This is a genomic window from Actinoallomurus sp. NPDC052274 (assembly GCF_040679475.1).
Lineage (GTDB): Bacteria > Actinomycetota > Actinomycetes > Streptosporangiales > Streptosporangiaceae > Actinoallomurus > Actinoallomurus liliacearum.
In genome coordinates, this window is record NZ_JBFAUT010000047.1 from 1 (window position 1) to 57,671 (window position 57,671).

The 57,671-nt window shown below is 69.2% G+C and carries 48 protein-coding genes (1 of these 48 running past the window's edge); 31 read left to right on the forward strand and 17 right to left on the reverse strand.

Features of this window, described 5'->3' with window-relative positions; genetic code table 11:
- Positions 1-121: 121 nt before the first annotated feature.
- A complete protein-coding gene (locus AB0K82_RS31510) occupies positions 122-340 on the reverse strand; it encodes a hypothetical protein (protein WP_364404057.1) in 219 nt (72 codons plus the stop codon).
- 246 nt (positions 341-586) lie between these two features.
- Between AB0K82_RS31510 and AB0K82_RS31515 the strand changes: the two genes are divergently transcribed.
- Positions 587-1,312 (forward strand): nucleoside monophosphate kinase, encoded by a 726-nt coding sequence (locus tag AB0K82_RS31515; RefSeq protein WP_364404059.1) that lies wholly within the window; start codon positions 587-589, stop codon positions 1,310-1,312.
- 96 nt (positions 1,313-1,408) lie between these two features.
- Complete coding sequence (locus AB0K82_RS31520) at positions 1,409-2,056, forward strand: hypothetical protein (protein ID WP_364404061.1); 648 nt, start codon at positions 1,409-1,411, stop codon at positions 2,054-2,056.
- On the opposite strand, the gene AB0K82_RS31525 is transcribed toward AB0K82_RS31520, so the two are convergent.
- Positions 2,014-2,769 carry a TetR/AcrR family transcriptional regulator gene (locus AB0K82_RS31525; protein WP_364404063.1) on the reverse strand — a complete coding sequence of 252 codons (756 nt, stop codon included), beginning with the start codon at positions 2,767-2,769 and terminating at the stop codon, positions 2,014-2,016. The genes AB0K82_RS31520 and AB0K82_RS31525 overlap by 43 nt on opposite strands.
- A 111-nt stretch (positions 2,770-2,880) precedes the next feature.
- Here AB0K82_RS31525 and AB0K82_RS31530 point away from each other — a divergent pair, with 111 nt between their 5' ends.
- Entirely contained in the window at positions 2,881-4,986 is a 2,106-nt protein-coding gene (locus tag AB0K82_RS31530; RefSeq protein WP_364404065.1) for an MMPL family transporter, read from the forward strand.
- A 106-nt stretch (positions 4,987-5,092) separates the two neighbouring features.
- Here the strand turns inward: AB0K82_RS31530 and AB0K82_RS31535 are convergent, their stop codons facing one another.
- Both AB0K82_RS31535 and AB0K82_RS31540 read right to left on the reverse strand, forming a co-directional pair.
- Positions 5,093-5,590: a GNAT family N-acetyltransferase gene (locus AB0K82_RS31535; protein ID WP_364404067.1), complete on the reverse strand. Its 498-nt coding sequence runs from the start codon at positions 5,588-5,590 to the stop codon at positions 5,093-5,095.
- 153 nt (positions 5,591-5,743) lie between these two features.
- Positions 5,744-5,884 (reverse strand): hypothetical protein, encoded by a 141-nt coding sequence (locus AB0K82_RS31540; RefSeq protein ID WP_364404069.1) that lies wholly within the window; start codon positions 5,882-5,884, stop codon positions 5,744-5,746.
- A 720-nt stretch (positions 5,885-6,604) separates the two neighbouring features.
- On the opposite strand from AB0K82_RS31540, the gene AB0K82_RS31545 reads away from it, so the two are divergent.
- Positions 6,605-7,405 carry a hypothetical protein gene (locus AB0K82_RS31545; RefSeq protein WP_364404071.1) on the forward strand — a complete coding sequence of 267 codons (801 nt, stop codon included), beginning with the start codon at positions 6,605-6,607 and terminating at the stop codon, positions 7,403-7,405.
- Positions 7,406-7,419: 14 nt separating this feature from the next.
- A complete protein-coding gene (locus AB0K82_RS31550; RefSeq protein ID WP_364404073.1) occupies positions 7,420-8,172 on the forward strand; it encodes a hypothetical protein in 753 nt (250 codons plus the stop codon).
- On the opposite strand, the gene AB0K82_RS31555 is transcribed toward AB0K82_RS31550, so the two are convergent.
- Entirely contained in the window at positions 8,129-8,857 is a 729-nt protein-coding gene (locus AB0K82_RS31555; RefSeq protein WP_364404075.1) for a response regulator transcription factor, read from the reverse strand. The two genes, AB0K82_RS31550 and AB0K82_RS31555, sit on opposite strands and share 44 nt — an antisense overlap.
- Before the next feature lie 48 nt (positions 8,858-8,905).
- Between AB0K82_RS31555 and AB0K82_RS31560 the strand changes: the two genes are divergently transcribed.
- Positions 8,906-9,889, forward strand: coding sequence for a S16 family serine protease (locus tag AB0K82_RS31560; RefSeq protein ID WP_364404077.1), 984 nt, complete (start codon positions 8,906-8,908; stop codon positions 9,887-9,889).
- Positions 9,890-9,955: 66 nt separating this feature from the next.
- Positions 9,956-10,312 (forward strand): response regulator, encoded by a 357-nt coding sequence (locus AB0K82_RS31565; protein ID WP_364404079.1) that lies wholly within the window; start codon positions 9,956-9,958, stop codon positions 10,310-10,312.
- Here AB0K82_RS31565 and AB0K82_RS31570 read toward each other — a convergent pair.
- Positions 10,217-11,623 carry a HAMP domain-containing sensor histidine kinase gene (locus AB0K82_RS31570; protein ID WP_364404081.1) on the reverse strand — a complete coding sequence of 469 codons (1,407 nt, stop codon included), beginning with the start codon at positions 11,621-11,623 and terminating at the stop codon, positions 10,217-10,219. The genes AB0K82_RS31565 and AB0K82_RS31570 overlap by 96 nt on opposite strands.
- Before the next feature lie 148 nt (positions 11,624-11,771).
- Complete coding sequence (locus AB0K82_RS31575) at positions 11,772-12,068, reverse strand: hypothetical protein (RefSeq protein ID WP_364404083.1); 297 nt, start codon at positions 12,066-12,068, stop codon at positions 11,772-11,774.
- 331 nt (positions 12,069-12,399) lie between these two features.
- Here AB0K82_RS31575 and AB0K82_RS31580 point away from each other — a divergent pair, with 331 nt between their 5' ends.
- On the forward strand, positions 12,400-13,830 hold the full coding sequence (locus AB0K82_RS31580) for a hypothetical protein (protein ID WP_364404085.1): 1,431 nt from the start codon (positions 12,400-12,402) through the stop codon (positions 13,828-13,830).
- A gap of 160 nt (positions 13,831-13,990) precedes the next feature.
- On the opposite strand, the gene AB0K82_RS31585 is transcribed toward AB0K82_RS31580, so the two are convergent.
- On the reverse strand, positions 13,991-15,148 hold the full coding sequence (locus AB0K82_RS31585; RefSeq protein WP_364404087.1) for an EamA family transporter: 1,158 nt from the start codon (positions 15,146-15,148) through the stop codon (positions 13,991-13,993).
- Between the two features lie 366 nt (positions 15,149-15,514).
- Here AB0K82_RS31585 and AB0K82_RS31590 point away from each other — a divergent pair, with 366 nt between their 5' ends.
- From AB0K82_RS31590 to AB0K82_RS31600, 3 genes are all read left to right on the forward strand, one after another.
- The gene (locus AB0K82_RS31590; RefSeq protein ID WP_364404088.1) at positions 15,515-16,015 is read left to right on the forward strand and encodes a hypothetical protein; all 501 of its coding nucleotides are present in this window, start codon (positions 15,515-15,517) and stop codon (positions 16,013-16,015) included.
- Positions 16,016-16,324: 309 nt separating this feature from the next.
- A complete protein-coding gene (locus AB0K82_RS31595; protein ID WP_364404159.1) occupies positions 16,325-17,212 on the forward strand; it encodes a sigma-70 family RNA polymerase sigma factor in 888 nt (295 codons plus the stop codon).
- Positions 17,213-18,056: 844 nt separating this feature from the next.
- Positions 18,057-18,302, forward strand: coding sequence for a hypothetical protein (locus AB0K82_RS31600; protein WP_364404090.1), 246 nt, complete (start codon positions 18,057-18,059; stop codon positions 18,300-18,302).
- A gap of 67 nt (positions 18,303-18,369) precedes the next feature.
- Here the strand turns inward: AB0K82_RS31600 and AB0K82_RS31605 are convergent, their stop codons facing one another.
- Positions 18,370-19,524, reverse strand: a complete 1,155-nt coding sequence (locus tag AB0K82_RS31605) for a hypothetical protein (RefSeq protein ID WP_364404092.1) — start codon at positions 19,522-19,524, stop codon at positions 18,370-18,372.
- Between the two features lie 233 nt (positions 19,525-19,757).
- Between AB0K82_RS31605 and AB0K82_RS31610 the strand changes: the two genes are divergently transcribed.
- Together AB0K82_RS31610 and AB0K82_RS31615 are read left to right on the forward strand one after the other, a co-directional pair.
- Positions 19,758-20,762: a hypothetical protein gene (locus AB0K82_RS31610; RefSeq protein WP_364404093.1), complete on the forward strand. Its 1,005-nt coding sequence runs from the start codon at positions 19,758-19,760 to the stop codon at positions 20,760-20,762.
- Between the two features lie 69 nt (positions 20,763-20,831).
- Positions 20,832-21,293: a hypothetical protein gene (locus AB0K82_RS31615; protein WP_364404095.1), complete on the forward strand. Its 462-nt coding sequence runs from the start codon at positions 20,832-20,834 to the stop codon at positions 21,291-21,293.
- Positions 21,294-21,315: 22 nt separating this feature from the next.
- On the opposite strand, the gene AB0K82_RS31620 is transcribed toward AB0K82_RS31615, so the two are convergent.
- Both AB0K82_RS31620 and AB0K82_RS31625 read right to left on the reverse strand, forming a co-directional pair.
- A complete protein-coding gene (locus tag AB0K82_RS31620; RefSeq protein WP_364404097.1) occupies positions 21,316-22,863 on the reverse strand; it encodes a hypothetical protein in 1,548 nt (515 codons plus the stop codon).
- Between the two features lie 47 nt (positions 22,864-22,910).
- Positions 22,911-23,759 carry an AAA family ATPase gene (locus AB0K82_RS31625; RefSeq protein ID WP_364404099.1) on the reverse strand — a complete coding sequence of 283 codons (849 nt, stop codon included), beginning with the start codon at positions 23,757-23,759 and terminating at the stop codon, positions 22,911-22,913.
- A gap of 1,235 nt (positions 23,760-24,994) precedes the next feature.
- Between AB0K82_RS31625 and AB0K82_RS31630 the strand changes: the two genes are divergently transcribed.
- Positions 24,995-27,433: an ATP-binding protein gene (locus AB0K82_RS31630; RefSeq protein ID WP_364404100.1), complete on the forward strand. Its 2,439-nt coding sequence runs from the start codon at positions 24,995-24,997 to the stop codon at positions 27,431-27,433.
- A 146-nt stretch (positions 27,434-27,579) separates the two neighbouring features.
- Positions 27,580-31,482 (forward strand): hypothetical protein, encoded by a 3,903-nt coding sequence (locus AB0K82_RS31635; protein WP_364404101.1) that lies wholly within the window; start codon positions 27,580-27,582, stop codon positions 31,480-31,482.
- Between the two features lie 156 nt (positions 31,483-31,638).
- Here the strand turns inward: AB0K82_RS31635 and AB0K82_RS31640 are convergent, their stop codons facing one another.
- The 3 genes from AB0K82_RS31640 to AB0K82_RS31650 form a co-directional block, all read right to left on the reverse strand.
- On the reverse strand, positions 31,639-32,124 hold the full coding sequence (locus AB0K82_RS31640; RefSeq protein WP_364404102.1) for a hypothetical protein: 486 nt from the start codon (positions 32,122-32,124) through the stop codon (positions 31,639-31,641).
- Positions 32,125-32,282: 158 nt separating this feature from the next.
- Positions 32,283-35,921, reverse strand: coding sequence for a C40 family peptidase (locus tag AB0K82_RS31645; RefSeq protein ID WP_364404103.1), 3,639 nt, complete (start codon positions 35,919-35,921; stop codon positions 32,283-32,285).
- 137 nt (positions 35,922-36,058) lie between these two features.
- A complete protein-coding gene (locus AB0K82_RS31650) occupies positions 36,059-36,733 on the reverse strand; it encodes a hypothetical protein (protein ID WP_364404104.1) in 675 nt (224 codons plus the stop codon).
- Positions 36,734-36,903: 170 nt separating this feature from the next.
- Here AB0K82_RS31650 and AB0K82_RS31655 point away from each other — a divergent pair, with 170 nt between their 5' ends.
- From AB0K82_RS31655 to AB0K82_RS31685, 7 genes are all read left to right on the forward strand, one after another.
- The gene (locus AB0K82_RS31655; RefSeq protein WP_364404105.1) at positions 36,904-37,485 is read left to right on the forward strand and encodes a hypothetical protein; all 582 of its coding nucleotides are present in this window, start codon (positions 36,904-36,906) and stop codon (positions 37,483-37,485) included.
- Between the two features lie 82 nt (positions 37,486-37,567).
- Positions 37,568-38,818, forward strand: coding sequence for a hypothetical protein (locus AB0K82_RS31660; RefSeq protein WP_364404106.1), 1,251 nt, complete (start codon positions 37,568-37,570; stop codon positions 38,816-38,818).
- 28 nt (positions 38,819-38,846) lie between these two features.
- Complete coding sequence (locus tag AB0K82_RS31665) at positions 38,847-39,167, forward strand: hypothetical protein (protein WP_364404107.1); 321 nt, start codon at positions 38,847-38,849, stop codon at positions 39,165-39,167.
- 31 nt (positions 39,168-39,198) lie between these two features.
- On the forward strand, positions 39,199-41,091 hold the full coding sequence (locus AB0K82_RS31670) for a TraM recognition domain-containing protein (RefSeq protein ID WP_364404108.1): 1,893 nt from the start codon (positions 39,199-39,201) through the stop codon (positions 41,089-41,091).
- Positions 41,088-41,711, forward strand: a complete 624-nt coding sequence (locus AB0K82_RS31675; RefSeq protein ID WP_364404109.1) for a hypothetical protein — start codon at positions 41,088-41,090, stop codon at positions 41,709-41,711. The genes AB0K82_RS31670 and AB0K82_RS31675 overlap by 4 nt, the downstream gene beginning before the upstream one ends.
- Positions 41,712-41,729: 18 nt before the next feature.
- Entirely contained in the window at positions 41,730-42,416 is a 687-nt protein-coding gene (locus AB0K82_RS31680) for a TIGR00266 family protein (protein WP_364404110.1), read from the forward strand.
- Positions 42,409-43,122 carry an NERD domain-containing protein gene (locus tag AB0K82_RS31685; RefSeq protein ID WP_364404111.1) on the forward strand — a complete coding sequence of 238 codons (714 nt, stop codon included), beginning with the start codon at positions 42,409-42,411 and terminating at the stop codon, positions 43,120-43,122. The genes AB0K82_RS31680 and AB0K82_RS31685 overlap by 8 nt, the downstream gene beginning before the upstream one ends.
- Positions 43,123-43,248: 126 nt before the next feature.
- Here AB0K82_RS31685 and AB0K82_RS31690 read toward each other — a convergent pair whose 3' ends face one another.
- The gene (locus tag AB0K82_RS31690; RefSeq protein WP_364404113.1) at positions 43,249-43,734 is read right to left on the reverse strand and encodes a hypothetical protein; all 486 of its coding nucleotides are present in this window, start codon (positions 43,732-43,734) and stop codon (positions 43,249-43,251) included.
- 209 nt (positions 43,735-43,943) lie between these two features.
- On the opposite strand from AB0K82_RS31690, the gene AB0K82_RS31695 reads away from it, so the two are divergent.
- On the forward strand, positions 43,944-44,075 hold the full coding sequence (locus AB0K82_RS31695) for a hypothetical protein (RefSeq protein WP_364404114.1): 132 nt from the start codon (positions 43,944-43,946) through the stop codon (positions 44,073-44,075).
- A gap of 441 nt (positions 44,076-44,516) precedes the next feature.
- The gene (locus tag AB0K82_RS31700) at positions 44,517-45,614 is read left to right on the forward strand and encodes a hypothetical protein (RefSeq protein WP_364404116.1); all 1,098 of its coding nucleotides are present in this window, start codon (positions 44,517-44,519) and stop codon (positions 45,612-45,614) included.
- A 109-nt stretch (positions 45,615-45,723) separates the two neighbouring features.
- On the opposite strand, the gene AB0K82_RS31705 is transcribed toward AB0K82_RS31700, so the two are convergent.
- Together AB0K82_RS31705 and AB0K82_RS31710 are read right to left on the reverse strand one after the other, a co-directional pair.
- Complete coding sequence (locus AB0K82_RS31705; RefSeq protein ID WP_364404118.1) at positions 45,724-46,806, reverse strand: trypsin-like peptidase domain-containing protein; 1,083 nt, start codon at positions 46,804-46,806, stop codon at positions 45,724-45,726.
- Between the two features lie 64 nt (positions 46,807-46,870).
- Positions 46,871-47,971: a peptidase gene (locus AB0K82_RS31710; protein ID WP_364404120.1), complete on the reverse strand. Its 1,101-nt coding sequence runs from the start codon at positions 47,969-47,971 to the stop codon at positions 46,871-46,873.
- A gap of 313 nt (positions 47,972-48,284) precedes the next feature.
- Here AB0K82_RS31710 and dxr point away from each other — a divergent pair, with 313 nt between their 5' ends.
- From dxr to AB0K82_RS31745, 7 genes are all read left to right on the forward strand, one after another.
- Positions 48,285-49,529 carry a 1-deoxy-D-xylulose-5-phosphate reductoisomerase gene (gene dxr / locus AB0K82_RS31715; protein ID WP_364404122.1) on the forward strand — a complete coding sequence of 415 codons (1,245 nt, stop codon included), beginning with the start codon at positions 48,285-48,287 and terminating at the stop codon, positions 49,527-49,529.
- Entirely contained in the window at positions 49,526-50,707 is a 1,182-nt protein-coding gene (locus tag AB0K82_RS31720) for a site-2 protease family protein (protein WP_364404124.1), read from the forward strand. The genes dxr and AB0K82_RS31720 overlap by 4 nt, the downstream gene beginning before the upstream one ends.
- A gap of 112 nt (positions 50,708-50,819) precedes the next feature.
- Positions 50,820-51,977, forward strand: coding sequence for a flavodoxin-dependent (E)-4-hydroxy-3-methylbut-2-enyl-diphosphate synthase (ispG, locus tag AB0K82_RS31725; RefSeq protein WP_345361495.1), 1,158 nt, complete (start codon positions 50,820-50,822; stop codon positions 51,975-51,977).
- A 235-nt stretch (positions 51,978-52,212) separates the two neighbouring features.
- Positions 52,213-53,862 (forward strand): alpha/beta hydrolase, encoded by a 1,650-nt coding sequence (locus AB0K82_RS31730; protein WP_364404126.1) that lies wholly within the window; start codon positions 52,213-52,215, stop codon positions 53,860-53,862.
- A 194-nt stretch (positions 53,863-54,056) separates the two neighbouring features.
- Positions 54,057-55,610: an alpha/beta hydrolase gene (locus tag AB0K82_RS31735; RefSeq protein ID WP_364404128.1), complete on the forward strand. Its 1,554-nt coding sequence runs from the start codon at positions 54,057-54,059 to the stop codon at positions 55,608-55,610.
- Positions 55,611-56,088: 478 nt separating this feature from the next.
- Positions 56,089-57,651: a trypsin-like serine protease gene (locus AB0K82_RS31740; protein WP_364404130.1), complete on the forward strand. Its 1,563-nt coding sequence runs from the start codon at positions 56,089-56,091 to the stop codon at positions 57,649-57,651.
- Positions 57,652-57,658: 7 nt separating this feature from the next.
- Positions 57,659-57,671: the beginning of a hypothetical protein gene (locus tag AB0K82_RS31745; protein ID WP_364404132.1), read on the forward strand. Its footprint extends 674 nt past the window's final position; 13 of the gene's 687 nt are visible here — the first part of the coding sequence; it begins with the start codon at positions 57,659-57,661; the stop codon falls past the right edge of the window.

A 57,671-nucleotide genomic window follows, 5' to 3' on the forward strand; every position in this document is an offset into this window, starting at 1 on the left:
CCCTCGCGACTCTACCGCCCGCCACAGCCACCCAGAGCCCCCCCGGGGCTCCTCGCTCCCGCAGGGAGCACGGCTCGCCGGGCGCCCCGGGCTCCCCCGGACCCGGGACGCTCCTTTCCGGTTAAGCCCTGATCTTCGCGCGCCGGCCCCGGTTCTGCTGGACCGGAATGCGCAGCGCCGGGGCGCAGTCGTCGCAGGCGAACACACGAGAGTCATCCGGCAGCCGGCCGACGTGGACGCGTGGTCGAGGCCACTTCTTGTGGCAGATCACGCATGCCTCGCCCCAGCGCTGCTCGATGGTGAGACCCTCCGGATCGAATGTCGGTGTGGAACGGGCCATGACGTCCCCCCAACTCCTCGGCTCCGTTCGGCCTCCTTTCTATCGGTGTACCGGTGAGGCGTAAGTGTGGGAAACCACAAGGCGGGGCAAAGCCTCGGAGAATTGCCGGGCGCATACGATTCTCCGGGATTAGTCCTGGGTTTTGGTCAGCACGCAACTGTCGTGGAAGCGAGCCGGAACTCCGATCGGCGTGTCCCTTCTCATCCGGGCTGACAGCGGAGCGTGAGCTGTGCCATTCTGCTGACGATGCGGAAGTACGTGATCATGGGCGTGCCGGGAAGCGGTAAGAGCACCCAGGCCGCCGCGCTGGCCCGCGACTTCGACCTGGTGCAGATCAGCGTGGGCGACATCTTCCGGTGGCACGTCAAGCAGCACACGAAGATCGGCGCTCAGGTGCGCCGGGTGATGGCGGCCGGGGAACTGGTCGGCGACGACCTCGTCGAACGGATCGTGCGCGACCGGCTGGAGCAGCACGACTGGAATTACGGCTTCATCATCGACGGGTTCCCGCGCAGCCGGCGCCAGGCCGAGTTCTTCCTGGAGAGCTACGACATCGACGGCGTGATCTACCTCGACCTGCCGGACTCCGAGGTCCGCCGCCGGGTCCTGTCCCGGCGGCTGTGCTCCGTCTGCGGCATGGACTACAACCTCATCGAGGACCGTCCGAAACGAGCTGACCGCTGCGACGTGTGCAACGGCGAGCTGGTCACCCGCGAGGACGACACGCCGGAGGCGCTCGCGGCCCGCCTGCACGACTACCACGACAAGACCGACCCGGTCCTGGAACTGTTCCGGCGCAAGGAGTACGTCTTCACCGTCGACGCCCGGCATGATCCGGAGACCGTGCAGCGGGAGATCCGCGAGCGCCTCGGCCTGGACGGGCGGCCTCCCGTCCGGCCCGCGGAGGATCGTCGGGACCGGCCCGCCGAGGACGGTCGGAACCGGCCCGCCGAGACGGCGGGTTCCGATTGACGCGCCTGACGCCGCGTGGTGGCGTGGAGGGGTGAGCGAGCGCGGCGAGCGAGTCATGAGCGCAGCGCCTCTGGTCGCTCCGGCGGAGGAGGCCGCATGAGCGACGCCGAGGACCTCGTCCGCCGCGCCCGCGCGGAGAACCCGCCGGGAGGCAACCGCTTCCTCGAGCTCCTGGAGGCGTCGGCCGTGCCGCGCGAGCGGCTGGCCTGGCTGGCGGGGGAGCAGTGGCACATCGTGAGCAGCGACCGCCGCAGCTTCGCCCTCGTCGCCGCCCGGTTCCCCGAACCACCGGCGGGCGACCTGTTCCTGGCGCTGGCGGGCGGCGAGGGCACCGCGCTGGGCCTGCTGACGGGGTTCGCCGCCGCCCTCGGCTGGACGGAGGAGGACCTTCGGGCGTACGAGCCGCGTCCCCTCGCCCAGGCCTACCCCGCCTACCTCGCGTGGGGCGCGCTGTCCGGCACGCGGAGCGGCCTCGCCCTCGCCATGCTGGCCAACCTGGCGGAGTGGGGCGCCTACTGCGGGCGTACGGCGGACGCCCTGACGGCGGGGTACGGCCTCGCCGAGGAGGCCGTCGCCTTCTTCCGGTACTTCGCCGCTCCGCCGCCCGGCTTCGCCGAGCAGGCCACCGCCGTCATCGCGCAGGGCCTGACGGCCGGTGAGGAACCGCGGGAGGCGTTGCGGGCCGCCCGCCTGCTGCACGCCTACGAGGCGGCGTTCTGGGCGGCGCTCGCCGAAGGGCTGTGACGCGGAGGGAGCGGCCGCGCGATGCCGAGCATCGCGGACACCTCGGCGAGCTCCGCCTCGAACAGCGGCTCGGCGTCGTCGAGGATGAAGTGGACGTGCCCGAACGCCTCCATCGCGACGAGCCCGTAGAGCCGGACCCAGCAGCCCGCGAAGACCCGGATCAGGCCGAGCGGCAGGCCGGCGCGGTCGAGACCGCAGGACGTGCTGAAGTGCTCGAGCTGCTCGCGTAGCCCGGCCGGGATGTCCTCGTCGGCCGGAATCGGGAACCGCTCGCGCCGCCACAGGTCGGTGAGCAGCGTGAAGAAGACCGCGCCAAGACCGCCCGCCGAGGGGATCTCGCCCTCCCTCCGCGGTTCGTAGCCGGGCGGAGGAGCGCCGAAGACCATCGTGAACTCCGGCCGGTGGTCCAGTGCCCAGCGGCGGAACGCCCGCGCCGCGGCGGCGAGGCGGCCGCCGAGGTCGTCGGCGGGCACGGTGTCCCGGGCGGCCTCCAGCGCCTCGCCGATCTCCGCCTTGTAGCTCTCGATCATGGCCGCGAGGAGGTCGTTCAGGCTCGCGTAGTAGCGGTAGAGCGCCGGGGCGGTCATGCCCATGTCGCGGGCGATGGCCCGCAGGGAGATGCCCGCGGGGCCGTGGGCCCGCAGGTGCTGACGCGCCGCCTCCTGGATCTCACGCACCGTGGCCTCGCGCAGGCGTTCGCGGCGGGTCGTCACGCTTCTCCTTGACGATAGTTAACGACGTATGCTTCCGTTTACGATGTTCACCGTAAACGGTGTTCACTCTGCTGATCGGCGTTACCTCACATTATCTCGGGGGAGCGGACCATGCTCGAGTCATCCGGCCGCCTGATGCACCGCCGACGTCGGTGGGTGCTGGCCGCGGCCGCCGTCTTCGTCGTCATCGCCGCCGTCTGGGGCACACAGGTCTTCGGCTCGCTCAAGAGCGGCGGCTTCGAGGACCCGCATTCGGAGTCGGCTCGGGCCACCGCGCTCATCGACGAGCGGATCGGCCCGCCCGCCGGAGACCTGGTCGTGCTCTACGAGAGCGCGTCCCGCACCGTGGACGATCCGGCCTTCCGCGACGCCGTCACCGGAACCCTCGCGCGGCTGCCCCGCGACCGGGTCCGGGGTGTCACGACCTTCTGGAACACCGGATCGCCGGCGCTCGTCTCGCGTGACCGGCACGCCACCTACGTCGCCGTGCGGCTGAGCGGCGCCGACGTGTTCGCGCGGGTCAAGACGTACGAGAAGATCCGGGACGGGTTCACCGCTCCGGGCCTGACCACGCTGCGCGGCGGCACGGTCGCCGTGAACAGCCAGCTCCACGAACAGACCTCCAAGGACCTGGCGCGCGCCGAGATGATCTCGATGCCGATCCTCCTGGTGCTGCTCGTGGTCATCTTCGGCAGTGTGGTGTCCGCGTTGCTCCCGCTCGCCATCGGTGGCGTCGCCATCCTCGGCGCGTTCACCGTCCTGCGCGTGGCCGCCATGACCACGGACGTGTCCACGTTCGCCGTCAACATCATCACCATGCTCGGGCTCGGCCTGGCCATCGACTACTCGCTGTTCATCGTGACGCGTTTCCGCGAGGAGCTCGGCCGGACGGACTCCGAACGGGAGGCGCTCACCCGCACGATGGCGACGGCGGGCCGCACCGTCGCGTTCTCGGGCGTGACGGTCGCCATCGCGTTCGGCGGCCTGCTGCTCTTTCCGCAGATGTTCCTGCGGTCGATGGGGCTCGGCGGCATCGCGGTGGTGCTCGTCGACATGGCGGCCGCCCTCACGGTCCTGCCGGCCCTGCTCGCGGTCCTCGGCCGCCGGGTCGACGCGCTGCGCGTGCTGCCACGGCGGCAGGGCGACCGGGAAGGGCGCGGAGCGTGGTTCCGGCTCGCGCACAGCGTCATGCGCCGGCCCGTGGCGTACGCGGTGGGCGTGACGGTCGTGCTGCTCGCGCTCGGCGCGCCCTTCCTCGGCATCCGCTTCGGCAGCGTGGACGTCCGCGCACTGCCGAGCGGCGCCGAGAGCCGTACGGTGGCGACGGCCCTCGACCGCGACTTCGCGCACGGCTCGGTCTCGCCGATCGACGTCGTGGTGACCGGTGGTGTGTCCCGCCCGCAGGTCGACGCCTACCTCGACCGGCTGCGCGCCGTGTCCGGGGTCGCGGCGGCGGAGGTCGCCGACACCGGCCGGGACGTGACCCACATCGCCGTCCGGTACGGCGCCGACCGGCAGTCCCGGCAGGCCCGCGACCTGGTGGAACGGATCCGGTCGCTGCCCGCGCCGGGCACGGTGTACGTCGGCGGGGAGACGGCCCAGCTGACGGACATGCTGAGCAGCCTGGGCCACGTCCTGCCCCGGGCCGCCCTGTTCGTCGGCGTGGTGACGTTCGCGCTGCTGTTCGCGGCGCTGGGCTCGATCCTCCTGCCGCTCAAGGCGCTGGTGATGAACGCGCTGTCGCTGAGCGCCGCGTTCGGCGTGATGGTCTGGGGCTTCCAGGACGGCCACCTCGCGGGCGTGCTCGGCTTCACCTCCACCGGCACGGTGGAGGCGTCGCAGCCGGTGCTGATCCTCGCCGTGGCGTTCGGGCTGTCGATGGACTACGAACTGTTCCTGCTCAGCCGGGTCCGGGAGGAATGGCAGCGGACGGGGGACAACACCGTCGCGGTGGCCGCCGGGCTGCAGAGCACCGGCCGGATCATCACCAACGCCGCCCTCCTGCTGGCCGTCGTGATCGCCGCGTTCACGACGTCGGGGATCTCCTTCATCAAGCTCATCGGCGTCGGACTGCTCGTCGCCGTGGTCGTCGACGCCACCCTCGTACGGGCGCTGCTGGTGCCCGCGACGATGCGGCTCCTCGGCCGGGCCAACTGGTGGCTGCCGAGCCCGCTCCGGCGCCTCCACGCCCGGGTCGCCCTCCGCGAGTCCGCCTGAGCCGCTCGGCGGGGGACGCCGCTCAGGCGCCCGCTGAGACCGCCTCGGCAGGTCGCCGCCCGCCGGAGCCGGATAAGCGGCCGGTCTCGGTCCCGCCCTGACCGGGTCAGCGGCCGGTCTCGGCCCGCAGCCTCTTCTCGAAGCAGACGCTTCGCACGGGCTGCGGGCCGAACGATTGGATGGGGACGTACCCGCTGAACTCGCACAGCCCCGCGTCGCGCGGGTCGATGGCCACGAGACGCGCGGTCCGGCAGCCGCGCCGTCGAGCGAGGTCCTCCGCAGCCCGCAGCAGCAGCCGGGACACTCCGAAGCGGCGGAAGTCCGGCCGTACGTAGACGTGGCCGACCTCGGCGATCTGATCGGCGGATGACGGCCCGCCTTCGTGACCTCCCGCACCGTTCACCCAGCGCAATCCGACGCAGCCGATAAGTGTCGTGCGATCCCGGGCGACGAGGAAGGTCGTTCCCGGTTCGGCCGGCGAGTGGCGGTCGGTGGTGCCGTCGGATCGGGCGGCCGGTTCGGCCGTCCGTCCGCCGTACAGGTCGATCATGATCGGGTCGTCGAACGACGCCTCGACGAATTCGACGCGGGAGCTGCTGCCCATGCCGGGCCACAGTAGGGAATCGGCCGCCCGCGTGCGGGCGGTTCACGGGCGGTGGCGCCGAGCCGGGTCGGACATTGAACGACAAAAGGGAAGAGGAGCGCTGCCGGTGTGGCAGCGCTCCTCGATTACATCAACGCCGTGGCGGCGCCGACGTCACTGCTTGCCGGCGCCACAGCCCTGGCACTGGGATGCGGCGTCGCTGTTCCAGGTGCTGCAGACGCTGCAGGCCCAGCCGGCGAGGATCGCCATCTTGCGGAGGGTGACCTTGGCCGTCTGAACGATGTTCTGTCGCATGAGAACTCCCGGTCCGAAGTGAGCGCTGACCTTTTATCTGCCAGCGATGTGAACCGTCCTCTGGTGGCGCTTCTTGGCAACCGAAAAGTGACTCACGCCACAGCTGAGTCGTAAGGGTCTTCCCTTTTTGTGTTCTTGCAGCTCCGCAACGCAGGCCGCCTTTGGGGGGTTCTTGACGTCAATATCTGTGGTGTGGTGCTCCAGTGCTTAAGCTGGTCGTTTGTCCATTTCTCTGGCTGATTGGGCTGGTTGGGAGGCCGATGGGATGTCCCTGGGCGAGCCGACCTCAAGGGCGTCGCATCATGACGGGCGATATCCGAGATTGGCATTCCTGACGGCACGAATCCGTACGAGATTGCGGTGTGGCGATTATGGAACTCCACCTTCATGTGGGGAAGGCGGTCGATCTCGTTACCGCACCCGCTGTGACTTCTGTGATTCGCAAGCTGGCGGGGTGTCCGGCGCCTTCGCGGGCCGTCACCGGCGGCGTCAGCGGGGGTGCGGCGGGCGGCCGGGTGGCTCGACGGGATGAGGTCCGGGCCCACGGTCGACGGAGGCCGGGCTCCACGGCCGTGGCGGGGCGGCTGAGGAGGGAAGGTGAGGAAGACTTGCGATTCCGGGTTGCGAAACCGGCAGCGCACGGACTTTAGGAGTCAGGAGCCCGCGCCTTAGAGTGCGGGTGAGACCAGGCGACACAGAGCCTGCCAAACGAGAGGGTCCATGACCGTGTCAACCATCCTGAGCGAACTCGAGCTCGAGTCACCACTCGTCGGCACGACGGTGACCGCGCACATCAAGGGCACCGGCCCTGACGGATTCACCTGCGCCGTCTACGACGCCGGCAGCGGACGGGCCTGGAGCGCGCTCCTGCTGCACGCCGACACGTACGACCTGCCCGAGGGGACGCCACCGCCTCCGCTGGCGCCTGGAGACACCCTCATCGCCCTCGTCACCGGCATCGCGGAGGGGGAGCGGGAAGGCGCGGAGCGGCTGCTGCTGTCGGTGACGTCGCCGGAACTGGTCGCGCGGATCCTGTCGGGGTTCGTCGACGAGATCCTCACGGGAAAGGTCGTCATCAAGAACGTGGCACGGGTCGCCGGAACCAAGGCGAAGGTCGCCGTGGCCCCGACGACTCTGGGGGTCGACGCCCGCGGCGCCTGCATCGGCCGGGGCGCCAGCCGGATCAAGGGCGCGGAGCGGCTGCTGAACCGCGCGTTCGGCCGGGAGAAGCTGGAGATCATCGAATACTCCAGCGACCGGGCGACCTACCTGCGCAACGCGATGAGTCCCGTTTCGGTCACCGAGGTCCTCGTCGAACGCGATGACGCGGTCGTGGCGGTCGAGGAGCACCAGCTCTCCGGCGGCATCGGCGCGGGCGGCCTGAACGCCCAGCTCGCCGGGCAGCTGACCGGCCTCTACGTACAGGTCGTCAAGGCCGGCACCGACCTCCGGAAGGCGATGGACCGGCTCAAGGCGGATCAGGCCGCGGTGGCCGCGTCGGCCTCGGCGGACGAGGTCTGAGATCACATCCGACGATGCTTCCCACGGTCGTTCACGCGAAGGCGGGGTCCCCGCCCCGCGGTGTCGAAGATCTGAGCGGTGACGGTGACGACTCCCTGGACCGGGAAAGCCTCATCCTCGCCGGCCAGGCCCTGACCTGGCAGTCCGTGTTCAGCAGCGGTCCGCTGACCGCGATCCCGCTGAGCAGGACGTCCGCCCTTCTCGTACGCCATGACGGGGAGACGCGGCCGGAGGAGTGGCACGATCGGTTCGTCCTGGGCCTCGTCCATCGGATGAAGGGCGAGTTGTCGATCGCGGCGGTCACGGCGAGGCTGCTCGCCGAGGCCGCCGACGAGAACTCCGGGGAGGACACCGAACTCCTCGCCTCGGCGATCGACGGGTTCGCCGGACTGCTCGGAGAGCTCGAGGAGGAGCGGAGGTCCGGAGGACTCGCGGAGCAGATGGTCAGGGACGTGCTCCGCACCCATGCCGCGCTACTGGGACTCGTCCATCAGCAGGTGTCGGTCCGGCGGCACGAGGAGTTCACGATCCACACCATACGGTCGGTCTCCGCCCATCTGACCCGGAGCGAGATCGAACGACTGGGACGGCAGGTCGGGCTGCCCTGGCCGGCCCGTCCGAAGAACGGAATCGGCCGCGACCTGGGGATGGCCCGGTGGCGCACCACCATGGAGAGCCAGCGTCACCAGATGTGGTGCCGGGTGGAGAAGAAGAACGTCCTCGTCACTGAGCTCTGGCTGCGGGACCGTCAGGAGCGGTCGGAATGATGTATCCGTACCCCGTCCTGGTCACCACCAGGCCCTCGCCGAGCTTGCGGCGCAACCGGGAGATGTGCTCGGTGAGCGTACGAGAGACGCCTCGGTCGGTGCCCCACACCTGCACCATGATCTCCTCCTTGGAGACCGCGCGGCCGCGGTTGCGCACGAGGAACTCCAGCACGGCGTACTCCATCGGGGCCAGCCGCACCGCGACCCCGTCCTTGAAGACCTGGCGCGCCGCCAGGTCGACCAGGACGGGCGAACCGCCGGCCAGGACGGGCGACAGGTCCACCAGGTCGTTCCGCCCCGCGCCCGGCCGGCCGGCGGCCGCGGAGCTACGGCGCAGCACCGCGTGGATCCGAGCGAGCAGGAGTTCGGGGTCGAACGGCTTCGTGACGTAGTCGTCGCCGCCGAGCCGCAGCCCGAGGACCTGCTCGTGCGGCTTGCTGCGCGCGGTCAGCAGGATCACGGGTGTGTCGTTTCCCTCTTCGCGCAGCTCGTGGATGAGGGACAGCCCGTCGATGTCGGGGAGGTTGAGGTCGAGCAGAGCGAGGTCGATGTCCCCGTGTCTCAGCGCCTGCCGGGCCAGCTCCCCGCTGGACACGGACTTCACCTGAAGGTTGCGCCTGCTCAAAAGGCTGGCGACCACCTTGACGAATCGCGGGTCGTCGTCGACGAGGAGAACCTGTGGCACGGATCCTCACAATACCCAATGCGATCTTGAACCCGACAAGAGCTGATCATGGCAGATGCCACCACGCGTGACAGGGAAAAGACCAGACGCATACGCTACGCCGTCATCCTCTCCCTGCTCATGCTCGCGGGCTTCGGCCTGACCGGCTCGCCGTACGACCGGATCGAACCCGGCCCGGTGATCCGGATCGATTCGCCGGAACGGGGATCCTGGCTGGTCACGACGGTGGTCGTGCGGCATAGCACCTGGTTCCGGTGGGCACTGGCCGAATTCAACGGGGAACGCACGGTGCGGGTGCGCGGGGCGGCGAGCCCGGCGACGGGTCAGTCGATGGCCCAGGCGATGGACCAGTCGCAGACCACGGCGGCACTCGTCGCCGCTCAACTCGCCGGCGGACGGACACCGACCGGCAGCGCCGGGCTCCAGGTGACCGGGATGACGGGAACGCCGGCCACGAGCGGGCTGCACCCCGGTGACGTGCTCCTGGCCGCGGGCGACGCCCGGCACCTGGCACCGCTCCGCGACCAGACCGATCTGTCGTCCGCCACGGTGGACCCGGCGAACGTGCACGTCCTCGTGGCCCCCAGAGTCTCCGGCGAGTCGCTGGGGGCGTCCACGATCAAGCGGATACCGGCTGCCTCGCTCGCCGCGGTACGGGTGGATCCCAGAGTCGCCGCTACCACCTATCCGCTCGGCGTCGTACAGGGCCCGTCGGCGGGGCTGGTCCTGACACTCGCCCGTGTCGACGCGCTGGGCTCGGGAGGTCTGCTCGGAGAAGGGCGCCACGTCGCCGGCACGGGCGGAGTCGCCCTCGACGGCTCGGTGACCACCGTCGGAGAGGTCGATGAGAAGGTGAAGGCCGCGATGGCGGCCCACGCGGACGTGTTCTTCGTACCGGCCCTGCAGCGCGACATCGCGGCACGGGCGGCGCGGGGCGGCACGATGCGGATCGTCCCGGTCGGCTCCGTCTCGGACGCGGTGAAGTGGCTGTGCGCCGCCGGCGGACGCTCCCCGGCCTGCGAGATCTCCTGAGAACTGTGGCACCGGCCGGGCGCTGGTAGCGTCTGAACCACGGATGCCCACCGGACCGGAGATCAGATGCGGGTGCTCATCGTCGACGACGACCCCGGCGTCCGGCGACTGCTCCAAATGATCATGGAACGCGCTGGTCATGAGGCGGACCTGGCCGGGGACGGCGGCGAGGCCTGGCACCGGCTCACCACCGCGTCCCTGCCTCGGCTGCTGATCCTGGACCGGATGCTCCCGGACATCGACGGAGCCGATCTCGTGGCCCGGATTCGCGCCGACGCCCGCACCGCGCATCTGCCCGTGCTGGTGCTCACCGCCGCCGCGGGCACCTCAGGCGACCTGGACGACGGCGTCCTGACCCGCGTTCTTCCGAAGCCGTTTGACCTCGACGAGCTCCGTGGTCTCATCTCCGCCCTCGCGGGCTGACCGGCGTGGCCGGATTAACGGGAGCGGGACCCAGAAGTCGACCTGCAGGCCACCGGACGGAGCGGTCACCAGTTCGACCCGGCCGCCCATGGCGGTCATCAGCAGGTCCGCGATGTAGAGCCCGAGCCCCGAGCCTGGAGCGTTCCCCACGGCGGGCGTCCGATAGTACGGCCGCAGTACGTGAGCTCGTTCGCCAGAGGGGATGCCGGGGCCTTCGTCCGCGACGCCGATGACGCCATAGGAATCGACCTCGCGCGCCGTCACGGTGATCTTCCCGTCGGGCGCGTACTTCTGCGCGTTGCCGAGGGCCGCCAGCAGGCACTGCCGCAACCCCCACGGATCGGCGCGTACGGTGCTACCGGGAGGAACGTCGATCAGCGTACGCGCCGCCACCGACGGGATGGTCCGCACGGTTCGGCGTAGCAGCGCCGTCACGTCGATCGGTTCGGCCGTCATGGCGGGCGGCGCGGACGGATCCGAGGCGCCGACGGCGGCAAGACCCTTGACGGTGTGGCGCATCATCTCGACGGCGTCGAGGATCGCCTCGATCGAGTCCGTCGCGTCCGGGTCGTCCGGAAGCAGGGCGCCCAGCAACTGGGCGTGACCGCGGACCGCGGTCAGCGGGCCGTGCAGCTCGTGCCGTATGGAGTCCAGCAGCAGCCGCCGCGCCTCACCGTCCGCGGCCGTGAGAACCGTCGTGGACCGGTCGACGACGGCGCTGAGCCGAGCGCGTTCCTCCTCGACGTCATGGCGGTCCCACACGTCGTCCCGGAACGCGCCCAGAGCCCGGGCCGCGCCCACCAGCGCTCCACCCGGCACGCCGGAGACCATCCGGGACGCTCGATAAGGGCCGGTGGGCCGGGTCCAGCCGATCAGCAGAAGACCCGCGTCCTGCCCGTCACCGGTCCGGATCCCGAGGTACACGCCGGCTCGCCATCCGTCCGGCAGCGCCCGCCGGGGAATCCGATGGGGGACTTCGTCGCGGCGGAGTCCCGCGAGCCCGCCGTGGTCATCCGGCCGCAGGCCACGGCCGTCGGCCGGCACGTCCACCCGTGTGTCGCCGGCGGGCAGCGACATCGTGAGCACCAACCGGTCCGCCCGCACGGCGCGCCGCAGGTCGTCGGCGAGGGGAGCCAGGTCCGCGGCGGCCGTCCGCCGTTGCACGGCCAGCCGGGGCAGATCGAGCAGCGGCCGGGCGAGGCGTACCGCTGTCTCCCTGGTGAGCAGGGCATCGGTAGCGAAGGGGAGGGCCCCGCAGGCGACGAGCGCCAACGCCCCCCAGCCGCCAACTCCCAGCACCGCCGTGATCATCGCCCTCATGGTAGTACTGGGAGGAATCATAGGCAGGTTGCCCAGCGGCCCGGCCGTGATCACCGGAACAAAGAAACGCCGGCCCCTTGACCACCATGAAGGTGGTAGGGGCCGGTTCTTCGGAGCCGCCGGTACGGCCGGCGGTGGTTCAGCGCCAGAAGCGGAGCCGGTCGATGAGCTTCCGGCGCCCGAGGAGCTTCCGCTCCGCGGCGTTCGCGGCCTCCACGAGGGCGTCGGCCTGCCGCTTCGTCTGCAGGTAGAAGTCCTCGGCGAAGGACTCACCGATCTTGCCGAGCGCCGCCCACGTCGCCAGGGTCTTGACGCGCTGCACGTTGCCGAGCTCCTTCCGCAGGAGGGTCTCCTTGGCGTCCAGCGCCTCCACGTGCTCGATGGCGGCGGCGGTGTCCTTGGCCGTGGTGGTGTCGTTGAGCATGACCAGCCTCATTCCTCGAGTTGTACCGCGACTTTGGTCGACCTCTCACTGTCCGTAGGAGAGGGCTCCTCGCAACCGGGCACAGTGGAAAATCTCGCCGAGGCCGGCCGGATCGATGGCCAGGTACGACCTCCGCCCTGAGACGCGGTCCGGCGACCGCTCGTCGTACATGACGCTTGGGGTCGCGTTCACCTGAAGTTCTCTTGCCGCCCAGGCGGCCCTGCGGACCATCACTGTGGGAGCCGCTTCGCACTCTCTTCCGGGCTCGACGCCGGAAGTAGTGCAGGGCGGACCCCGCGCATCGCTAGAGCGTGCGCGATCACACAACAAGGGGAAATGCAAAGTGAGTAATAAGAAACTGAGCCGGCTTCGCCGGCTCTTCGAACACCCCATCACGCGGTGGGCCCTTGGGCTCTTCGCCGTAATGGTGTACGCGGTGCCTGCCGCCGTCCAACTGGGCGGGTCGGTGTCGCAGAAGTTCGCAAGCGCCGTCATGCAGCCGCTGACGGCTGGTCACGCGGTGACGGCCGTGCAGGCCACTACCATCACCTACCTCTTCTCCACGTGGATCACCGCGATCCTGGGGGGAATCGGCGTATACATGGGGTGGATCAACGAAAAGCCCCTGTGGAAGGCATCGCCGGACACCACAAGGCGAGACAGGGTCTTCGACGGGCTGCTGAGCCGCACGACCGAGGGGTCGCTCGTTCACGAGCGCCTGGATAAGTTCAAAAAGTGGGAGGCGAAGCCGAGGAACCGATGCATCCTGACAGTCGGGTACTTCCTCGCGCCCTGGCTCTGCGGAAACCTCCTGGCGGCGCATTACACGGCCGTGCTGCCGTTTGTGAGCGGCAATGCCCTTACCGCAATGGGCGGGGTCGTCGTGAGCATCCTCGGTGCGTGGGCGCTCCTGGACGCACTCCCGCTGGTCGGACTGCCGCTCCCGAGCGGTGGTTTCATCAAGAAGCTCCGCTCGATCAACGCGTCGATGCTGGTCGAGTGGTGGAATCACAACCGGGTCGTGCTGAAACAGTGGTGGGACTGGAAGAAGATGCTCCCGCTGCTGCTTCCGTTCGGGTCGGTGGCCGGAGCTCTCGTCATCGTCGTCTCGGCCGGACACGTCGCGGTCATGCCTGTGCTGGCCGCCCTGGGCGGCGCGGTGTGCTCGGGAGTGCTGGTGAAGGCCGGCAAGGCGATGGCCAACGCCGGAATTCAGCTCCAGGGGTCGATCATCAGTATGTTGATCGGCCTCGCCATCGGGTCACCGACTCTCTTCACGGTCGACTGGTCCGTGGGCGTCTTCGTGAGGGGAATCATCGCGGGCTTCCTGTCTGCCTCCGCGGCATTCCTGTACTGCGTCGCGCAGGGGCGGCTCTTCCTGCCCGAGAGGGTGGCCGGCGTCATGTCGGCCATTGGGCCCGTCCTCAGCAGTCTGGTGGGGCTGATGGTGCTGCACCAAAGCCTCGGAGGTTGGATCCTGATCGGCATCTCCGTCATGTTCGCCGTCTCGGTGATCACCACCCTCTTCACGGGTTCGAAGGAGGAGCACAACGCCGCGAAGGCGGGGCACTTCACCTCCAGGCTGGCGGCCCCGAGGCCGGGCGATGACAGTCCCGAGGAAGAAGAGGTCAAGAAGAGGCAGCCGAAGCCGCAGCGCAGGTCGAACTCCTTGCAGAAGCGGCGTCGGAAGGAGAAGGCGCAGGCCCGGGGGCGCAAGAACGCCCGGGTGGGCACGAAGGGCCGACGGCCCAAGAAGGCCCGTAACAAGCACTGACTGAAGGCACTGGAGCGCCGGAAGTGAACCGCAGCCCCGGGGGAATCCCCGGGGCTGAGCCGTGTTCGGGGTATTTGCGCGTGCCGGTACGCGCCCGAACACGGTGAAGCCCCGGGTTCCCCCGGGGCCTCTGTTCTTCAGTGGCTCTTCCCTTTCTCGGTCAGTGCTTGTTCTTGGACCCCCGGGCCCTGCGCCTCCGGATCCTGTTCCTGTCGGCTTCCAGCTTCCTCGCGGGTGCGTCGGAGGGCCTGTTCGGCTGGGGCCGCCTCTGCCCGCGCTCCGGCTTCGGCGACCTGCTCCCGGACGTTCCCAGGGGAACGCCCGGCTCGGCGCCCGGCTCGGCGGCCGGCTCGTCGGTCGGCTCGTCGGTCGATTTGGCGGCGTTGCCGTTGAACGCCTTGAGTGCCGCCTGCTTGGCCTCGGACCTAGCGACCATGACCGCTCCCAGCGCCACCACGAAGATGGCTGCGATCTTGATCGCGTCCGGCGCCGGGCCGGCCTCCAGCCAGGCGATCAGGAGAGCGACCGCCGGAGCGGTCGCGAGGATGACGTTGACGGTGACTGCGCTTGCCAGTTTGCGCAGCGCAAACACCTCGACGGCCGTCGGGATGGCCGTGTTGGTCATGGCCGCCGACAGCACGGCGATGAGCAACCCGCCCGACATTTCAGGCATGCTCGCGCCATGGAACAGCGCGATCACGATCAGTCCGAGCCCGGCGGCCAGGCCGGACCACCCACGAACGAGATCCTGCGACTCCTTCTTGAGTTTGTTGGTCATCGCGGTCCGGACCGCCACACCGGCACCGGTCAGGCCGGCACAGACGATCCCGAACAGGTTCGTGTGGCCCCCCGCGGCCCCCTCACCCGGCTGGAGGACGAGGGGCATGACGCCGAGCAGGGTCACGAGCGCCCACGCGACCTTTTGGACGTCCGCCCTCGTGGCGAACGGCCCTTCGAAGCCCCGCAGCGTGCGCTGCTTGATCACGTGCCGTGCGACCGGCTCGAACAAACCGATCAGCAGTGCCGTGATCAGGGTGCCCGCCACTTCTACGGCGCCGAACACCACGAGTGAGCAGTTGATGGCGCCCTGCACGTAGAAGATGTTGAGCGCCATGTTGACGACCATGAAGGTCACGATTGCCCGCCACAACCGTCGCGGGGAGAACCCGGCCCTGAATGCGAGGGGAAGGACCAAGGCCCCGCCGATGGCGGTGACGCAGCCGATGCTCATCAGCGAGGAGAATCCCATCGCCTTGAGAACGACCAGCTGCACGTTGCTGTAGACCGTCGACACCATCCCAAGGATCAGTGCCGTCACGCCGATTAGGCGCGACAAGTCAAGTTTTTTCATTTTTATTCGCCTCTTGTCGCGTTACGCCCGGGGAAGACCCCGGTACGGTCCGTTCGTTTGGAATCGGACATGGGTGACCGTACGGAGCAGACCGGAAGCGGCAACGCCTGACCGCCCCAGACGCGGATGACTCGGGTCACGTCTCGGAGACGGCGTGCCCGTTGGCGGCTATCGCGGTCCAGGTCCAGGAGGGCATCGACGCCGTCCGGCGCGGCCGCCGCCCCCGTACGGTGTGGCGTTGGCAAGACGAGACCATGGCGTGCGGGGGCGCGCGAAGAAGAAACAGACCCGTCGGCGGGTTGCCGTGCCGTTTAACTCCGGACAGATCTTTTCGTGCCGTACTACCGCGCTAGGAGGCTGGGCTGCGGCGGCGTGCTCGTCGGCGCCGGGTTCGTGGCGCTCATGGGCATCGTCGCGCTGATCTGCATCGCCAACCGGTCATGGTTCGAGGGCAAGGTCACCGACGCGATCTACGGAGACCGGCGCGCGATCCACCTCGGCAAGGAGTTCAAGCCGGGGGCCACGGCGGAGGAGGACGGAGTACGGCAGACGGCGGTGCTGATCGACCGCGCTCCGCATGTCCGGGTGACCTCACCGACCGACAAGTGGCTCCAGAACCACAAGGACGCCGTGTGCAAGCACGAGGTCTGCACCGCGGCGGCGACGCCGCTGAAGTCCGTCGGCGGCGTCGGGATCGGCCTAGGCGGCCTGGCGGCCATGGGGGTAGTGGTCTACGCCGTCTACTCCCTGCTCTTCGACGACGGGATGTTTAAGTACGGAGGCTACGGCGGGGGTTACGGCGGGGGTTACGGAGGCCGCCGCTACATGCCTTGACGACGTTCCTGACCGTTGACTGCCATCCGGTCACCGCCGAATCAACGGCAGGTCCACGATAGATCAATTTTCTGTCAACGACGTTTGCCGTCCCCGATCGCGCGTCGGCTCACGACGGTCGGCTGACACTGCCTTCCACCTGGACTCTCGCTGCCGCGACTAGCGCCGGACGGCGCATCCGTCCCGTACGGAGCGCCTTCACCCGTTCGCCCGGCGTGTCAACACTCCTCCAATTTTGGGGCCAAAGCCCGGTTGATCACCTTAGAACTGGGTGCGGCACTAGCTTCGGGAGGACCGGGATTGGACATCGTGCAGCCGTCCGGTGGTGAGCGCCGGGCCAACGACGACTACCGCAGCCGCAATGACGAGCTCTTCGCCCGCTGCATACGAGTGCGGGAGCTGCTCGCGGACCTGCGCGCCAAGGTCGACGCCGGCGAGATCGACGATTTCTCCGAGGTCGCGCTGCGGCGGGCCGAACGTGAACTCGAAGACGTCACCCTGGAGATCATGACCGCGAACTACGGCCTCGTGCGCCGGTACGTCGCGATGTTCACCTCGAAGTGCAACGAGCACAGCGAGGACTTCGAGAGCGCCGGGAAGGTCGGCCTCCTCTGGGCGATCTCCTCCTACGACCCGTCCCGCGGCCCCTTCTCGAGCTGGGCTTTCAAGCCGATCCAGCGGGAGGTCCTGCGTGCGGTACGAGACGCCGACCACCCGAATCTCAATCCCGGCGACTTCGAGAAGCGCCCGGTGATCCTGGCGGCCACGCAGGCGTTCTCCGCCCAGTTCGGGCCGGATGCCCCCTACGACTACGCGGACATCGCCCGGCGGGCGGGGACCACGGAGGCCCAGGTGCGCCGTGTCCTGGACGCGCCCAGGCTGGACAGCCTGCATGCGCCGAGCGGCGGCTCCGGCGAAGAGGAGACCCCGTGGGCGGAACGGCTGGCCGACCCGTCACCGAGCGTTGAGGATGAGGTGCTGCTCCGATTCGACCTGCGTACGGTCAGCGACCATGGATTGCCGGGCCTCGACGCCCGCGAACGCTATGTCCTGACCCGCCGGTTCGGGCTGGACGGCGAACCGGAGGAGCCCCTCCATCTCATCGGTGACAGGCTCGGGCTCTCGCGCGAAGGCGTACGGCAGATCCAGCAGAAGGCGCTGGCCAAACTGCGCGGGCCGATCGCCGAAGTCGCCTGAGGAGGAACCGATGAACGACCAGGGTGGGGCGGCCCGACCGGAGCCTCCAGAGGAGGACTCCTGGATCATCATTGACGACACCGAGGAGACCGCGAACGAGCCCTCGGCCACGTGGGGCGGAGCGGAGTTCGGCGCTTCCCTCCCGTCCGTTTCCTCGGAGGACCCGCCGGCGCCGCCGCAGAAGCCGGTGACCGCGAAGAAGTCACCGGCGCCGCCGCAGAACCCGGTGACGGCGAAGAAGCCATCGGCGACCGTGAAGAAGCCGCCGGTGGCGACGGAGAAGGCGCCGGCCACGCCACGGAACCCACCGGCCGGCCCGCCGTCGAGCGGGTCGCAGGGCCAGGGCTGGGACTCGTCCGACACGTGGAACGGGATGGACGTCGCGCCACCGGGAGCCAAGCCGGGCGGTGTCGCCGCAGCGGACACCGCGGCACCCGCAGGCCGACAGACGGACGGGACCGCCGCGCAGGCGCGTTCGGCTTCGCGCTGGGACGCGCCCCCGGGCGGCACCGGTTCGACCCCTTCGGCGTCAGGCTGGGACGCGCCCCCGAGAGCCGCGCCGGGCGGTACTGCCGCAGGGGACAGCGGAAGAACGGCGGACCGGCAGGCGGGCGGGACCACCGGACCGGCGCCGTCGGCTTCGGGCTGGGACGCACCCGCGCGCGATGCCGGACCGGCGCCGTCGGCCTCCGGCTGGAACGTATCCACGAGCGATACGGTTTCGGCTCCGTCGGCTTCGGGCTGGGGGGCGCCCGCGAGCGGCACCGGGTCGGCTCCCTCGGCTTCGGGCTGGGGCGTGACGGCGAGCGACACCCGCCCGGCCCCGTCGGCTTCGGGGTGGGGGGTGCCCGCGAGCGGTGCCGCCCAGGACGGCTCCCCGCAGCGGGTGGAGAACACCTGGTTCCTCGACGACGGCGACGACGCGGACGACGACGGGGGCGGCGGCGGAACGACGCGTACGGCCTGGATGGACCGGCTGCCGCGCGTGGACGGCCCGTTGCTGAGCGCCAGGCTCGTCACCTTCGCCGTCATCTGCCTGAGCGCCTTGCTGACGCTCTCTTCGATCATCTGGCATCCCAGCGCGCCGTGAGGCGTGCCGGCCGGTGCCCGGCACGGATCCCGGACCGGTGCCGGGCCGGGATCCGTGCCCGCCGTCATCAGGCGACCGGAACGCCGGGTGCCGGCTGCACCGGCCGGACCTCGGCCTGAGCGGGGTTGGCGGCCAGTCCGGGGAAGTCTCCGGTGGCCGCCTGGATCTCGGCGACGGCCTCGGGCTTGAGCTCCGACAGCATGATGTCGTAGGCGATGTCGCGGACCTTGTCGGCGCCGAGAACCGAGTGGACCACGGAGGCGATGGTCTCCGCGAGCACCTGCTCGTAGGCCTGGAACTTCGCCTGGCCGGCCAGCGCCGGGTTCCACTCGAGCCGGTCGTTCTCACTCACCACGATCTGCAGCCCGCCGGTGACCGGATCGACGCCGTCCAGGTCGATCTCCGCGGTGATGTGTCCCCGGGCCGCCGGCGTGTTGTCCGGGGTGAAGAGCATCACCGGAACGTCGAAGGCGATCCGCGCGGAGGGCTGGCGCCGCCGGCCGGCCTCCGGCGACAGCGCCGGGACGTCGACGGTCTCCAGCCCGGACAGCATGCGGAAGGTCGAGAGGCCGAGGACGTTGTTCAGGGTCAGTGCCGTCGCACGGGTGATGGTCTCGATCTCACCCGGCTTGCGGGTCAGATAGCCGCCGAAGCTGTAGGCGAGGATGCGTTCCCGGATCGGGGAGCGCATGAAGATACGGAGGCGGACGCCACTGATCGGCAGCTCGAACTCGACGTCGGTCTCGTCGACCTTGGATCGGACATATCCCGCATCGGACCGGTCCAACTTGCCGACGAGCTTCAGTTCGCCCTCGCCGCCGGTGCGGGACAGCTGGAGGACGTACAGCGTCTCACCGAACTCGACGATCACCTCGTCGCCCAGGACGGCCGACAGCTCGCGGGCGGTCTCGTTCAGACCGTGCAACGTCTTCCGAGGCATCCGCAGGTGGAGAATGTTCTGGGAGACCACCTTTCCACCGGCCTGGGTCTCGACGTTCTCGACCTCACGTTCCGCCTGCCTGCTGGTGTAGCTCCGCACGCTGAACGCGACGACCTCGTCGTCGGTCCGGACGCCGCAGGTCGCCTTCAAGGACTTCTTCGCGCTGAGCGGGTAGGGGAGGTCCTGTTTGACATACCGGGTGGCGTCCACGAACACCGGGACGTCGTTGTTGAAGAGGCGCCGGACGTAGAACTCTTCCTTAATGTTCGTCGTAGGAGCCACTGTGCCTCGTTTTCGTGTCCTGCCGCTGACCGGCGGGCCGGTCGGCGGTAATGTCGAACGCCTGGCCGGACTGGCCAGGCGTGGCACCGGCCGCCCGGGCCGGTGCTCACCCTCCTGATCGGACCGTCTGTGAGGACGCCAGGTCGGCAAGTATCCAAAAGGGCACATGCGGGTCGCGTGCCGCACAGGACAGTCAGGCGTAATGCCGTCGGGGGTGACCGCAAAGGAGATTCATGAACAAGCTGACCGACTACGTGCTCGCCATCCGCACCGCCGGGTCGCCGCCCGTTCCCAACGTGGCCAAGACGGTCGACCTCGTTCCGGGCGATGGTGATGCCATCACCTCCGTCATCAACGGTCTGCGGGCCAGCGGGCTGACGCCGGCCGACTTCCGGGCCCGGGTCGTCTTCCTGGCGCCGGAAGGCATCAGCGGCCTCGCCACGTACGCGGCGCTGTGCGGATTCGCCGGGCGGCGGATCGACGCCTACGCCGACGGGACCGTGCTGGAGTTCTCCCGGTTGGATCGCCAGGCCGAGACCTTCGTCGACGCCGGCAAGCCTTCGGAGTTCCTCGTCTGGGCTCAGGTCGGGGGCCCGACGGCGGAGGGAGTCCCCACCGTGCAGCTCGGCGCCGGCGAGCAGGGGCTGGTCAGCCCCGAGGCGGCGTCGGTGATCCGCTACGCGGCACGTCTCCGGATGGTGCCGCCGGGCTCGGCCCGGGAGGCGCTGGCGATGTTCGTGCTCGTCGCCGCGTTGCGCCGGCGGGCGGACGACCGGTTCCCCTATCTGTCCACCGGAACCGAACCGGTCCCCGTCTCGAAGGAGGACCCGAACCAGGGGATCGACCTTGAGGCGGTCCGTCGGGAGGCGGCACGGTTTCGACAGGAGTTCCGGGCCGCGCGGAAGGGCGCCGAGGTGGTGCCTCCGGTCCCGGTCTCGGCGCGGAACCGCCGGCTCGCCGAGGCCAACGCGGTCGACATCCGGGAGCTGCTCCGGCGGCTCGGCTCCTCGCCCGACGAGCGGGGCCTGTGGTACTGCCCTCGCCCGGGCAGGCACAGCGACGGTGGCCAGAGCCCGTCGGTGAAGGTGTTCGGGGACAACCGAGCCCGCTGTCACCGCTGCGACCCGGAGAAGGCCGGTCCGGTCCGGCTGGCCGTCGACGTGCTCGACATCACTCCGGACGAGGCGGCGAACTTCATCCTGAACTCGGATCGCGTGATCAACATGTGCGCGGCCTGAGCGGATCCTCGCCGCCGACCTTCCGGCCGAACGGAGGAAGCGATCACCCGATCACAGCGCCTGCTGAACATGGTGGGACTCGTCGTGGACGGAGAGCAGGCGGGTCTCCTGCACCGCAGCGTGCTGGATCGGGTTGTCGAGATCGCCGATCGGCTCGGCTGCCGCAGCGCCGTCGCGTTCGGTGTTCTGCCGGTGTCCTTCAGCGGCGCCGATCTGCGACGGCTGCGGCGTGACCTGGACCAGGTCGTCGCCTTCGCGGACGCCGCCCGGCGAACCGGCTGGAGGCTGGGCGGCCTCTCCGCGGCCCCCGGCACCCGGCCGGTTCGCGTGGCGGAGACCTCGGGGGGCACGCTCTGGGTGGACGCGGTGCGCGGGTTCGTGCCGCGCGGATCCGCCGGCCGGCGGAGGGACGTCCCCTACGCTCGGCTTTCCGCGACGGCGCGGCGCACTCCATTAAGCGGCCTCACGGCCCCGCTGGTCGAGGCCGTGGCTCGGGCCCGGGTCCTCGAAATCTTCGAGCGGGTGCCGTGAGGCCCTGATCAGAGGCAGACGATCAGCGGGCCGTGACCTTCCCCAGCGCGGCCGACCGTCCGGACACCATCAGCTCCACCGTCGGTATGAACCGCGTCTCGGGGTTGGCGATCAGCGCGCCGATCTGACCCGCCGCGGCCATCTTCTCGACCAGCGCCCCCGGGCGTACCCCGATGACATAGTCGGCGTCCAGCGGGCTCGCCGTGGTGACGCAGCCGGTCGGCAACACCCCGTACGGTCCTTCGAAGACACGGCTGCCCGCCGGTACCAGCGAGGCGAGTGAGCGCATGACGACCGGTGCGGCCGGCCCCGTCAAGGTCACCGCCCGCAACTGCTCGAGCGCCGTCCGGACCTGGGAGACCTGCTCTTCGCTGAGGACACCGGCCGTGATGAGCGACGCCGGGCTCGGGCTCACCCGATGCCGCCGGGCGATGATGATCGAGTCACCGACGCGGCTGACCCGGGCGCCCGCCTGCGCCATGGCCTGGACGGCGTCCTGGGCGGCGCTCAGGCTGCTGAAGTCGGGCATCTGGTAGACACCGAGCGTGCCGGCGATCATCACTTGGGTGCCGCGGATGTGCACCTCGTGGACGCGCTCGTCGCGCCACAGTTCCGCGAGGTCGCGCCAGCCGTGCAGCAGCGAGCCCACCAGTGCCCCCGGCTGGGGCGCCGGTGCCTGGGCATGCGCCACCAGAGAGTTCTGCGGCGGGGCTGAGGGGCCGAGGCCGTAGTCGGGTCCCTGCCGCGCCGGACGGCCCGGTTCGGCTGACTGGACGGGCTGCGTTATCCGTACCGACGTCGGCGACTCGTACCTGACCGGTGTGGCCGTCTCCTCATGGCTGCGGGCCCGGCGCTGCGGCGTCGGACCGGGGTGCGCCTCGGGCGGTGAGTCCTGCGTGGACGCGCGAGGTCCCGGCGCCGCGGGTAGGTCTGCCGGCACCTCCGCGGGCACCGCGTCGGCCGGCCGACGCGGTGCCGCCGGTTCGGCCTGTGGCGACCTGGGGGGCGGCTTGATCGGCGTCGCCCGGGGATCGGGCGCCGACTCCGGTTCGGCCCGTACCGAGGGTTCCCGCGCGGGCGGTTCCGTGGGCGTCGGCGGATTCGGGACCTCCGTGCCCGTCGGATTTGCCGCTGCGGCGGGTGCGGCGAGTGCGGCGGGTGCGGCGAGTGCAGCGGGTGGAACGGGCTCGGCGGTGGTCTGCTCGGCGGCGTCCTGCCCGGGCGCGGCGTTCTCGGCCTGCGGATTCCAGGACGAGAACATCGCGGCCCACTCGGCCTGGCCCTCTCGAATCGTGGCCTCCGGGTTGACCTCCACCCGCTTCGCGGGGGCCTTCCGCTTGGACCGCTTCTGCTTCGCCGACGACGGTCGCTCGGCGACCGCGACCTGTCTGGATTCGGGGGTCTTTTCGGACGTGTCGTCCGCCGATTCACCTCGCTTGGAAGCGGCCTTCTTGCCGTTCCCGGACTCGCCCCGCGATTCTTCCGCGTCAAGCGAGTCGGAGCCGTCCTCACCGATGCCCAGGGTGGTCCAGAAGTCGACTCCGCTGGAGTCACCTTGTGAAGATGCCATGGTTGTCGGGGTCCTTCCAGAATTAATGCGTCGTCCGCGTTAACTGATCAGTCGGAGCTAAGGCCCAGGAGTTTCTTGAACCGGCCCGACACGGTCTTCGCCGACGATTGAATCGGTGCGGTACCGAAGATCGGGTCCTCGGTGAGGGTCTGCAGGATGCTGCGGAACGCGGCGTCCAGTTCCGGGTCCGCGCGGAGTGCGATCGGTTGGTAATTGTTCGCTGCTCGCATCCATTCGTGATCTTCCGGGATCATTCCCACGAAACGCCAGCCCGGCAACAGATCCATGACGTCCTCCGGGCTGCAGTCGACGTCGACGCGGGCCCGGTTGAGGAGGAGCGACAGCTTCTCCGGGGGGACTCCGCCTCCCCTGGAGTGCCGGGGCATGGTGATCGCCCGGAGCCAGGACTGGACCGACTCCAACGTCACCCGACTGGGCTCGACCGGAACGAGGATGGCGTCGGCGCTGGGAAGGACCAGATCGGTGAAGGTGGTGTGGTAGACCTCGGCCACCGGCGTGTCGATGAACACGAAGTCGAACGTCTTGCGCAGCGTGTTGAGGATCCGCTGATACGGCAATGAGTTGATCAGCGAGGGATCGGCAGTGATGGCTTCGGGCGGGCCGAGCAGAGCGTAAAGGCCGATCTGCGGCACGTGGGCGAGGTGGTTCCGTATGGTCTCGGACGTGATGTCGCCAGGGGAGCGGAGAAGGTCGACGACCGTCGGTGATTTGACGTTCAGATAGCGCGCGACATCTGCCTGCTGGAAATTGGTGTCCACGAGCACCACCGAGTCGGCCCGGCCCACGGACTGCAGGATGCGGGCAGCGTGGACGGCCAGGTTGACGGTCACGCTGGTCTTGCCCACACCACCCTTCGCGGAGGTGACCGCGATCACGCGGCCACGCTTGGCGGCCGTGGGCGCGGCCGCCGGTGGCACGTTCTCCGGCTGCGGATGGGTCCAGCCGTTCGCGGTCGGAGCGGGAACGCCGGGGGGCGGGCCGGCCGGCGTCGGTTGGGGCTGAACGCCCGGATGATGCGGGGCCTCCGGGGCCGACGGGACCGGATTGGCCTGGAACGGAGCCGTCTGTGGCGGGACGGTCCCGTTAGGGGCGGCAGCCGGGGGCGCCTGTGGTGTGGCGGGCCAGGGCGTCCCGGACTGAGCCGGCGCCATCGCGTGCGCGGGCGGACCCGTCTGGGAGGACGGGCCGCCAGGCGGTGTCCCCACCGGTGCGGGCCATTCCGCCTGCGGCTGCTGAGCGGCCTGGGGGTAAGGCGGTGCCGCCACCGGTGCGGGCCATCCCCCCTGCGCCTGCGACTGCGGGGGCCACACCTGGGACTGCGTGGGCGGCTGGGGCGGAGCGGGGGGAGCGGACGTCCGCGGCGCCGGCGGAGTCGCCTGTCGTGCGGGGCCCGCGGGCGGTACGGACTCGGCCTGGTGCGCAGGTTCCGGCCGAGAGCGGGACTCCGGAGGGGGCGACGCCGTTTCCGGGCGAGGGTGTGACTCCGGTTCCGGACGAGGGGGAGCCGCCGGTTCGGGCGCCGGCTCGCCGTCCACCAGGCCGAGGGCCGTCAGCAACTGCGACATCCTCACCTGGCGCTCGGTGACCTTCACCTCGGCGCTGAAGGAGTCGCCGCGTTCGGCGAAGTAATCGTGGACGAGGACGGTGAATCCGTTGCTCGCGAGGCTGTTCGCCAGGGTCTCCACGCCCGCGCCCCTGACGTCCTCGACGAACCCCGGTGCGAACATGAACGCCGCCGGTGCGGCGACCTCTCCCCTCCTGGAGAGATGGCGAAGCTCTTTCGCGGAGGCGACGTCGAACACCGCGGGGAACTTCCGGGTCTCCCGTAGTTTCCGCCCGATGCCGGTGTCCCCCGCCACGACGACGGTCGGTGCGGTAGCCATCACAGTGTCCTCGGTTTGTTGCTCTGATCATCGGTCAGGCGATCGAATTCGGCTTCTGAATCCGACTGTGCGGATACCGGCGGCTGCCGCCAGTGGTAGTTGCCGGACTGTCTGGCACAGAGCTTCACACGATCCGGGAGATGACCCCGATGCCCAGCCTCAAAGGGACCTTTCAGCGACTGACCGGGACCAGCCGGGCAGGCCGGTCGGATGCCGATACCGCCACGATGTGGACGACTCCGTACGCATGGCGGACCACTGACGGCACCTACGTCGGCTACAACGGCGAGGTCTGGATGTACCGCACGTTGCCGTTGTCGCCCATGAAGTGGGAGGACCCGGAACAGCAGTTGTCGCTGGCATCGCCGTTCGCTCAGCTCCTCGCCGACCTGGGCGGCACCTCGCGGCAGCCCATCGGCGGCCTGGCGACCCTGTCCAGCAACCGGAACGTTCACCTCGTGTCGATCAGCTGGGACGACCTGGTCGTCCCGCCGAAGGAGAACACCGAGGAGCTGCGCGCCTACCAGGCCGAGGCGTTCGGCTTCCTGGCCCCTAAGCGCGCGCTCTTCGTCGGTGTCCAGCTCCGCTCGTCACTGCTGGACAAGGCGACCAAGAGCACGACGAACCGGGGATCGCTCCTGAAGAGCATGACCGAGCTGCTCAAGGAGACCATCAGCGAGGATGTGCCGAAGCTGGAGCCCTACAAGAAGGACATCGAGGTCGTCACGGCGATCTTCGACCGGAGCAACGCGCAGATCCCGACCCGGCAGGAGCTGGACCAGCTCGAGGCCTGGTACAACCTCGGGAACGGGCCCGACGCGGTGATCGAGGAGCTGCCGACCCGCCTCGTGGTGAACGGCGTCGGCGAGCTGGAGATGGCCGCCATCATGCGCTTCGACCAACCGCTGATGCCCTCCCCGTACGCGCAGTGGGCGATGGACGCGATCAGCCATCCCGGTGACGCGCCCCACGTAATCTCGATTCGCGCCGAGCTCGAACCCGCGAACCTGACGCGGGCGCGGGCCCGCCGGGCGCAGCGGCGGATCATCGCCAACATGGAGGAGGAGCAGAAGACCCAGGACCTGGAAAAGGTGGAGCTCTCCGAAACCTTCCAGCAGGCCAAGGAGATCGAGGACTACCTGGCGGGGTCCAACCAGCCCATGCTGGCGAACTGCAGCTTCGTCATGGCGCGCGAGGTCACCGACGAGACCGAGACCTACCTGGACTTCCTCAGCCAGAACTACGGGATCCAGATGAAGGCCCTGGAGCACCGGCAGATCCAGGCGCTGGAGGAGACGCTGCCGTGCTCGTCCGTACGGGTCAACCCGTTCCTGCAGGACGTCAACGTGCCGATGGTCTCGCACGCCGGCCTGCAGTCGTTCTCCCGGCTCGGGGACGACACCGGGGTCTTCGGCGGCGTCATCGACCCGGACGGGACGCCCTTCTTCATCGACCCGCTCGGCGCCCCCCGGAAGAACCTGCCGCCGGTGTTCGGGATCTTCGGTGACCCGGGTAGCGGCAAGACGTTCTTCGCTCAGTCCATCGCCGTCCAGTCCGTGTTGAACGGTCTCCCGGCCATCTTCGTCAACCCGAAGGGCGGCGACTCGCTGTACGGCATGGTCGACTACGCGGAGAGCCTCGGAGTGCCGAGCGGGCGAGTGTCCATGTCGGCGCTGGAGGACACTCCGGGCGCCTTCGACCCGTTCCGGTACGCACCGCCGACCATCGCCGCGGAGATCGCCAACGTGCACATCCTGTCCGCCCTGGACGACTTCCGGGACGGCCTGACGCTGCAGGAACGGCTGGCGCTGGGCTCCGGTCTGAAGCGCGGGGCGCTCAACGGGGCGCGGTGCGTGTGGGAGGCGCTGGAGTACATCCCGGGGGAGGACGCGGACCGGTTGCGCGGCCTCATCGAGCAGCAGATGGAGGCGTCCAGCATGTTCTCGCTGGGCGTCGCGCTCAAACCGCTGCCGAGACTCGACATGACGACGCAACGGCTCACTCTGGTCGACTTCGACCGTGACCTCGGTCTCCCCGAGGGAAAGACCGCGAACGAGTACTCGGTCTCCGAACGGATCGCGCTGGCCGCCGTACGGCTGGTGATCCGCGCGTCATTGGAGATCCTCATCGCCAACCGGGCCGGCGTCCTGATCGTCGACGAGGCGTGGACCTTCCTGTCGCAACCGGAGGGGCTGGCGTCCCTGCAGCGGATCTCCCGTGAGGGCCGGTCCCTCAACATCCTCCCGGTCTTCCTCACCCAGCGGATCGCCGACGTGGTGACCAAGGACCTGGAGTCCTACCTCAGCCGTGTGATGGTGCTGAAGCTGAACGAGAAGAAGGAGGCGGAGACGGCCGTGCGGCTGTGCGGACTGCGCCCCACCCCGCAGCGGCTCGCCGAGATCCGCGAGTTCGGACCGCTTCCGGCGGAGGGCGACCGGCCCGCCCGCTGGGCCCGCGGCATCTTCCGCGACCTGGCGGGTCAGCACGCGCAGGTCGTGCTCGGCCCCACGCCACCGGAGGCCGCGGCGGCGTACAGCACGAACCCGCTGGACCGCCAGGAGCGCGAGCAACGACGCCTGGCGCGGGACGCCGCGGAGCGCGCCCAACAGGACGCGGCAGCGGCCGCCGCGGCCGAGGGAGGAACCGATTCATGGCTCGTCGGCTGAGCTCGCGCGCCGGACGGTCGCGGTCCGGACCACCACGCGGGACGCGGAGCGCCCCCGCGAAGCCGCGCTCCGGGCGGCCGCGCGGCTCCACCGAGAGCGCACGGTCCGGGCCGCACCGCGGTTTTCAGCTCCTCGCGTGGCTCTTCGTGGTCACGGTCTTCTGCGGGCTGGCGCTGGTGTCCGGCAACGGCTTTGGACTCGGCGGTCACTCGCACGCGTCCGCGACCGCCGCCGCGTCATCGGCGGCTTCGCCCACGGCCCCGGTGCGTACGGTCACGGGAGCATCGGCCGGTTCGACGACGGTGGCCTCCGTCCTTCCGGACGTGGACGGTCAGGTACTCGCGGCGCCCCCGCGTGTCGACGGCATCGAGAAGAGCGGTATCTGCCAGGGGTACAAGGAGAGAAGGAACTTCCTGCCACTGAACCGCTGGACGTCCTTCGGCCTGTTCACCGTGGACAACGCTTGGATCATGAAGGTCCGGCTGTTCGTCTCGATGCTCGCGAGCCTGGCGTTCATGTTCGCGGCTCTGCTCTGGCAGCTGATCGGCACGGTCATGGGTTTCGGCTACACCTTCGACATGGTGTGCTGGGCGGCTCCAGGGATCAACGCGGCCGTACACGACCTCTCGATGTGGGCGTCGTGGTTCCTCATCCCGGTCTGGCTCTTCATCCTGGCGGCGGTGATCAAGCGCTGGAACAGCGGGAAGAACGGTCCGGCGGCCGCCATGCGCCTGCTGTTGGTGTTCCTGTCGGCCACCGGAATGATCTTTTTCATGGCCGACCAGTCCGGCAAGCACATGGACGATCCGACGGCGAAGTACACGGTGCCGTGGATGGCCAGGTCGGTGCAGGGCTGGTTCGGGTCGATGTCGAGATCACTGACCAGCCTGACGGACCTGGGGAGCAACGGCGCGACGGCGTTCTACGACAACGATCCGCTGTACGCCGGGAACGTGACCTGCGCGAAGCTCGACGACACCCTCTACACGCATTACGGCAATCAGAATTCCGGCACCATGCGCGACGGCTCCATGAGCGAAATGGCCGATGGGGTCGGAGGCATGCAGCAGATCAGCAAAATCTGGGAGATCACTTTCGTCCGGTCCTGGGTGGCCGCGCAGTTCGGCGACGGAGACGAGCACCATCCCAGCCCCGCGCACGCCGCCTGCCGCTACCTCGAGTCGAACGCCGACGTTCCGGTGCAGGAGAAGCTGGACGCCTACGACATGGCGACAGGGCATAAGATAGGCACCACGACACAGGGCATCAAGCGCGGCTATTTCATCGCGCCCAGCAACAATGAGCAGCTCATCATGGTGGCCTGGGGTGCCTGCAAGAGCAAGACCGGGCTATCGGGTGATGGCCCTCTCCCGCAGTGGAGCCCCGCCAAGATCGACGACAAGGCCGGTGCCTGCGACCAGATCTTCAGCGGCCAGACGTCCGAGGGCATGGGCAAGTTCATGATGGACTTGATCACTGGCACGTACAAGATCAACGGGTTCTACTTCAACGGCAATGATGAGCTGAGCGGCAAGCTCGGGGACTGCATCGCGTCCGACAAGGAAGACGTTGCGGAGAACTGTCGGGCCGACTGGAATTTCGTCAGCGGCTGGCTCGGTGCCAATCAGGCCGAACGCATCACTCAGGGGTTGCTGTCCGCCATCATCGCCGTCGTCTTCCTGTTCACTCTCGGACCGATGGCGGTCGGCCTGACGCTGACGAGCGTGGCACTGGCCGTCCTCTGCATGATCCTGCCACTGTCCTTGATTCTCTTGGCTGCAGGAGCAGAGTCGGGAAAGAAAGCCTTGAAAGCGACCGGGGCCGCAGCCGGTGGAAAATTCGTCTTCACCCTAGGGTTGGCGTTCCTGACCAACTTCATCAGCCTGACAAATGATGTCGTTCACGCCTCCATCGGCAACACTCCGACCCCCAACTTCTTCCAGCAGGCGCTGCAAGGCGGTGCGCCCCTGCTTGGGCTCTTCCTTTTCAAGAGAGGCGCCAAGTGGCTCGGGCTCGGAGACCTCTCCAAGATGACCGGCATGCTGGGCTTCGCCGGCGCCGCGATGATGAGGGCCACGAACGACAAGAGCATGTACCAGGGCGCGGCCGACCGCCTCTCCCGCGGGCTCGGCCGGATCGGTGTCGGTGAGAAGCGGCTGAGCGCGCTGGACGAGCGGTCGCTGCAGCGACGGATGATCAACAACAAGGCGACCAGAGCGGCGGCTCGTGGGGTGGGTAAGGGACTCAAGCGCGCCGGCAAGCGGGTGGGGAAACCGGTCGCGGACTGGACGAAGGACAAGTCCCAGCCGGCCGTGAACTGGACGAAGGACAAATACCAGGCAGGGCGTGCGGCCGTCGGTGGCGTCCTTACCCGCAGAAGGAATGATCTGGCCCGGATGATCAGGTCCGGTTCGCCCGCGCAGCGGGCGGCCGGGTACGCGGCGCTTGCCGCGGGCGGCGCCGCCGTGACCGCCCTGGCGCCTGGAATGCTGACGCTGGCGTCGCTGCCACTGATGCTGGGCGCGGGTGCCGCGGCGCTCGGCAAGACGACGCAGGCCGTCACTGGGCACGCCAGCGAGCGGATGAAGAGAGCGATTCGCCTCGCCAGCTTCCTTGAACAAGGGAAGGACGGCAATAAAGTCGGTAGCCTCAAGGAGGGGTCGGCCGCCGGGGTGGTGTTCACGAACAGCCCGAACACGGCCAAGAGGCTTGCCGAAAATAATCAACGCAACCTGATGAGGGTCAACGACAAGGAGCAGCGGCGACGCCTGACGACCGAACAGGTCACGCAGAGCCTCGATGCCGTGCGTGCCAGGCAGTTCGGCGCCAACCATGCGGATGGATACAACCCGACTTTTCGTGGATTCACCGACGAGGTGGATCGGCAGAAGGCGCTGAACGAAACGGCGGCCAAGATGGGGGCCAAGCCCGAGCAGTTGAATCTCAGTACGCAAGGCTTGTTGCTTCCGAATGTCCTGTCCTTTGATAAAAATGGGCAGCGAAAGATCGACCAGAGCGCCCCTTTGGCGCTTAAGGCGCATCCCGCGAACTGGGTGCCTCAACACGTCTGGGACCATCAGGTGATCAACGGAGTGAGAGAAACCGATGATCAGCGCAACGTGCGGATTTGCTCGTATATTCAGGAATGCGGTTACCTGACCCCCGACGGTGAGTGGATCAGCCCGGCGGGCGACGTTCGTGATCCAGCGGTTCGGGCGCGGATCGAGGCGGGGGGCGGAGAGCTTGCGAAGATGGTCATCAAGCCCCGCCGGCCGGCGGATGATGCCATGCGGGCCGGCCGGGTCTGGTTGGGGAATGAGGTCAGCAGGACGTACGTCGAGTCCGGTGAGCTGATGAGTACCGCCCGCGACGAGATCAAGGACGTCGGGAAGGTCAGGGTGGCCTTGCCGAGCGGCAGGGACTCGACGGCCGAGGAGGTGCATGTCGAGCTGGAGCGGAAGTGCGACGACATGAAGGTCATCCTGCGGCAGGTGGAAGCCCTGCACGAGAGGAGTCGTTCGATGGGCTCCGCGGACTTCCGCGACAGACTCGCCGATCTGAACGACCTGGGTCGCGAGCGTGCCCAGGAGATCGAAGAGCTGACCAAGATGATGCGGGATGTCGCCGACGCCTCCTCGTCGGCACGCAACGCCTGGCAGGTCTGGGCGGAGGTCTACGATCCAGCGGCCGATCTGGACGATATCGGCAAGGCGAAAGAGCAGATCGACCGGCTCAACGCCATGACGCATGCGCGCCAGGCGGAATGGCATCAGGAGTTGGAGAAACTGCTTGGCCGCGTCTCCCGAATGCCCCACCTCTGGGGAGATTCTGCGAGAATGGAAGCCGTCCTAGACGAGCTCAAGAACAAGATCGATAATCGAATGGCCGGCGAGAAATGGGACAATCGTGTTCTAACGGACAAGCTTGAGAGCATCGAGCGGGTTTTTGAAGATGAGTTCGCGAGGATGGCATCCGATCCGCGCGCCTCGTCGGACCGCACGCCCAGGCTCCGGGAAATGCTGGATCGAATGTTCGACCGGTCGGGTTGATCGGCCGTCCGTGCGGCCAGGCAAGAGCCGCACCGACCCGGGAACGAGATCGGCCTCCACCCGTAGCGGGTGGAGGCCGATCGGTTTTCGGAGGCCCCTTGCCGGGGCCGCTCATTCGATGGCTGGTTCCCGTCGGCCGCCTGCCGCTCGCCACGGTCACCGGCAGTTGAGGTCCATGACCAGCGACAAACGTTCCAGCTGCGCGTCCAGGCGCAGCTTGCCGTTCTCGATCGTGCCCGTGACCGGGTCCGTCCGGTCGGGGAAGTAGATCGTGATCTTGTCGCCGACCTGCGTCCCCTGGAAGGGGCGCGGCGTGCCCATGTCGTACCACTGGCCGGTGCGGTCCGACCGGTCCCTCTCCTCCAAGGTGCCGCTGATGGCCACCGACCCGTTGCTGGACGGGGCCCCGGCCGTCCAGGACAGCACCGACTCCTGACCGGCGTCCTTGACGTCCTCGCCGAACCTGCCGTCGACCTTGTCGACCGTGCAGAACTTTTGGGGGTGGTCCTTCGAAGTCTGCGGCGTGTTCTGGCGACCGTCGCCGGAGCCGCCGAAGCCCTTGAGTATCAACGCCCCCGTCACGACGAGGATGATGATGACGACGCCGGTGATGATGGAAACAATCTTCGTGCCCTTGCGCATGTCAATACCCCTTGGAATTCAGGACGCGCGAGGGCTGGAACTGTTGTCCGGCCCATTGTGCGTCGTAATTGGCGCCACCGTGGGCCGGAGGCTCTTCGTTGTTGCGTGACAGGGATTATTTCACACCTGGCCGGCATCGATCCAGCCGGTCCGGTCATTCACTGGGTCACCCGCCCTCCGGTGACGAACACGTCCCGATACCACCCGTGTGTGATGTCCGAGATTTTGACGACGTCACCGGTGTGCGGCGCGTGGATCATCTTTCCACCGCCGATGTAGATGCCGACGTGGCCCCATTCATGCATCGCGATGAGATCGCCCGGCTGCAAGTCGCTGTAGGAGACGCTGTGGACGTGCGAATCCTTCCACTGTGTGGGGACGTAGTGCGCCAGGGTCACCTGTCCGCCGGTCGCGTTGTACACCGCGTACAGCGTGAGCCCGGAACAGTCGAAGCCGGGCTTGCCGCTGCCGTTCGAGTTGGTGCCGACGGTGGGCCCATGGATGTCTCCGCCACCGAACTGGTAGGGCAGCCCGATCCACTTGCTGGCCCAGGCGACGATGCGCTCGCCCAGCGTTCCATTCAGGTTGCCGAGGGTAGCCGGTCCGCCCCCGGGCGCGCCCCCCGACGTCGACTCGGCGGATCCGTTCGCGAGCGAGCCGATACGCTGGCCGGCGCTGTTGAACGGGCTGATGACGCCGCCGAAGAACCACGCGTAGTCGATGGCGACCTGGGAGAGAGGCAGTGTCGTGCCGTCCGACCCGCCGAGGTTCGCCGATGCCTGCGTCGCGTCATCGGCGGACGGCGGCTGGATTTCTTTGAGCGGGCGCGGCGCCAGCCGGGGGATGACCAGCGGGTCCTGACCCACCACCGGGTCCGTCGGCTTCACGGCGGCGTCCGCGGCCTGGTAGTAGTTGCCCAGGCCGGTGAGGTTGTCCGCGTTCGCCGCGTCGCTGCCCGCCAGACTGGTGGCGAGGTCGGCGAGTTCGCCGTTGAACCCCGGTGACCAGGAGCCGACCATGCACGCGCGGTCCGTCCCCGGCTCGGTGATCTGGTTGGCGGTCTCCAGGGTGGACAGCTTCTGCCGCCAGGTGTCCAGGTCCTTCTCGGGCGGGTCCTTCAGCGCCGCGAACTCCGTTGCGAGCGGTGCGATCTTGTTCAGGAACGCCGTCATCACCTTCGTACACGCGTCGGACGCGACGAGTGATGTGCTCGGGCCGATGACCGAGAACATGTCGAGGTCCTTGCCCATCGCGATGCTCAGCGACCGCCAACCGCCGACCATCGGCTGGAAGTCGCCCTTTTTCTTCTCCCGTTTGTCCGGTGGAACGGCCTCGCCGGCGAGCACGAGCTTCGCGGCGCCATCGATGTTCTTCGCATCGTCACACCGGTCGGCGACTCCGGCCTTGGCGGCCTCCTGCGGCGTCATGGGGAAGACGCCCTGGCGCTCCGTCGACTTGTCGTCGCACTTGTCGGTCTTCCACTTACTGGCGGCGTAGCTGACTTCCAGCGCCTCGTTGATGAGGGTCTGTTCCGCGGCGGACCGGTTCTCCTCGACGGTATAGGTGAACTTCTTGTCCACGTGCTGGCCGCCGGTGACCAGGTACAGCTCCGGCATGCGGGTGACCTCACAGTGCCAGATCGAGATGATCTTGAAGTTGACCGACCAGGGCTTCTTCGAGTCTTCCGGCGGCAGGGCGCACGGTGCGTCCGGCTGTGCGGTGCGCTCCGCGAAGAGGCCGGACGCCTCGATGACCTTGCTCCAGTACTTACGGGCGTTCTCCTGGTCCTCCTTGTCCCCGTCGGCCACCCACTGGGGACTGGATGGATCGCTGTGCACTTTCTCCGCCCAGTAACTGAGCTTGCGGGCGACGTAGTACGAGGAATCGCACGGATTCTGCGGGTCCAGCCCCCATTGGGGCCCCCTCATGTCGGCGACCGCGCTCGGCGTCAGCAGGTACGGCCCGGAGCCCTGGGCGCCCTTACCGCCGATCGGTGGGCTGGGGTTGCCCACGGGGCAGCCGTCGGCCAACACTCCCTCGGGGATGTCCGTCCGATCGGCGGTACTCGTCGCGGACTGCAGGTCGGCGGCGGCGGTGACGGCTTCGAGGTCCGCCGTGGCCGCGGTCGAACCGCTGGACGAGGACGCGGCCACGCGGGGACCCATGTCGGCCGGCCGCACCGTGGTGCCGTTCGGCCGGTACGCCGCAGGCTGCGCCCCGATGGCGGGGTGCTCCTTGGCGGCCTGGGCCATCTTCTTCATCACGTCGTCGACGTAGCCCCACATGGTGGGGTTCACGTCGCAGGCCGCCGGGCACTGGTCCCAGGTACTCGGCTTATTCGCCGAGCTATCGCTGCCGGTGAAGTGCTTGACCGCCACCGACTGCCACATGTGCCACTTGTTCCAGTACTTGATGAAGTCGGTTTTCGCTCGTTTGTCCTGGATGCTCGGTGGTGCGTCGCAGGCGGTCTGGTAGCCGTAGTTGTCGCCTGCGGTCCGCCAGGTGTCGGGCATGTACTGGTAGGCGCCGCAGGCGGCGTTCCTGCTCCCCGCGTCGTATCTGCCGCTCGACTCGTGCATGCGCATGGCCCACATGAACCAGCCGAGTTGGTGGCTGAGGTCGCCGGGGGGCGGGCCGGGGTGACCGGGCGCGATGGACTTCGACTCGCCGTCTCCCGTGATCCCCTTGATCGCTTCGGGTCCCGCCCCCTCCGTGTTACCGGCCGTGATGTCGTCCCCGCTGCCGGTTCCGCCGGCCGGAGCGATCTCCGGGGTCGTACGGCCCTGGTCACGGTCGACGTTGTCGTACGGGCTGTAGCGGGCGAAGTCCGTCTGGGCCACGACGATGCCGGCCAGAACGGTCCAGGGCACGGTGGAGTAGTCGGCGGAGGCCTCGGACTCCGCACGGTCGGCGGCCTGTTGCAGCACCAGCAGCCACCTGTCGGGAAAGTACTTGGCGACCAGTGAGTTCGACCGGCCGTCCGGCTGGCCCGGCGGCTTGTCGTCCGCAGTCGCGCCCAGAATCATGGGAAGGATCAGGAACAGGGCGAGCGGAAGGCTGAACCCACCGAGGACGAGGGCTTTTACCTTGCCGTTCCCAGACCCGGCGCCCTCCGCTTCCTGGTCGGGCTGGCCACTCCTGCCTCCCTTGCCGCTCTTCTTCTTGTTCTCCTTGCCCGAGACGCCGGCGCCCTCCTTGAACCGCTTCCCGTGACGGGTATTCAGCAGCTTCCCGCCGGGCCCCCTGTTCAACAACGCCTGGCCGGCCCTTGTATTGAGCCCCTTCTTGGCGGCGTCCCACATCGGCCCGGCCTGCGCGGCGAGGTACGTGTTGGCCGCCTGCCCACCGAGATGGGCGGCCTTCTCCCCGAGGTCCTTGCCCTCCGGCTTGCGCGGCAGCTTGTTCGCTACGTCACCGGCCTTCGACCCCAGCCCGCCGGCCTTCTGCGCGAGTCCCTTGTCCGCTCCCATGCCCGAGCCGCCCTTCGCGGGCTTGGGGACGTTGGACCCCGCCGCGTCGCGCATCGGGTTCGCGCGGCCGCCACGGGAGCCGCCGCTCCTGCCGCCGCTTCCGCCTCCGCCGAGCTCCGGTTCGCTACTCGGCGGTCCGGTCTTCCCGCCTCCGGAGCGGTTCTTGCTGACGAGATCGCGGCCGCGCGGGGGCGCGGCCTGACGCGGCTCAGGGCCGGGCGACGCGCCCGGTTCGCCGGTCTCCGCCGGAGCGGCCTCGGGCGGCTCGCTCGGGGGCGGCCCGGCAGGGACGGGCGGCTGAGGAGGGTTGTTGCCGGCCTCGTTCACGCGGCGCCTCGCTGGGGTTCTGCGATCGGATCGCGAGCGGGGGGACTGACTGAAGATGACCGTCCGGAGACGCGATCATGAGGCAAGCGTCTCCCGGCTGTTCTCGTGGCGGCCATCGCGGCGGGCGGCGTGGTCTCCTACTGCGCGTGGACCGCGTAGCCGGACTGGTCGCGTTCGACCGCGACCCGGTACTGGTAGGCCTTGCTCGCTCCACCGTGGGTGATCATCGCGCTGAACAGATACAGGGTGTTTCCGGTGACCGATGGATCGGTGACGGTCACCTGCCCGATGACGGAGCCCTGCGGAGTACGGCGGGCCTTGGGAGGCCTGGCGCGGCCGATGAACGGAATGCCGGTCCAGTCCCCAGTGGCCGCGGCCTTCGCCGCCGCCAGGGCGACGTTCCGCGCACCGGCCGGGACCGCGGCCGTTCCGCCACCGACCTTCGGTATCTCGACCGCATCCGTGGCGGCGAAGTCCCCGGTCGGCTCAGGTCCTGTGGGACCGCCCGGACCCGGAGTGGGCGTGCCGGCGTCGGACGCGTCCGGCGTGGGCGTGCCGGCCTCGGACCCGTCCGAGGCGGAGGGCGTGGCATACGGGTTGATCTTCTGCACCGAATAGGCCGGCGGCCGCGACGAGGTGGTCGTGCCGGACGGCGTGTCCGGCTCCAGCAGCGCGCTGAGCAGGAGCAGCAGGCCGATTCCGGCGAGCGCGACCCAGACCGCGAGGTTCCACCATTCGGGAAGCTCAGTGCGGTGCCACGGGCGGCGGCGCCGGTTGAACCCCTCGCGGACGTAGTCGGTCATCTTCGGCATGTCGTTGACTGTCGCCGTTGGCGGCCGGTGGGCAACCGGTGAGTCATCTCGCGGGCGGTCGCGGTGCTGGCGGTTCGGCCGAGAGTACGGACGGTCGGATGCGTGAATGAGCGGAGCGAGCGAGCCATGTGCGCAGTGTGTCTGGTCACTCCTCCGACAAAGGAGGACGCATGAGCGAGGAAGCCGTGGAGGACATGCGTGGGCCGGTGATGCTCGCGGCCACCAACATGCTCAAGCCGCCGCCGGCCGTCATCGGCAGCATCAACCGGGAGATCACGCTGCCTCGGACCATCAAGCTCACCACGCTTCTCGCCGTGGGCATCGGCGCCGTGCTGGGCTTCGTCGCAGCGCTGTTCATCGTCGGAGCCGGCATCGACGCGCTGATTTACGGGCCCACGCTGGGGGGTGGAGTGGGGTGGATCGTCGTCAGCTTCTCCCCGCTCCGGGGGGAGTCGCTCGCGAAGTGGCTCGGTCTGCAGGCGAACAGCGCCCGCAAGCGCAAGCTCCTCGTCGACGGCAGGCCGGTGCGCCTCTATGTGGGCATCGCCCCACTTCGCCGGACCGCCGCGGGGACCGTCCGGATACTTCCGGGAGGCGTTCCGGTCGACGGTGCGAGCTGGGACGAACGCGGCGTCCCGCAGCAGGAGATCCCCAATATGACCAGGCTCCCCGCCGCACCCCGCAGCCAGGGCCGGCGTCTCGCCGCGTCCACCGAACTGTCCAGCCAGCAGAGGCGTAAGAGGCGTATGTGACGATGCGCCGAATCTGACGTTTGCGCATCGGGGTCGCGTCCGAACTGTTCTCTGTGCCGGGCGTTCGTAGCAGGAGGAGAAGATGCCAGCGGAGTCACCCACCCGTTTCGTGATGGTCCCCGCTCGGCGCTCGAACGAGCCGACGGCGCGCAAACGGGCCAGGAGGATCCTGGGCGTCCTCTTCCTGGCCGCAGGCCTCAGCGTTGTCGCGGTGTTCTTCTCGCTGGTCAAGGGGAGCACGAAACCGGACCTGTCAACGGTCGATCCCAAGGGGCGCGACCTGGCGTACACGGCGGCGGTGAACTTCCTGTCGGGCGCGTACCAGGCAGTGCCGCGCGCCAACACCCTGAATCCGGACGACCTCGCGAAGGCGGGTCCCGACCTTCTCACCGGGCAGTCCAGTGCCCCCCTGCGCTACCAGTCGCTGAGCTGGGTGGGCTTCACACCGGAGCACTTCGGCTCGGCCCGGTCCGGTTTCGTCGACTTCGAGGTACATCACTTCCTGGTCGTCCTCCCGGACTCCTCGTCCTCGCCCTCGACGGCGCCGTCGCCGACGGCGCCGTCGAGGGGTAATGGCGCCCCGCGGGCCAAGAAGACCTCACCGGCCCAGGGAACGGGTCCCCAGGCGGGACAGCCCGGGACACCGACCACGGGGGCGGGATCGAACGCCCCGACCTCCGGCGTTCCCGGCGCGGCGCCGACCGCCGGCTCTTCGGCCGGCCCGAACGCCAGTCCGTCGCCGTCGTCCACGACCCCCGGTGACGTCGCGCAGGCGCCCGCCTCGAACGTCCTGAAGCTGGACGTCCCGCTGCTCATGACTCCCCAGGGCCCTCGGCTGTCGGCGGCGCCGACGTTCTCCGTGTGGACGGGCGGCGCCGGCGCACCTAACGGAGTCGGTGACTACACCAACTTCGGCGGTCTGACGGTGGACGTGAGCGAACCGGTGAAGAACCAGATCGCCGCGTGGGCCAAGGCCTATGTCAACGGCGACACCACCAGCCTCCTCGCGATCACCGGCGACCAGAACAGCCACCATCACTACGTCGGCCTGAGCGGGTTCACCCTGCCCGACTCACCCGAGGCTGTGCAGATCATGTCGGCGATCAAGGCCGACAAGGGACAGTTGGTGGTCCGCGCGAGGGTCATGCTTGCCAGATCGTCATCCGGCGGGACGGTCTCCGGTACGAACGGCACCACCCAACAGTTCGTCACGTTCGCGGACTTCGACCTCCTGGTGGGGGCACCGGCCGGAGCACAACCACCGATCCTCTCCTGGGGGCCGGCGGGGTCCGCGGCCGAACTGGAGCCGTACTCGAACGCCCTGAATTCCTGACCGGGAACTCACAATCCAGAGGAAACACATGAAGATCAAGGAACTGCACGGTGTGCTCGCCGCCGGTACCGGCGAAGACGGTGCCAAAAACTTCCTGGATAACTCCGCGATCGGCACCGTCGTCATCACGATCTGCGGCGTCGCCGGCGTCATCATTCTGATCGTCTGCATCTTCAGGATGGTCAAGAGCGTCACGAACGGGCGGCCGGGCGAAGGCTTCAAGATCTTCTTCTGGGGCCTCGTCGTCGGCGGGTTGCTCTTCCGGCTGGACGTCACCATCGCCGCGGTGAGCTGGATGAGCAGCCTGCTGGAGAAGGTGTTCCAGAGCACCAAGCAGGTCACCGGCTGAGCGCGGTATCCGCGCGGAAGGAGGTGCGGGCTTGTCTTACGGCATGGACCGGGGGATGAGGCCGGGCGAACCCGGGGACAGCACGGGCTACCTCATCGCCGGCATCGGGCTCGTCGGTCTCGCCGTCGCCATCCTGGCACTGGTCCCGGCCGTGTGCGGTGCGGTGATCTTCTTTCTGCTGCGCCGCTGGCTCGCCCGCCGCGACTGGATCATCCTGGCTGCCGGCGGGCTGGTCGGGTTCGCCTGGTACCTGAAGGACAACGCCCTCAGCTACGGAAACTGGCTGCTCAGCTTCATCAACGTCGGGACGGCCACCCCTTCGCAGGTGCCGGTCACCGTGGTCCTCTGCCTGGCGGTGCTGATCGCCGGCGCCGGCGGCACCATCCTCGGTTCGCCGATCGCCGCCGGCGTGGGCGGCGCCCTCCTCGCGCCGCCATCCACGAGGGTCTCCGGCCGGGGATTCCTGTTCCGCAGGAGGCTGGTCCAGGACTCGATCACGCCGCGGAAGGGCCGCCGGGACTCGCTGAAACGGCGGGTCTCCCAGCGGCTGACCCCGAGGGACATCCCCGCCGTGCGCGGTCCGTTCGCGAACGAGAAGACGCGGAGGACGCCGCTGAAGGAGAAGTCGATTCCGATCGGCCTCGGGTCGAGCGGTCGGCTGGTGCGGCTGAGCACCCGCGAGATGGGCATGCACGGCTGCGTCGTCGGATCCACCGGTAGTGGAAAGACGATCACCCTGATGTGGATCATCGGTGCGGCGCTCGACATGGGCTTCGACGTCACCGTCATCGACATGAAGGAGGACACCGAGCCGGGCGGCCTGCGCGACTTCCTGCGCGCGTACTCCGCGATGCACCGGGTGCCGCTCCAGGAGATCGCGCTGGGCGATCACGACCCGAAGTACTGGTTCAACGTCCTCGCCGACATGAGCGCCGACGAGGCGTTCGACACCATCATGTCGCTGGTCGAGTTCGACGACGCGTACTGGAAGGCGCTGAACCGGAAGGTCCTGCAGCAGGTCGTCCAACTGTGCCACCAGGCCGCCGAGGTGGCGCCGGACCGCTTCCACCCGCCGACCATGCTCGAGCTCGGCAAGATCATGGAGATGGGCACCTCCATGAAGAACGCCGTCAAGGAGCGGGTCATCGCGATCGACGCCGTGGAGGGGATGGGCTACTGCCGGAACCGGTACACCAACGTCCTGTCGCCGAGCCCGGACGAGGCCAAGTCGGCGGCCAGCTTCGGAACGAAACTGACCGGCCTGTACGACTCCACCGCGGGACGGCGCATCCTCATTCCGGGCAACGACCGGAAGATGATCGACGTCCGGCTGGAGGGGCTCACGTACGTCGGGCTGAACTCGCTCGGCCAGCCGGACATGGCCAAGATCCTCTCCTCGTCCTCGTTGCAGCGCCTGTCCGTCTACGCGGCACAGCGCATCCAGGGCCGCGCGCCCAAGGACCGGCCACGGCTGATCGTGGTCGACGAGGCGAACTTCATCGACCGGGACATCGCGATGAACATGCTGTCGCGAGTCCGGTCGGCGCTGTTCAACATGATCCTGTGCACCCAAGGACCGACGGACTGGATCGACGCCGACGGTGACGACTGGTCGCGGCTGACGCAGAACATCAACTGGCTGATCGCCATGGCGCAGTCGTCGCCCGAGTCCGCGGAGAAGTGCGCCGAGTTCCTCGGCATGCGGGACAACGGGCAGGTCTCCCAGCGGGTCGAGAACGGCAGGGCCGTCGAGATGGGCACCGTCGCGGTCAAGGAAGAGTTCATCGTCACCGCCAAGGAGCTGCGCGACCTGGGCACCGGCGAGGCCTATCTGCGCGTCAACAAGCCGGACAGCAGAGTCGCGTACGTGGCCATGCCCATGCGGTCCCAGGAACTCCAGTGGTACGAGGCGCAGCGGGCATGAGGGCGCGACTGCGAGCGGTCGCGACCGAAACCGCGATCATCGTGCTCCTCGGGGTGGCGCTGGCCGCGGTGTCCCTGGGGCTGCTCCGCTTCGAGTACGGCGGGCGCGTCCACTTCGGAACCGTGGACCTGCTGGTCGTCGCGGCGGCCGGGATCGCCGCGGCCATGGCCGTCCGCGCGACCGTGCGGCTCCACCGCCGCTGGAAGAGGACGGTGGGCCGGTTCACCGCCGCCGCCGTCCTCTGCGCCGTCGCCGCCGTCGTGGGGGCGCTCGTCGTACTGATCCCCAGCGCGTGCCCCGGCGAACTCGGCACGAGTCGATGCAGCGCCCGGCAGGCGGCCAACTGGGGAGAGGCGGCCGGCCTCGCGATGTTGCTGAACTTCCTCATCGCGGGCCTCGTGCTGGCCCTCGTACGCGGCACTCGTGACCTGGCGCGCGACGGGACGTCGCAGAGCCTCACCTGGATCAGGGCACTGCGGGACCGCTTCGGCAAACGGTCGGCGCGCGGCGCGAAGGCGTCGGGCGGCCGGTCCCGCGACCCGCAGCAGCCCAAGGGCCGTCCGACACCCCGCCGCGCCGACGCCGAACGGACCCGCCGGGCGCGAGCGCGCGGCGCCTGATCGAGCCGGGAGAACCTCATGCACATCGATGTCACGTGCGGACCCGCCTACGCCGCTGCGGTCTGCCGGCTCGGCGCGGGTGAATCGGTCTTCGTCGAACGATCCTCCATGGCCGCGCTCTCCGGCAACGTGTCGGTGACGGCGACGTTCGGGGGCGGCGGCCTCGCCAGGGGGCTGACCCGCAAGCTGCTCACCGAGCAGACCCTGGTCGTCGCCAAGTACACCGCGAGCCGCCGCGGGGGAGGCTGGGTACGAGCCGTGCCCCCGTTCCCGGGCGACATCGCCGTGCTCGACGTCGGTCAGACGGGCCCGCTCAAGGCGCAGACCGGCTCGGTCCTCGCCTACGCCCCCACCGTGGACGTCACGACCCGTTCGTCCGGGACGACCCCGCTGCTCATGCACGAAGGGCTGACCGCGGTCGGCCTCTCCGGCACCGGCCAGGTCGCCCTCGCCACGTACGGCGGCATCGAGCACATCGAGGTGCCGCGCGGGGAGCACCTGATCGTCGACTCCGGGCATCTGGTGGCGTGGTCCGCGGGAATGAAGATGAAGAGCGGGCCGCTGGGCGGACCGCTCAAGGCCGTGCTCACCGGTGAGCTGTGGGTCGGCGAGTTCCACGGCCCCGGCCACGTGCTGATCCAGAGCCGGGCGGCGGCCACTCTGCGCGGCTGGTTGTTCCCCGAGGGGAACAACGCCCATGTATGAGGTCGGAGACGCCGGCGGTTACGTCAGCCGGCAGAAGTGGAAGCGGCGCGGAGAGGGCACCCTGTACGGGGCCGCGGCGGTGGTGCTGGCCCTCGTCGCGGTCGGCTCTCTCATCGGGGCCGTGTACACCGGCGTCGCTCCGCTGCGGGCGCTGGCGGTCGTCGTGGCGGTGGCCGCGACCGGCGGCTGCTGGTACACGTGGACCCGTTCCCGGCGGATGCTGCGGCAGGCGGGCAAGGCCGCGATCGGCGCCCGCTCCGAGCGGGAGGTGCGAACGGTGATCCGCCGTACCGGCTCGATCGCGGCGGGATACTCCATCAAGCTCGCGGACCGGGGCGGCGACTGCGACGCGGTGGTGTTCACCTCGACCGGCGGCGCCGCGGCCGTCGAGGTGAAGACCGGGCACGGTGAGGTCTTCGTCGAGGGCGACACCATGCGGGTGGGCCGGCGCGTGCTGCCGAAGAACCCGACCGGGCAGGCCGCCTTCCAGGCTCGGCGGCTGTCCCGCGCGCTCGGCCGCAAGCCCGTGCTGGCGGTCGTCTGCGTCCCGGGGATGATGAACCGGCCCTTCGCGACCCCGAAGGGAGTGTGGGTCTGCTCCGCCGACGACCTGAAGACGGTCCTGGACCGCGCCCCTCGCGTCTTCGACTCGCCCGCCGAGGCGCAGCAGACGATGAAACGCCTCTGGCACGAGAACAACCCCTGACGGACCGCTGTAAAGGCCGTATAGAGAAAGGTGTCCCGGCGGGGCGACGACTTCGCAGTCGGTCCGCCGCCGGGACACCCGGAATGTTCACCCCTCCCCGCTCAGGCCAGAGGGAAGGGCCGTGGCTCAGCGCGCCTGCGGCAGCAGCACCTCACCGTGGAACGGGTGCGGAGCGAACTGCCGACCCCACTCACCCGCGACCGCGGGCGTGATGACGTTCACGAGCGTGTCCCACTCCTCGCCGGTCTCGGGCTCGTTGGAGCCGAGCGCGAGGGTGAGCGTCGCCGTGACCGTCAGTTCGAGGTCGTCGAGATACTTCCGCCCGTGCAGCTCGACGGAGTTCCGGCCGTTGTGCACCTCGATCTCGTCCTCGGGGATCTCGTCCTCGGGCAGCTGCTCCTCGCCGTCGTACCGCAGGGACGTGAGCCGTACCGTCCCGAGCGTCATGTTGATCAGACGCTCGATCAGCATCAGCTCGGCCGGCTCCCGCTCGGTCGTCGGCTGAGATCCCTCGAAGCGGGCGGTCAACGTGACCGTCACCTCGATGTTCTCCACCCTCTGCAGCCCGGTGAGCCACACGGTGGCCGTCCAGGGCGTCTTCTCCTGGGACATGATCATCTCCGGTCTTTCGTCTTTCCGCGCGCTCGGCGCGGGGCCGCTCCTTTGTGAAGAGGCCGACTCGTACTGTCCGGGGACGACCGGCTCCGGCATACGACGAACAAAGACGATCTCGGGCCCTTGCGTCGGAGACCGAACCGCGCGCGGTACTTCCCATAGGTGCCGAACGTGGGCACGAACAACGCAAAGGAAGGAAACCGGCTATGGCGAACGGTAAGGGCGGCTCCCAGGACAAGGGTGGCTCCCAGGGCAACAGCGGTTCCCAGGGCAACGGCGACCACGGCGGGATGCCCGCCCTGACCCGGCCCCCGCGCACGCCGGGGCAGCAGCACTGACACCGGCGACGGGTCAGGCTCCCTGACCCAGCCCCCAAGCACATCGAGCGGCCCCCTCCCCCAGGGGGCCGCTTCTCTTTTTCGGCGGCCTGACGCCGCGGCCGGGGGTGGAGGCCGGGGTGATGCCGTAACGCCGGGCGAGGGGGTCCGGGCGCGCTGTGACATTGCACTAAGATCACGCCTCTTCCCTCCGGGTCCTCTGATCATTAAGATCGCAACACAACTGAAAAAAAGAGACTGGAAACACTTCCGGCTCTTTGTCATGCAACGACGAGGTGACAGGGAGCCGGGCGTCGCCTGAGCTCCTTGCGCCGTGACACCGGAGAAACATCAATGTCACGAGACAAGGCCGCTCGGAGCGGCAAAAACAACTGGCGAGACCCGCTCGTCGGCGTAGCCGCGGCCCTGTTATCTCTGCTGTTGGCAGGGGTCGCAGGACCCATGCTCGCGAGCCTGGGAGGCTGGGGCGTGATCCCCTTTGGGATTGCGTCGCTCCTTTCCGGAGCCATGTTCTTCCTCTGGGCTGCCCTGACCGGCAAGCTGCGTGGGAAGGGCGCCGGCTTCTGGCGGCTCAGCGTCGGGCTCGGTGCGGCGAACGCCGTCGGCAACGGGGCGTTCGCCTTCGTCATCGCGTCTAAGAGCGTTCCGGTCGGAATGCTCACCTCGATCGCGCTCTGCGGGGCCTTCACGGTCCAACTCGCCAAAGGGCGGAAGGCCGGAGCGAAAAGGATCGTTCCGATCCTCCTGACCGGCGGCGGGCTCGTCATGTTCCTGGTCACCGGTTGGGGGCACGTCGAGCCCGTGGGTCTCCTCATCGCCTTCGCGGCGGCAGCCGCGCAGGGACTCTCGGTCTTCCTCTTCCAGAGGGCGGCCGTCGGGAAGCAAGGGCCGGAGAGCCAAGCGATCACTCAGCCCGTTGCCGGGGCGCTGCTCTTGGCTGGCGCCTGCATCGCCTCCGTCATCACGGGGCACGGCTTCGGTGGCGGGCGATGGATGGACGGGGGACTGCTCCTTCGGATCGGTTTCCTGAGCGTTGTGTGGGCTCTCATTCCCACGCTCCTGAACGTCGCGGCCGCGACCATGTTGGAGAAGAAGTCCGAGTCCGCCTATCCGGCGCTCCAACTGTTGTCGGCGCCGATCAGCATGCCCGTGCAGATCTGGGTGATGCGCCAGGCCATGGCGGTCTGGTCGATCATCGCAAACCTGATGATCTTCATCGGAGGCCTGCTGGCGGTCATGCGGAGCACGTCTCCGACCCAGGCCGCCGAAGCAGTGCCGTCTGCGGCAGAGGCCAAGGCGACCGCGCCCGTCTCCGAAGGAGGGGAGGGGCTCACAAAGCTCGACCCCGACGGAGGGGACGAGTTCAAGAAGCAGTTCGGAGACCAGGTCGAGGCCCGGTTCGGCGTATCTACCGCGGCCGCGGTGTGGGCCGCACTCGACAGGTGGAAGCGGCGCTCGCGCGGCGGGAAGGAGGCGGCCTCCGTCTACGAGGCCACTCAGAAAACCGGGACGGGCGACGACGAGAACACGCACCCCTGACAGGGTGCCCGAAGCGTCCCTGACGGGGGACGCACGAAGCGCCCCTGACGGGGGGCGCTGAACAGAACGGCGGGGAGACGTCCCCGCCGTTCATGCTGTCGGGCCACGGTCACGCGTGCTGTGCCTGCTCGTAGATTCGGCGGACGGCGGCACCGAAATAGGGCCCGTACATCGTGGCCGGGTCATCGGAGTACTTGAAGCTGTTGACCGAGGTGACCACGCCCGTGCCCGTCGTGGCGTTGAAACGGGCCAGCCACGGCCCTCCGCTGGCACCCTCGGACATGTCACAGCGCAGCCCCTGGTCCTGGGTCAGCCGGTGCGTGTCCGGACGAGGCACGCCGCTGCAGTAGGCCAGCCGCTCGCCGTCGTAGTGGCCGCCCGTCGGGTAGCCGAAGCCGTACACGAGAGAGCCCCGCGGCTGGTCGAACGCGAGGTTCTGGGCGCCGACCACGTCGGCGACGTGGCGCCCGCCGGCCGTCGCCAGCGCCACCATCGCCACGTCATGGTTCTCGTCGTGCCTCGCCGACCAGGCGCTCGGCACGAACATGTGCCGAGCGGTGAACGCGCCGTACGGCCGGCTGCCCTGGTCGTACCCGGGCACGTAGATCCAGTTGCGGGCCCAGACACCGGCGGCGTCCTGCACACAGTGGCCGGCCGTCACGACGACGTCGCGGTTGGCGCCGTTGACCGTGCCGGCCGAGCACACGAAGTCGGCTCCGTTGATGGTGAAGAAGACCTTCCCCGTGGTGGCGCGCACCGCGCCGGGCGAGGCCCAGGCCGTCCCGGGGCTGCTCTGGCCGGCGTGCCGGTCCGCGGTGCCGGCGGCGGGGGCCCCGGCCGCGACCGGCGGGGTCTCTGGTCGCGTCATGGCCATGGCGGTCGACCGGGAGTCAGCCCCGGCCGCGTCCGGTGGGGTCTCTGGTCGCGTCGCGGCCATGGCGGTCGACCGGGAGCCGGCGGGCGAACGCGGCCCGGCGGCCGCCGGCTCCCGTCGCACCCGCTCGGGCGGGGTGAGCGCGCGCCGCATCCGCTGGACGGTCCAGTACCGCAGGGTCGCCGACCGACTGATCGCGATCACGTGGTCGGTCACCCCGGCCACGCCCGGTCCGGGCTGGGAGACCCCGGCGCCGAGCGTGCCGAAGAGGGCACCGACGAAGGACACGGCGTAGGTGATGCGGGCGGCCTTGGACATGGGTCGAAAGTCTGCATGACCATGCGTGGTCACATGATGACTTCCGGTAAAGCCATGCCCTCGATCAGGCGTTCTGTGCTTTGTCGTAGAGGGCTTTGACGGCGGCGCCGAAGTACGGACCGAACATGTCCTTCGGCGCGGCGTCGTACTTGAAGGAGTTGACCGAGTTCTGCGTGCCGGTGCCGGTCCGGGCGTCGAAGCCGAGGAACCAGGGGCCGCCGCTGGACCCGGCGGTCATGTCGCAGGTCAGCCCGACGTCGTGGGTCTTCTGGTCGTCCTTGGCGGTGCCGCTGCAGTAGACCAGCCTCGACCCGTCGTACGGGGCCTCGGCGGGATAGCCGAATGCGTACATCGGCCGGTGGCGCGGCTGGTTGAACGCGATGCCCTGACCGCCGACGACGCTCGTCAGCGTCCGGCCGTCCTGCGGAGCCACCATCGCGGCGCCCACGTCGTAGTCGAGGTCCTCGCGGGTTTCCCACTGCGGGGTGGTGAGCGTCCGCGTCGCCGTCCACTTGCCGTACGGCGCCTGGCCGTCGTGGTAGGCGGGGACGAACACCCAGTCCGTGTGCCAGGCGCCGTCGAGCCGCACGCAGTGCCCCGCGGTGATCACCGTGCTCTGGTTCGCGCCGGCCACCGCGTCTCCGGAGCAGGACGCCGGCCGCCCAGCGTACGTGAAGAAGACCCTCCCGGTGGTCCGGGCGACCTTGCCGCCGGAGGTCCAGGCCGCGCCGGTGGACGGCGCCGACGCCGCGGTCTCGGCGGGGCGGCCGCCCGGGACGGGCCGACCCGCGGGCTCCCCGACGACGAGACCGTCGAGTGGGAGGGCCCGGCGCATGCGGGCGGGGGTCCACCACCGCATGAGCCGCTCCCGGTCCGTACGGGACTCCGCCATCAGGTGGACGGCCGGCGTCAGGCCGCCGGTGTCCGGGCCCGGAGGCGACAGGCGCGGACGGCCGACGGGCTCGCCGGGGCGGGCACGGCCGTGGGACGGTCCGGGGAGCCCGAGGCCGGGCGCCGCCTGCGGGGAGGCGACGTCGGACGGGCCCGGGCTCCCCGCTCGATCGGCGGGGCGTGCCGCATCGGCCTGCGACGCGGACAGCGGGGGAACGGACAGGAGCGCGCCGGTGAGCACGGACACGGCCGCGAGGCGGGGGGACTTCGTCATGACCCTGGTGCCCTTCTGCGGCCGTCAGGGGGAGGCGGCCGCGATCGTGAGACGGTCGCGGGAACCCTAGCGCGAAGCGTGTTCAATTGACTACGCACAGGAATCGCGACATTGCAGGGCTCATCCCGATTTGCGGGTGGGCCCGCGAGGCCGGTCGGGGTCGGTCGGGGTCGGTTGGTCGGGGGCTCGAGTCGGTCGGGGTCGGTTGGTCGGTCAGGGGCGGTTGGTCGGGGGGCTCGAGTTGGTCGGGGGCTCGAGTCGGTCGGGGCGGACTCGAGCCGGTCCGACGCGGGGGACGGGGGAGAATGGGGGCGTGACGCCCGACCAAAGCCCGTCCGCAGCCGCCCGCCGAGACGTCGTGATCCTCGGCTCGACCGGATCGATCGGCACCCAGGCCATCGACGTGATCCGCCGCAACCCCGACCGCTTCCGGGTGGTCGGACTGGCCGCCGGTGGCGGCCGGGTCGATCTGCTCGCCCGTCAGGTCCTCGACCTGCGACCCGACGTGGTCGCCGTCGCCCGGGGGTCGGTGGCCGAGGATCTCCAGCTCGCCCTCTACGCCGAGGCGCAGAAACGCGGGTACTCCGCGGGGGAGTACCGCCTGCCCAAGCTCCTCGCCGGGCCGGGCATGATCGCCGAGGTCGCCGCGTGGCCGTGCGACGTCGTGCTCAACGGCGTGGAGGGCGCGGCCGGCCTGCGGCCGACCCTCGCGGCGCTCGACGCCGGGCGCACCCTCGCGCTGGCGAACAAGGAGTCGCTCATCATCGGCGGCCCGCTCGTCAAGCGCCGGGCCAAGCCGGGCCAGATCGTGCCGGTCGACTCCGAGCACTCCGCGCTGGCCCAGTGCCTGCGCGGCGGCACCCGCGGCGAGCTGCGCCGCCTCGTCGTGACCGCGAGCGGCGGCCCGTTCCGGGGACGGACGCGCGCCGAGCTGGCCGACGTGACACCCGAGCAGGCCCTCGCCCATCCGACCTGGGCGATGGGGCCGCTGGTCACCGTCAACTCCGCGACGCTCGTCAACAAGGGCCTGGAGGTCATCGAGGCCCATCTGCTGTTCGACGTGCCGTTCGACCGGATCGAGGTGGTGGTCCACCCCCAGTCGATCGTGCACTCGATGGTGGAGTTCGTCGACGGGGCGACGCTCGCCAAGGCGAGCCCACCGGACATGCGCCTGGCGATCGCCCTCGGCCTCGCGTGGCCCGACCGGTTGCCCGACGTGGCGCCCGCCCTCGACTGGACCCGGGCGCAGACCTGGGAGTTCTTTCCCCTCGACGACGAGGCGTTCCCCGCCGTGCGCCTGGCGCGGGAGGTCGGCTCGGCCGGCGGCACCGCCCCGGCCGTCTACAACGGCGCGAACGAGGAGTGCGTCGCCGCATTCCTCGCCGGAAGGCTGGCCTTTCCGGCGATTGTCGACACGGTCGCGCGGGTAGTGTCCGAGCACATGACCGCTCCGGGTCCCCTGAACAGGGAGGATCCCGGCGGCGGGCTCACCGTGGACGACGTGCTCGCCGCCGATCGGTGGGCGCGGACGCGAGCACGGGAGCTGACGTCTGGTTGACCTATCTGCTCGGAGCGCTGGCCTTCGTCCTCGCGCTGCTCATCTCCGTGGTGCTGCACGAGGCGGGTCACTTCCTGACGGCCAAGCGCTTCGGCATGAAGGCCACGCAGTTCTTCGTCGGCTTCGGATCGACCCTGTGGTCGCGCCGCCGGGGCGAGACCGAGTACGGGGTCAAGGCCATCCCGCTCGGCGGCTTCGTGAAGATCGTCGGCTACACCCCGCTGGAGGAGATCGACCCGGCCGACGAGGCGCGGGCGTTCTATCGCCGGCCGGCGTTGCAGCGGGTGATCGTGATCGTGGCCGGCGTCGTGATCAACATCATCCTGGCGTTCGTGCTCCTGGTCGTCCTCGCGGCGGCGGTGGGAATCCCGGACACCGGGAACGCCACCACCGCCGTCCGCCGGGTCTCGCCCTGCGTTCCGGTCAGCGGCGCGGTCTGCACGGACCGCGACCCGGTGTCACCCGCCTCGGTGGCGGGCCTGCGGCCGCGCGACCGGGTCGTGTCCTTCGCCGGGACGCCGGTCCGCGACTGGAACGGCCTGTCCCGCCTCATCCAGCGGGCCCGGCCGGGGGAGAGCGTGCCGGTCGTGGTCGAGCGGCACGGCGCCCGGCGTACGGTGACGGCCCGGATCGGGCGGCTGGCCGGCCACGGCTACCTCGGGGTCGAGCCGGTGCCGCGCATCCGGACGATGGACCCGGTCGCGGCGGTGCGGTTCGCGGGCCGGCTCACGGGCCAGATGACGGTCGCGATCGGCGGGATCGTGGTGGACGTGCCGAAGGCGATCCCGAAGCTGTTCTCCCGCGAGCGGGCCAGCACGCCGGGCGGCCAGGCCGGCAGCATCGTGGGCGGGGCCGAGACCTCGGGGCAGGTGTTCTCCTCCAGCGACAGCTGGCGCGCGAAGCTCGGCATGTTCCTGCTGCTGGTCTCCTCGCTGAACCTCTTCGTCGGGCTGCTGAACCTCTTCCCGCTCCTGCCGTTGGACGGCGGTCACCTGGCGGTGGTCTGCTACGAACGGATCAAGGTATGGATCTTCCGGATGCGCGGCCGGCCCGATCCGGGGCCCGTCGACCTCACCAAGCTGATGCCGGTGACGTACGCCTTCGTCGTCCTGTTGGTGGGCTTGGGCGTTCTGCTGATACTCGCCGACCTGATAAATCCACTCAAACTCCCCCAGTAAGCCCTCGCGTGTGCAGCATCCCCCCGGGTTGCCTAGGCTTGGGACCAATGCCGAGCACCCACTGGAAGGAGGGCGCGGCGCACCGGAGCGTCAGCTCCACGCCGCGTTGCCGATGACCGTCGATCTTGGAATTCCGCAGGCCAAACCGAGGCCGCTCGCCCCGCGTCGCAAGTCGCGGCAGATCATGGTGGGCAACGTGCCGGTCGGCGGCGACGCGCCGGTGTCGGTCCAGTCGATGACCACCACCTTGACCTCCGACGTCAACGCGACGCTGCAGCAGATCGCGGAGCTGACCGCCTCGGGCTGCCAGATCGTCCGCGTGGCGGTGCCGTCTCAGGATGACGCCGACGCGCTGCCCGCGATCGCCCGTAAGTCTCAGATCCCGGTCATCGCCGACATCCATTTCCAGCCCAAGTACGTCTTCGCGGCGATCGACGCGGGCTGCGCGGCGGTGCGGGTGAACCCGGGCAACATCAAGAAGTTCGACGACAAGGTCGGTGAGATCGCCCGGGCCGCCAAGGACGCGGGCGTTCCCATCCGCATCGGCGTGAACGCCGGCTCGCTGGACAAGCGCCTGCTGGAGAAGTACGGCAAGGCGACCGCCGAGGCGCTCGTCGAGTCGGCGCTGTGGGAGTGCTCCCTGTTCGAGGAGCACGACTTCCGGGACATCAAGATCTCGGTCAAGCACAACGACCCGGTCGTGATGATCAACGCCTACCGTCAGCTGGCGGCCCGCTGCGACTACCCGCTGCACCTCGGCGTCACCGAGGCGGGTCCGGCGTTCCAGGGCACGATCAAGTCGGCGGTGGCGTTCGGCGCGCTGCTGGCCGAGGGCATCGGGGACACGATCCGGGTCTCGCTGTCGGCTCCGCCGGTCGAGGAGGTCAAGGTCGGCATCCAGATCCTGGAGTCGCTGAACCTCCGCGAGCGTGGCCTGGAGATCGTCTCCTGTCCCTCCTGCGGCCGCGCCCAGGTCGACGTCTACACCCTGGCCGACGAGGTCACCGCCGCGTTGAAGGATTTCCCGGTCCCGCTGCGGGTGGCGGTCATGGGCTGCGTCGTGAACGGCCCGGGCGAGGCGCGCGAGGCCGACCTCGGCGTGGCGTCCGGCAACGGCAAGGGGCAGATCTTCGTGAAGGGCGAGGTCATCAAGACGGTGCCCGAGTCGCAGATCGTCGAGACCCTCATCGAGGAGGCCGTCCGGATCGCCGAGGAGATGGGCGTCGACGTCACCGGCGACGGCCCCGGCGCCGACGTCACCGTGTCCTGACAGCTTTACACGCGCCTTTTACGGCCCTTCCGGAATCACTCCGGAAGGGCCGTCTTCTTTTCGGATGCGCCGATGAGTTGCCTTGTCCGCCGCCAATACGGACGTTTCGGTATTTGTCACGATTCTGCATCCCTGATCCCTGACTCTTGATCGTCACACCTGTCACACGCGCACAATGCCCCGGCATCCACCGAATTGCGGGGCTCAGTGGGGAGCCGCGCGGAGGAGGGGACCAGTGAAGAAGCTCGTAGTGGTCACGGCCGCGATCGGCCTGACCCTTACCGGCGTCGGCCCGGCGGTGGCCGCCGGCGGCTCCGGGACACCGACGCCCGCCCCGGCCGGAGAGTCCGCCCAGGCCGTGGCCGCCGGGATCGCCTGGACGCCGTGCCCGGACAACGATCCGATCGAGGGCAAGAAGCTGCAGGGCCTGGAGTGCGGCACCCTGCGGGTCCCGCTCGACTACGCCCATCCGCGCGGCCGTCAGATCACGCTGGCGCTGACCCGCGCCAAGGCGACCGACACCCGGCACTACCAGGGCGTCGTCCTGCTGAACCGGGGCGGTCCCGGCGGGCACGGGCGCGACCTGCCCACCCGGTTCGCCAAGGGGACGTACGGCCTGCCGACGTCGGTCGGCGCGACGTACGACTGGATCGGCTTCGACCCGCGCGCCGTCGGCGCGAGCTCCATCGACGGCACCGGCAAGGGCATCATCTGCGACCCGTCCTTCCAGGCGCCCGGCAAGGCCCGGCCCGACTACACGCCGGGATCCAAGGCCGAGGAGCTGGCCTGGCGGGCGAAGGCGAAGAAGTACGCCCAGGACTGCGGTCGGCGGTACGGCTCCGCGCTGAAGTACCAGACCTCCGCCAACTGGGCGCGCGACATGGACTCGATCCGCGAGGCGCTCGGCCAGCACAAGATCAGCTACTACGGCTACTCCTACGGGACCTACCTCGGGTCGGTCTACGCGTCGCTGTTCCCGACGCACGTGCGCCGCATGGTCCTGGACAGCGTCGTACGGCCCAGCGGGGTCTGGTACGACGTCAACCTCGACCAGGACGTGGCGTTCCAGAAGCGCTTCGAGATCTTCCTGACCTGGATCGCCAAGTACGACGCGGTCTACCACCTCGGCGCCACGCACGCCGCGGTGAAGGCGAACTACTACAAGATCCGCGCGGCGCTCGCCAAGAACCCGATCAACGGGCAGCTCGGCCCCGACGAACTGGACGACACCGTCCAGGCCGACGCCTACCGCGACTACACCTGGCTCGACCACGCCCAGGCGCTGTCGGACTACTTCGTCAAGCACGACCCGCAGCCGCTGCTCGACCAGTGGGGCGGCTTCCCCACCGACGACTTCCTCACCCAGAACAACTACGCGGTGTACGAGGCGGTGCAGTGCGTGGACCGGCAGTGGCCGACGAACTGGAAGAAGTGGGACCACGACAACTGGCAGCTCTACCGGCAGGGCAACACGTTCCTGACCTGGGGCAACGCCTGGTACAACGCACCGTGCGCGTACTGGCCGGTGCCGGGCGGCACGCCGGTGAGGATCCAGGGCAAGAAGGGCCTGCCGCCGATCCTCATCGTCCAGGCCACGAACGACGCGGCCACGCCGTACGCCGGCGCGGTCGAGGTGCACAAGCGCTTCCCGAACTCCCGCCTGCTGGTGGAGAACGGCGGCATCAACCACGGCGTGGCGCTGACCCCGAACGGCGACACGTGCGCGAACACCCTCGTCTCGGCCTACCTGGGCTGGGGCGCGCTGCCGCCGAACAAGCCCGGCGTGGACGCCCGCTGCCAGGCCCCGGCGCTGCCGGTGCCGGGCGCGACCGCCGCCAAGGCGACTTCGGCGAACGCCGACGCGGCGGCGATCGGCGAACACTGATCACTGAGTAGAGTCTCGAGAGCCCCCGGCCGCGTCGGCCGGGGGCTCTCTCGCAGTTCGCGGCGGCGCTCGAATCCTGGCCGGTCCTGGCCGGTCTTCGCCGTGCCCCCTCCGGCCGCGTCCCGGAATCACCACCATCGTGCGTACGCACGACGGGGAGTCCTGCCCTGGACTCCCCGTGTGAAAGGGGTTACGTGAACAAGCTCGCCATCACGACGGCCGTCGCCGGAGCCGGGTTGGTCACGCTGAGTCTCGCGCCGCTCACGGCACAGGCGCGTCCCGCCGAACCCACCACGGGACTCGCCTGGTCACCGTGCACCGAGGAGAACCTCGGCGGACTCGAGTGCGCCACCCTCAGAGTGCCGCTCGACCACGCCGATCCGCGCGGGGCGCAGATCACCCTGGCGCTGTCCCGCGCCCGGCACACCGGGACGACGGGCTACCAGGGGGCGCTGCTGGTCAACCCGGGCGGGCCCGGCGGCACGGGCCGCGACTTCGCGCTGCGCGTCGCGAACCACCTCCCCGCCGACCTGCGGGCCGCCTACGACGTCGTCGGGTTCGACCCGCGCGGCGTCGGCGGCAGCAGTCCCGCGCTCAGGTGCGATCCGGGCCACTTCAAGCCCGTGCGCCCCGACTACGTGCCGCGGACGCCGGCGCTGGAATCCGCCTGGCTGAGCCGATCGGCGGCCTACGCCCAGGCGTGCGGGCGGAAGTACGGCCCGCTGCTGTCACACCTGACGACCGTCGACGCCGTCAAGGACATGGAGGCCATCCGCGCGGCCCTGGGCGAGCAGCGGATCAACTACTACGGCGCGTCGTACGGCACCTACCTCGGCGCGGTGTACGCCACGCTGTTCCCGGCGCGGGTCCGGCGCATGGTCCTGGACAGCAGCGTCCGGCCGAGCGGCGTCTGGTACACCGACAACCTCGACCAGGACCGGGCGTTCGAGGGCAACATCAACGCCCTGTTCGCCTGGATCGCCAAGTACGACGAGGCCTACCACCTGGGCACGACCGCGCAGGCCGTCCGGAACTCCTTCTTCGCGGCCCGCCAGAAGGTCGCGGCCGTTCCGGCGGGCGGTGTCGTGGGCGCCGACGAACTCGACGACACGTACCTGATCGCCGGATACATCGACCTCGGGGCGTACTGGCCGTATCTGGCGAACGCCCTCGCCTGGTACCAGGCCGGTGACGCCGCGTCGCTGGTCGAGGCGTACAACCGGTTCGGCGCCACCACCGACGACAACGGGTACGCCGTGTACAACGCCGTGCAGTGCAGCGACGTGCGGTGGCCGCGGGACTGGACGCGGTGGCGCCGGGACAACGGGCGGCTGTACGCCGCGGGCTTCCGCTTCGAGACGTGGGCCAACGCCTGGTACAACGCGCCGTGCGCGTTCTGGCCGGCCGCGGCCGGACGACCGGTCGACGTCGGCCGGACGCGCGACCTGCCTCCCGTGCTGCTCTTCCAGGCGACGAACGACGCCGCGACGCCGTACGCCGGCGGGGTAGAGATGAACCGGCGGCTCGCGGGATCGCGTCTGGTGATCGAGGACGGCGGGCGTACGCACGGGATCGTGCAGCGCGGCAACGCCTGCGTCGACGAGAAGTTCACGGCCTTCCTCGCGACCGGCGCCCTGCCGCCGAACCGGTCGCACTGCGCGCGCCTGCCCGAGCCGGTCCCGCCGTCCACGGCCGCCGTCCGTCCGCTGACCGCGGCCGTGTTCCCGCCGGTGCTCCGCCGTCCGTAGCGGGTGAGCGCGAATGGCCCTGGGCCGTTACGGCAGGGTCAGCCGGAGCGGGACGCCCGGCCCGGCGTCCCGCTCATGCGGCGGTTTTCACTTGGCACTTGTTATCCGAGTGCTGCGGCCAAGGCCGATTGCCGACGTCAAGTCCGAGAGCAATCGCTGCGGCGAATCGAGTTCGAATCGGCGTCGGTGACCGCAACCGGTCACATGGAATCACCAAGAAGATTGCGTTCGCATTCTCCCACCGAGAGCTGGCACAACAGCGTCCGGAGCGCTACGCCAGAAGGTGTCGCTACCGTCGGTAACTGGAGTCATCGGAGATCGGTCTTGTCGGACCCAAAGCGGCGTGTAATGATCAGCGCTCTGCCACCCATGCCGGTTCACTGAATCGGATATGTGGCAATTCTCCTTCGGCTCCAGCTGAAAGTAGGAAGCCTTCGTGCTACCGCACCTTCGTGCACCCTCTCGAACGCTCGGGCTGGTGCTCTCTGCGTTCATTGCTGCGGCACTTTCCCTAGGCGTGACTCCTGGAGCGCACGCCGCTGATGGGTCGGTGGATATCGAGCGGGTGTCCGGTACGGCGGACATCGTCCAGCAGACGACGAGCGATTCGAAGAACATCGCCATCGCCTCGACGAACGACGCCAACTGGCAGACGACCACCACGGTGAGCATCCCGAACTCCCCTGCCGATGGAGTAGCGGTTTCCATTCCTGGTGCCGATCCGGTGGGGCTCGGTCTTCCAGCGGACTCGTCCGCTCCAGTCAAGAGCCGAGCCGGCACGGTGGTCTACGCCAACGATCAGAATGGTTACTACACGGGGGTCCAGCCGACGATGGACGGCAGCGCCCGGCTGCTGTTCAATCTGGCCCGGCCTGGCGCGCCGAGCAGCTATCAGGTGCCCCTTCGTCTGTCGACCGGAGCGAGCCTTAAGCTCAACGATGACGGGAGTGTCGATATCCTCGCTCCGGAGAACACGGATGCGGCCTCCGGTTTCCTCGGGCATTTTGACGCGCCCACGGCGCAGGCGGCGGACGGCTGGGACGTACAGCCTCGGTACGAGGTCGCGGGAACCACTCTGACGCTGCGGCTCAACCTGACCCAGCAGAAGCCGTGCGGTCCACGGTGCGTTGGCCTACCGTTGCCCGCGAGTTCCTATCCCATCGTCGCGACGGTCGGCTACCACACCAGCCCAGGCGCCGGCTCGAAGGGGTCTGCGGCCGATGTCACCGAGATCAGCGACGCCGACTCTGACGCCGCCGCCGACTCTTTCACCGATGCGGAGCTGGACAGCGCCCAGCCGCTGGACGGCGAGGACCCCACCGGTGGGATCGGCCCCGAGAGCACGCAGCCTCAGGTCGCGACCGAGTCGGTCGCGTCAAATGGGGTGCCTTGGATCGGAAAGCTGTTCATCCGTACGCCGATCGGTACGAAGTACTGCACTGGTACGGTCGTCTCCGGCGACGTCGTGATGACTGCGGCTCACTGTCTGAGATGGCATGGGCTCAGCAGCAGCCTGGGAATGGCATTCGTCCCCAAATATACTCCAGGGCATCGCCCGTATGGTACGTGGGGCATGAAGCGATATGTCCTCGACGATCGCTGGGGGCGGTTGCACTACAACCCGAACTTCGACTTCGGGTTCATCGATATCAAGCCGCGGAACGGTAAGTATCTATCGCAGGTGACGGGGACGGTCGGGTATCTCGCCCTGTCTCGTTTCAACTACAACACCATCAGTGTGCAGACACTCGGGTATCCTGGGGGGTCCAAGCAGTATGCCCGGTGGTGCAACACGACCGAATCGCCGATCTACGTCAGGAAGAACAAAGGCTGGTTTCATCGCTTCTTCTGCTCGGGGTACAGCGACGGCGTGAGTGGAACTGGACTCATCTACAAATGGGCGGACAACGGTGCAGGGTCCACTGCGTACGCCGTCCTCGGCGGATATAAGGAAGGCGGCGAAGGAAGCACTAACTATGCCGCCGACCAGACCAACATGAAGTGGCTTTACGACCACATGACGAAAATGGGCTGGTGGTAAAGAAAGTATGATCGGGTTGC

Bases quoted from the DNA above. Each gene is read 5' to 3' on its own strand.
- AB0K82_RS31510 (WP_364404057.1), bottom strand. From the start codon at position 340: ATGGCCCGTTCCACACCGACATTCGATCCGGAGGGTCTCACCATCGAG.
- AB0K82_RS31515 (WP_364404059.1), top strand. From the start codon at position 587: ATGCGGAAGTACGTGATCATGGGCGTGCCGGGAAGCGGTAAGAGCACC.
- AB0K82_RS31520 (WP_364404061.1), top strand. From the start codon at position 1,409: ATGAGCGACGCCGAGGACCTCGTCCGCCGCGCCCGCGCGGAGAACCCG.
- AB0K82_RS31530 (WP_364404065.1), top strand. From the start codon at position 2,881: ATGCTCGAGTCATCCGGCCGCCTGATGCACCGCCGACGTCGGTGGGTG.
- AB0K82_RS31535 (WP_364404067.1), bottom strand. From the start codon at position 5,590: ATGGGCAGCAGCTCCCGCGTCGAATTCGTCGAGGCGTCGTTCGACGAC.
- AB0K82_RS31540 (WP_364404069.1), bottom strand. From the start codon at position 5,884: ATGCGACAGAACATCGTTCAGACGGCCAAGGTCACCCTCCGCAAGATG.
- AB0K82_RS31545 (WP_364404071.1), top strand. From the start codon at position 6,605: ATGACCGTGTCAACCATCCTGAGCGAACTCGAGCTCGAGTCACCACTC.
- AB0K82_RS31550 (WP_364404073.1), top strand. From the start codon at position 7,420: ATGCTTCCCACGGTCGTTCACGCGAAGGCGGGGTCCCCGCCCCGCGGT.
- AB0K82_RS31560 (WP_364404077.1), top strand. From the start codon at position 8,906: ATGGCAGATGCCACCACGCGTGACAGGGAAAAGACCAGACGCATACGC.
- AB0K82_RS31565 (WP_364404079.1), top strand. From the start codon at position 9,956: ATGCGGGTGCTCATCGTCGACGACGACCCCGGCGTCCGGCGACTGCTC.
- AB0K82_RS31570 (WP_364404081.1), bottom strand. From the start codon at position 11,623: ATGATCACGGCGGTGCTGGGAGTTGGCGGCTGGGGGGCGTTGGCGCTC.
- AB0K82_RS31575 (WP_364404083.1), bottom strand. From the start codon at position 12,068: ATGAGGCTGGTCATGCTCAACGACACCACCACGGCCAAGGACACCGCC.
- AB0K82_RS31610 (WP_364404093.1), top strand. From the start codon at position 19,758: ATGAACAAGCTGACCGACTACGTGCTCGCCATCCGCACCGCCGGGTCG.
- AB0K82_RS31615 (WP_364404095.1), top strand. From the start codon at position 20,832: ATGGTGGGACTCGTCGTGGACGGAGAGCAGGCGGGTCTCCTGCACCGC.
- AB0K82_RS31620 (WP_364404097.1), bottom strand. From the start codon at position 22,863: ATGGCATCTTCACAAGGTGACTCCAGCGGAGTCGACTTCTGGACCACC.
- AB0K82_RS31630 (WP_364404100.1), top strand. From the start codon at position 24,995: ATGTGGACGACTCCGTACGCATGGCGGACCACTGACGGCACCTACGTC.
- AB0K82_RS31640 (WP_364404102.1), bottom strand. From the start codon at position 32,124: ATGCGCAAGGGCACGAAGATTGTTTCCATCATCACCGGCGTCGTCATC.
- AB0K82_RS31650 (WP_364404104.1), bottom strand. From the start codon at position 36,733: ATGCCGAAGATGACCGACTACGTCCGCGAGGGGTTCAACCGGCGCCGC.
- AB0K82_RS31655 (WP_364404105.1), top strand. From the start codon at position 36,904: ATGAGCGAGGAAGCCGTGGAGGACATGCGTGGGCCGGTGATGCTCGCG.
- AB0K82_RS31660 (WP_364404106.1), top strand. From the start codon at position 37,568: ATGCCAGCGGAGTCACCCACCCGTTTCGTGATGGTCCCCGCTCGGCGC.
- AB0K82_RS31665 (WP_364404107.1), top strand. From the start codon at position 38,847: ATGAAGATCAAGGAACTGCACGGTGTGCTCGCCGCCGGTACCGGCGAA.
- AB0K82_RS31675 (WP_364404109.1), top strand. From the start codon at position 41,088: ATGAGGGCGCGACTGCGAGCGGTCGCGACCGAAACCGCGATCATCGTG.
- AB0K82_RS31680 (WP_364404110.1), top strand. From the start codon at position 41,730: ATGCACATCGATGTCACGTGCGGACCCGCCTACGCCGCTGCGGTCTGC.
- AB0K82_RS31685 (WP_364404111.1), top strand. From the start codon at position 42,409: ATGTATGAGGTCGGAGACGCCGGCGGTTACGTCAGCCGGCAGAAGTGG.
- AB0K82_RS31690 (WP_364404113.1), bottom strand. From the start codon at position 43,734: ATGTCCCAGGAGAAGACGCCCTGGACGGCCACCGTGTGGCTCACCGGG.
- AB0K82_RS31695 (WP_364404114.1), top strand. From the start codon at position 43,944: ATGGCGAACGGTAAGGGCGGCTCCCAGGACAAGGGTGGCTCCCAGGGC.
- AB0K82_RS31700 (WP_364404116.1), top strand. From the start codon at position 44,517: ATGCTCGCGAGCCTGGGAGGCTGGGGCGTGATCCCCTTTGGGATTGCG.
- AB0K82_RS31705 (WP_364404118.1), bottom strand. From the start codon at position 46,806: ATGTCCAAGGCCGCCCGCATCACCTACGCCGTGTCCTTCGTCGGTGCC.
- AB0K82_RS31710 (WP_364404120.1), bottom strand. From the start codon at position 47,971: ATGACGAAGTCCCCCCGCCTCGCGGCCGTGTCCGTGCTCACCGGCGCG.
- ispG (WP_345361495.1), top strand. From the start codon at position 50,820: ATGACCGTCGATCTTGGAATTCCGCAGGCCAAACCGAGGCCGCTCGCC.